The organism is Tsuneonella sp. HG094, from assembly GCF_053819285.1.
In genome coordinates this window covers 449,745-505,608 of the sequence record NZ_JBSORA010000001.1, presented here as the reverse complement: position 1 = coordinate 505,608, position 55,864 = coordinate 449,745, and the positions used below count along the sequence as shown (strand labels likewise).

Sequence of the window (55,864 nt, the reverse complement as noted above, 5' to 3'; positions counted from 1 at the left end):
CATTGCGAACGACGCGCTCTCCCAGCTGAGCTACGGCCCCGTTCCAGTTCCTTCGACACCGGTCTACCCCGGCGAAGAGCGGGCCGCTTAGCGAACCCGCCCGCCGAAGAAAAGCGATTTGTTCGCCCGTCGCCTACTGCTTCGGGGCATCCTTCGCGACCGGCTGGACGACCGGCACCGACTGTTCGGTCTGCGGCACGGGGATCACCGGAATCGTCGCCCCGGTGTCGCTGTCGGTCACCGCGCCGGCCTGGATCACCGGCTGCGTCGTCGTCGCCGCAGGATTGCTTATGCCGGCCTGCGGAAAGCTTGTGACACCCGAGCCATGGACCGCGACATAGCCCGGCTGCGACGCGCCGTAGCGGGCACCGTACTGCGCATCCCACGCCGCGGAATCGCGCTGGTACTGCTCGTACGCGGTGAAGAAGTTCTCGAACGGCATCTCGAACTGCACGAAGTTCGCCGCGGCCAATGCGGCGGGATCGGCCTTCGGCATCGCGGCTTGCGCCGCAGCGACCTGCAGCGCCGCGTTGCAGAACTCGGTGCGCGCGGGCGGCATGGCGAAGTAGTTGTAGACGATCGTCATCTGCCGCTCACGGTCCGCGATCGCGGCATTCTTGCTGGAATGCTGCTTGGCGTAGTACGCGTCGAGCCGCTGGTTGACCGCGCGCAGCGTCTTGGTGTTGGCGGTCAGGAACGTGCGGTATCCGTCGAGGATCGGCTGGTCGTTCGGACCGACGCAGTTGAGCGCCGCGACGTTCCATGCCGAGCGGAAGTACCACAGCCGCTGGTCGTCGGTCAGCCCCTTGAGCACTGTCACCCGCTGGCCGTCGAGCCCGCGGGCCGGAACGGTCATATTGTAGGCCGCGCTACCGGGCGGAAGCGGGCGATAGGGGATGACCTCGACCGGAGGGGGCGGCGGCGGCGGAGGGGGAGGAGGGGGCGGCGGCGTCTTGCACGCGCCGAGCGCGGCCACGCCGACGGCGAGCATTGCTATTTTGACGGGTGCATTCGAAAACTGGAACATGCGGCGCGGCCCTCCTCTGCCCGCATAAAATGCAGGGCCGCGCCTTTCGCGCGGCTGAAGCAAACGCTCCTATCTGCCCGCTCTGACAAAGAAAATGCCCGGGGGACGGTTAGTCCCCCGGGCACGACGAAGCGAATCGCCTGTGCGACGAAGCGTTATTCGCGGTTACCCATGAAGCTGAGCAGGAACTGGAACATGTTGATGAAGTCCAGGTACAGCGTCAGCGCGCCGAGGATGATCGCCTTTCCGGCGAAATCGGTGCCGCGAAGGTAGGCGTATTCTTCCTTGAGCCGCTGCGTATCGTAGGCGGTCAGGCCCGCGAAGATCAGCACGCCGATGAAGCTGATGGCATACATCAGCGCCGGGCTCTGGATGAACATGTTGGCGATCATCGCGACGACGAGGCCGACCACGCCCATGATCAGGAACGTGCCCATGCCGCTGAGGCTCTTCTGCGTGGTGTAGCCGAACAGGCTCAACCCCGCGAAGGCGGCGGCGGTGGCGAAGAACGTGACCGCGATGGATCCGCCGGTGAAGACGAGGAAGATGGTCGACAGCGACAGACCCATCAGGGCCGCGAAGCCCCAGAACATCATCTGCAGCGTGGTCTTCGAAAAGCGGTTCCGCCCGAAGCTCATCGCGAAAACGATCGCGAGGGGCGACAGCGCGACGATCCACATCAGCGGACCGCGAGCGAAGTTGATCGCCATACCCGAGTTGTAGGTCAGCAGGGCGACGATGCCGGTCAGCAGCACCCCGCTGGTCATGTAGTTATAGATCGACAGCATGTGCTTGCGCAGCCCTGCGTCGAACACGACCTGCCCGCCAGCGCGCGGAACCGACCCGAGGCCGGCCGTCGTCGTGCGGGGATCGTTGAAATCAGCCATCACAATCTCCATTCCGGCGCCGAGCGACGACAAGCCGGTAGCGGCAATATCGGGGTTTAGGTCCGAGGATTCAAGGAAAACCGGACCCCGCCCGGTTAACCCTCTTCGCGCGCCGCAGCGGCCATTTCGCGGCCCCGGTCGCGGGCGGCCCGCAGGGTTTCGGTGACGAGCCGGGTCAGCGCCTCACCCTCGTCCAGCACATCGAGGCCTTTCTGCGTCATCCCGCCGGGACTGGCGACCTTGCGCGCGAGGTCGCCGGGCGACAGCGGCGAGGCGGCGGCGAGCGCGCCGGCCCCCTCGACCATCTGCACCGCGAGACGCTCCGCCTGGTCAGCGTCGAGCCCCAGCCGGGTCGCACCGGCTGCCAGCGCATCGATAAACCGATAGACAAACCCCGGCCCCGACCCGGCGAGCGCGGTCACCAGTTCGAACTGGCTCTCGTCCGCCAGCCACTCGGCGCTGCCGAGCCGCGCGGCGAGGTCGGTCACCCGCGCCGTCGCTGCTTCGTCGAGGCCCTGCCCGACCAGTGCGTTGGGCGACTTGCCGAGCGCCGCGGCGAGGTTCGGCATAAGCCGAACGATCCCGCCCGCACGCGGGAACTGGCGCGCGAGGCTGGCGAGTTCAACCCCGGCGAGCGGCGAGACCACGACCGTGTCCGGCCCCGCGATCCGCTCCAGCGGCGGCGCGGCGCGCGCGATCATCTGCGGCTTGAAGCCGAGCACCAGAGCATCGAACGGACCGTCGGGGATCGTGGTGGTGAAGCACACGCCTTCGGGAACGACCTTCTCGCGCGGGCCGTAAGCCGTGATCGCGCGCGCGGGAAACCTCGAAGCAAGCCAACCTTCGACCATTGCACCGGTCATGGAGCCGTAGCCGGCGACGAGGATCGACTGGAAGCTGGTCATGCACGTGTCTCCCCCCTCCCGCTTGCGGGAGGGGCCGGGGGTGGGCCTGTCGGATGCGCTCTTGCCCACCCCTAACCCCTCCCGCAAGCGGGAGGGGAAAGCTCAGGCCTCGCCCGCGGCGTCGACCATCGCGCTCGCGAGGGCATCCTGCGGGGTCTTGTCGCCCCACAGCACGAACTGGAACGCGGGGTAGAAGCGGTCGCATTCGTCGATCGCGGTCTCGATCAGGCCTTGCGCCTGGCCGACGCTGAGCAGGCCTTCGTCGCCGAGCAGCAGCCCATGACGATAGACCAGCATCCCGCCCTGCGACCACACGTCGAAGTGGCCGAGCCAGAGCTGCTCGTTGACCAGCGCCAGCAATTCGTGCGCCGCGCGGCGCTTGGTGTCGGCCACGCGCACGTCGGGCAGGCACAGCAATTGCAGCACGTTATCGTCCGCGCGCCAGATCGCGCGCACCTGGTAGGTGGTCCAGCTGCCCTGGATCTCCGCCGAAATCTCGTCTGCCGAGACGATCTCGTGCGGCCAGCCGCGCGCTTCGAACAGCGCCGCGAGCATATCGACCGGGGCGGCATCGTCGGCCGCCGAGGCATAGTCGTCCTGCCCGGTTCTCATCATTCGCGATCCCATCCTCGTCGTTGTGAGGGCTGGATGCCGCCCGCGTCGCCAGCCTGCAAACGCCGCGTGGTTAACGGCTGGGGACAACGATATAACCCTGTTCACAGCCTGTGCAAAAGCGGTTCGAACGCCGTGGACTACTTCAACGGAGCGACTTCCTCGCCGACTTCGCTGGTGAAGGTGAAAGCGTCGATCCCGGCCGCCTTGAGGTCGGAGACGAGCTTGTTCGCCGTCTTCGCCGAATCGATCGGTCCTGTCAGCAGGCGCTGCGAAACGCCCCACTTGGCGGTAAACGCATCGCGTTTTCCGAGAAGAGCGGGCGCCTTCTTCTCGAATTTGCGCCAGTCGAAGGCGAGCGCTTTCAGGTCCTTGCCCGTCGCGACCTGCACCCACATCCGGCTCGGCGCCTTGGGCTTGGGCGGCGGAGGCGGAGGCGGCGGAGGCGCTGGGGGCTTGGCCACTTCGCGCTTGGGCTTGAGCGCGGTGATGTCGACTGCGCCTGCCGCAGGCACCTTGGCGGTCGGCGCGGCGGTGAATTCGGCGAACGCATCGGCGAGGCCCGCCGGGGTCGGCTCGACGACCGGCTGGCTGATCGCCTGACTCGGCGGCGAGGTCGCAACCGTCGCCGCAGCGGCAGCCGCCTCGCGCGCCCGCAGCTCCTCGGGCAACATCGTCTCGGCACCGGGCAACGCCAAGGCAGGTCGATTGCCGGGCACCGGAGTCGGCACGATCCTGACGGGCGCTACCGATTGCTGGCTGGCGAGGACGGTCGAGAGCGCGTTACCGGCCCCCGGACTCGACGCGCCGACGGTGGACGGCGGCAACTCGGCCACGAGGACGGGCCGCGCGACGGTCGCGGGCGGGAGCTCTGAAGGCGCACTCGGCGGAGGTGGTGGCGGCGGCGGAGGTGGTGGCGGCGGAGGCGGCGGTGGAGGAGGCGGTGGCGGTGGCGGCGGGGCCACGATGCGCGCGGGCGCCTGACGGATCGGATCGACGCGGGCGACCCGCACCGGAGCCGGAGTTGGTGTCGGAACGGGCTGGGCGCGGGTCTGTCGCTCGCTCGCCGACTGGCGCCGACCCACCCGGCTGCGCGGGCCGAGCGGTTCGCCGACAGGTGCGAGCCGCGCGTCGGAGGCACCGGCGGGAGCACCCGTCGCAGCGCTGGAGTAGGCGGCAAAGCGCGGATCGTCGCGGCCGATCTGCGCCGCGCGCGGAAAATTGCCGAGGTTGGCGGCACCCGCCTGCTGCGCCCGCGTCAGCTTGGGCATGTAGCGCAGGTACGGCGTCATCCGGCCCGCGAGGTCGCGCGGCATCACCGCTTCGACGATCGAGACCGCTTCATCTTCCTTGCCGAGGATCGCCAGGCCGAACGCGCGGGCGCGATAGGCGGCGAGGTCGCGGCGCTGGAGCAGCGGCAGCAGCGTCGCCTCGAAATCGCGGGTGTTGCCCGAAATCGCCTGGCTGATCGCGAGGCGGCGCAGCACCTCCTCGTCACGCGCCATCGCGAGCGCCAGCTTGTACTGCGCCTGCGCCGAGACGTTATCGCCGACGAGATCGTAGGCGAGGCCGCGATCGGCGCCGAGCGTGGCGGGCTGCGCGCCAGCGGCGGCGGCCTGCTGGAACATCTCGAGCGCCTCGATCGGGCGGCCGGAGCGCAAGTTGGCCGAAGCGAGGCCCGCCATGACCCGCGGATCGCCCGCGCGGATCGACTGCGCGCGGCTGTAGAAGCCGATCGCCGCATCGACATCGTCGAGCGCGAGCGACGCCTTGCCCGCCAGCACCAGCGCGTCGAAGTCCGTCGGGTTGCGCGCCAGCCGCTGCAATGCGGAGCTGAGATCGCCCGAAGCAGGTCCCGGCACCGCCTGGACGACGGCATAGTTCTGCGCCGCGACCGGAACCGATGCGAGCGCGAGCGGCAGGGTGGCGAGCAGGACCCGCGCGGCGCGGGTCCGCGCCGAACGGGTGCGCGAATTACCCCGCGCGCGGGTCAGAGACTGGGTCATGGCTCGCCCCTATGCCCGGCCGCGGCTGAACCCGCGCCAAACGAGCGCACAGCGCGGTTACTGGTTGTTCTGGCGCCCAAGGAACCGCGGGATGCTGAGCGAGGCGGAACCGCCGTCGTCGTCATCCTCGTCCTCGTCGTCGCTGGCCTTGCTGCCGCCGCGCGACAGGTTGGCCATGCGTTCGAACAGCGTGCTGCCGGCGCTCGGCGCGGGTGCGGCACCGCCCTCTTCGCCGCCAGTGACAAGACCGCGTCGGCGACCGCCGCCGAGCTGCGCGCGCACCGGCTCGTCCTGTTCGGCCAGTCGATCGGCATCGAGCAACAGTTCGTCCTGCTTTGCGGGCGCGGTCGGCGCCTCGGCCGTCAGGTCGAGCGGCGCGGCATCGTCCCAGCCATCCTCCTCACCCTCGTCGTCGCGGTCGTTGCGCAGGCCGGCAAGCGGATCGACGATCTCGTCGACGTCGTCGTCGTAATCGGCGGCGCCCTCGGGCTCTTCCTCGTCGGCGTCGCCGGCATAGCCGCCCGACGCCGCGCCAAGATCGAGCGGAGCGGCTTCGGCTTCGGGCTCGCTCCCGTAGCTGCCGTAGCTGTCGTCGGCGTCTTCGATCTCGGCCGCTTCGGCTTCGTACGACGGCGTGTATGCCGGTGTCGGCTCGACCTCGGCAGCGGTCGGCAGTTCGAGCACGGGCCGCTTGGGCGCGCGGCTGGCGCCGAGCGAGAACGAGCGCGGTTCGCTCGCCATTGCCTCGCCGGTCCCGTCGATGCCGGTCGCCACGACCGAGACGCGGATCTTGCCCTGGAGATCGGGATTGAACGCCGAACCCCAGATGATGTTCGCGTCTTCGTCGACCAGCTCGCGGATGTGGTTCGCGGCCTCGTCGACCTCAAGCAGCTTCATGTCCTCGCCGCCGATGATCGAGATGATCACGCCCTTGGCGCCGGCCATGCTGACGCCGTCGAGCAGCGGATTGGCGATCGCGCGTTCGGCGGCTTCGAGCGCGCGGTTCTCGCCCTCGCCCTCGCCGGTGCCCATCATCGCCTTGCCCATTTCCTGCATCACCGACCGCACGTCAGCGAAGTCGAGGTTGATGAGGCCCGGCATGACCATGAGGTCGGTGATCGAGCGGACGCCCTGCTGCAGGACCTCGTCCGCCAGCATGAAGGCCTCCTTGAAGGTCGTTTCCGCCTTGGCGACCAGGAACAGGTTCTGGTTGGGAATGACGATCAGCGTATCGACGTGCTTCTGCAGTTCCTCGATGCCCGCTTCGGCGGCGCGCATCCGGCGCGTGCCTTCGAACAGGAACGGCTTGGTGACGACACCCACGGTCAGCACGCCCTTGCGGCGCGCGGCCTCGGCTATGACCGGGGCCGCACCGGTGCCGGTGCCGCCGCCCATGCCGGCGGCGATGAAGCACATGTTCACGTTCTCGAGCGCGTCCTCGAGCTCGGCTACGGTTTCTTCGGCAGCGGCCTTGCCCACTTCGGGACGCGCGCCTGCGCCCAGGCCACCGGTGATGTCGGGGCCGAGCTGGATGCGCTTTTCGGCGGTCGCGTTCGACAGCGCCTGCGCATCGGTGTTGGCGACGATGAAATCGACACCCTCGATCTGCGCGTTGATCATGTTGGCGATCGCGTTGCCGCCCGCGCCGCCCACGCCGATCACCATGATCTTGGGACGCAGGTCGTCGGTGGCTGGCGGACCGATGTTGATGCTCATTGGGTGCCCTTCCGGGGTGAGAATTGTTCCAAGACAGTCTTACACGAAGCGATTCGTCTCGGGATAGGACGTTTTTCCTTATCCACAGCGAGAGTTAACACTCAGAAATACTCTTTCATCGCACGCACGACCCGGTTCACGATGCCGACGCCGCTGTAGCGGGTGGTCGGAGTATGTCGCGGGCCGACCGCGCGGATGTCGAGCGGGTCGTCCGCAGCGTAGAGGCACAGGCCCGCCAGCGTCACGAAACTGGGCGTCGCGTTCGCCTCGCCAAGGCCGCGCAACGCGGGCGGCTTGCCGACGCGTACCGGGCGGCCGAGCGCGCTCTGGAGAAACTCGGCGATGCCGGCGAGCTCCGACCCGCCACCGGTAACGACGACCTGCCCGCCCTTGGCCCCGGTAAAGCCCATGCCCTTGAGCGCACGGCCGATCTCGTCGGTGAGACGCGACAGCTGCTCGGTGATCACCGAGACGAGTTCGGCCCGCGGCACACGGTTCTGGTCGTCCGCCCCGCGCGCGGCCGCGCCGCTGCCCCCAATGGCATCGGCGTCGCCCGGGCCGTTGACCGGGACCATGTCCTTATAGTCGCTGGGCGAGGCGATGGCCGATCCGTAGCGGCTCTTGAGGCGCTGCGCCTGCAGGCGGCGAATGCCGAACGCCCCGGCGATGGCATCGGTGATGTCGGACGATCCGAACGGGATCGCGGTCAGGCCCAGCAGCATCCCGCTGGCGTAGAGCGAGACGTTGGTTACTTCGCCGCCGATCTCGACCAGCGCGGTGCCGAGTTCGCGCTCCTCGGGGGTGAGGCAGGCGTGGCCCGCGGCGATCGGCGCGGCGACCACGGCTTCCACGTCGAGGTGCGCGTTCTGCACCGCCTCGATCAGGTTCCTGACCGGCGCCCCGTCAGCCAGCATTACGTGGATGTCGACGCCCAGCCGTTCGGCATGGAGGCCGCGCGGGTTGGCGACGCCGTGCGCGCCGTCGAGCGTGTAGTGCGCCGGCTGCGCGTGGAGCACCATCCGCCCGTCGGGCTGGATGCTGTCGCGCGCGGCAACCAGCAGGTGTTCGATATCGTCGTCCTCGATCCGGCGGCCGCCGATGTCGATCTCGACCTTGGCGACCCGGCTCGCAAGGCCGGCGCCCGAGCAGCCGACCCAGACGCTCTGGATCGATGTGCCGGCGTTCTTCTCCGCCCGCTCGACCGCGTCGCGGATCGCGTGGGTCGCGGCCGCCATGTCGGTGACGTAGCCGCGCTTGATGCCCTGGCTCGCGCGATTGCCGCTGCCGAGCACGATCATCTCGCCCGTTTCGGACAGGCCCATGATCATGGCGGAAATGCGGAAGGAGCCGACGTTGACGGCGCCGAAGACCTTGGCGATGCGCGGCAGGGCCATCACTCGGCTCCCTTCGCGGTTTCGAGCGCCTGCTGCGCGCGGCCGGGAATACGCATGTAGATGCGATCGGGCGCGCGCATGTCGAACGCCGCGACCTTCCCGCCGAGCAGGCGGTTGACCCCGTCGAGCCGCGCGAACGAGACCAGCGCGCCTGCCGAAGCATCGTCGCCGTGCGGCAGCGCGAGAACCTGGCCGGTGTTGAATGTCAGGTTCCAGCGGCGGTTGCCGACCCATTCGGCCTCGGTCACGCGCGATTTCAGCGCGGGCGCGGCATCGAGCAGTTCGTCGAGCGCGGCGACCTGCTTCGACGCACCCGGCCCGGCGACCTTGAGCATCCCCTTGGCGTTGGCGGCGGTAATCGGTTCGAGCTCGTGTCCGGTTCCGTCGATCAGCACCAGCCGCCCCGGCTTCTTCAGCGCGGCGCGCGGGGTTCGCTCGACGACGTCGACCACCAGCGTTTCGGGAAGCTGGCGGCTCACCCGCGCGTCCTCCACCCAGGACAGCGCCATCAGGTCGGCGCGGATCGCATCGAGATCGACCAGCGGCATCGGCCGGTCGCGTTCGGCGAGGACGCGCTCGTAAACCTTGAGCTCGTTCATCCGCTCGACCCCGGTCACCTGCACGCGGCGCACCTCGAACCCGGCGTCGGACGCAAGCGCGGCGACCTGCGCCTGCGCCAGCGCGGGCACCCCGGCGAGACTGGCGACGAACCAGGCGAGCGAGACCGCGCCGCCGATGATCATGGCGAGGAAGACCTTGTGAAGCTGCTCCTCGGTGAACGGCAACAGCGCGAGCACCCCGCCCACGGCGCCGCTCGTCCGCGCCTTGGCCTTGCGCGCGGTCGCCGCGCGGCTCTGCGCGGCCGCCGCGCGGCGCACGCCCTTGCCCTTGCGATTGATCGTCTCAGCCATGCTTGCCCCCAAGCCGATGACGGCCCAGCGCTTCCTCGACCAGCGCCTCGACCAGATCCTCGTAGCTCATCCCGCAGTATTTCGCCTGTTCCGGGACCAGCGAAAGCGGAGTCATCCCCGGCTGGGTGTTCGTTTCGAGCACGAACAGCCCGTCCTCGCCCTGCTCGTCGTCCCAGCGGAAGTCGGTGCGGCTGCACCCCTTGCAGCCGAGCAGCTGGTGCGCCTGCACCGCGTATCCCTTGCACAGCTCGGCGATCCGCTCGGGGATGTCGGCCGGGCAGATGTGGTCGGTCATCCCGTCGGTGTACTTGGCATCGAAGTCGTAAAAGCCCGACTTGGGCACGAGTTCGGTCACCGTCAGCGCGCGCGGCCCTTCGGGTCCGTCGAGCACCGCGACGGTCATTTCGCGCCCGCGGATGTAGGGTTCGGCGAGCAGGCGGTCGAATTCCTGCCACGGTCCCTTCACGTCCCTGCGGATCGGGTTGCCGTAGTTGCTTGTCTCGGTGACGATCGCCACGCCGACCGAGCTGCCTTCGTTGACCGGCTTCAGCACATAGGGCCGAGCCAGCGGGTCCTTTTCGTAGAGCGTCTCGCACTCGACGATGCGGCCGCCGGGCATCGGCACGCCGTGCGGGACGAGCGCCTGCTTGGTCAGTTCCTTGTCGATCGCGATGACCGAGGTGGCTAGCCCTGAGTGCGTATAGGGCACGCCCATCAGGTCGAGCATCCCCTGCACCGTGCCGTCCTCGCCCGGAACGCCGTGGAGCGCGTTGAACACGACGTCGGGCGCGGCCTCGGCGATGCGGGCGGCGACCTGCCGGTCCATGTCGATCCGCGTCACTCGGTGCCCGCGCGCCTCGAGCGCCTTGGCGACGCCCTCGCCCGACATGAGGCTGACGGGCCGCTCGTTGGCCCAGCCGCCCATCAGGACGGCGACGTGGTGTTTGCCGCTCACGGCCGTCCCACCCGCTGGATTTCCCATTCGAGGCTGACGCCGCTGTTGCCGTAGACTTTCTCGCGCACGAGTTCTCCGAGGCCTTCGATGTCGGCGCTCGTCGCGTCGCCGGTGTTGATGAGGAAATTGGTATGCTTTTCGCTGACCTGCGCGCCGCCGAGCGTCAGGCCGCGGCAACCGGCGCGGTCGACCAGCTCCCATGCCTTTTCACCGGGAGGATTCTTGAAGGTCGAACCGCCGGTCTTGGTGCGCAGCGGCTGGCTGGCCTCGCGCTGGGCGGCGATCTTGTCCATAGCCTGGCCGATCTCTGCCGGGATGCCTTCGCGCCCCTGGAAGCGCGCGGCGACGACCACCGCACCCTCGGGCAAAGCCGAATGGCGGTACGAATATTCGAGGTCGCGCGCCGGCAACGTGACGAAGTCGCCGGTCGGCATGACCACATCGCAATCGATCAGCACGTCGGCCACTTCGCGGCCATACGCGCCGCCGTTCATCCGCACGAAGCCGCCGACGGTACCGGGGATGCCGCGCAGGAACTCGACCCCCGCGATGCCCGCGTCGCGCGCCTTCGACGAGACGAGGATGCCGCTCGCCCCTCCGCCGCATTCGAGCACCTTGTCGCGCCGCGCCTCAACCGTGGCGAAGGCCTTGCCGAGCCGGATCACGACGCCGGGCACCCCGCCATCGCGCACGATCATGTTGGAGCCGAGGCCGAGCGGCATGACCGGCATCCGCCCGCCGACCCGGTTGAGGAACTCCTTGAGATCCTCGAGATCCGCGGGCTCGAACAGCCAGTCGGCGTTGCCGCCCGCCTTGAACCACACGAGCGGCGCGAGCGGAGCATCCTTCGTCACCCGGCCGCGAATGTCGCGGGTGGAGAACGGGACGGTCGCCGGCTCCTCGATCGCCGAGGTGGGCGCCGAGCCGTGCCGCCAGCCGTGGCGGTCGCCGACCTGCGGGCTCATGCCGGCACCGCTTCGATCAGCCCGGGCAGTTCGGCCGCCCAGCGGGTGATGTCGCCCGCGCCAAGGCAGACGACGAAGTCGCCCGCGCCGATCTCGTCCGCCAGCACGGCGGCAAGCGCCTGACGGTCGGGCACGGTCGCGGCGGCGCGGTGGCCGCGCGACTTGAGCCCGGCGACGAGCGCGTCGGCGTCCACCCCCGGAATGGCCTCCTCGCCGGCGGTGTAGACCGGGGTCACATAGACCCGGTCGGCGTCGTTGAAGGCGTTCTGGAAGTCGTCCATCAGGTCGCGCAGGCGAGTGAAGCGGTGCGGCTGGACGACCGCGATCACGCGCCCGCCGGTTGCGCCCGCGCTCTCGCGCGCGGCGGCGAGCACGGCGCGGATTTCGACCGGGTGGTGCGCGTAGTCGTCGATGACGGTCGCCCCTCGCGCTTCGCCCACGCGGGTGAAGCGGCGGCGCACTCCGCCGAACTGGGCGAAGCCGGTGCGGATGGTATCGTCCGGGCACTCCATCTCGAGCGCGACCGCGATCGCGGCGAGCGCGTTCTGCACGTTGTGGCGGCCCGGCATCGGCAGGCGCACGTCGGCGATGCGGCGGTCCTCCTCGCCCAGGCGGCGGATGACGACATCGAACAGGTTGCCGCCGCCATCAGGCCGCACGTTCTCCGCGCCGACGTCGGCTTGCGGGTTGAAGCCGTAGGTCACGACCTTGCGGTCGCGCACCTTGGCCATCACCGCCTGCACCTCGGGATGATCGATGCACAGCACCGCCGCGCCGTAGAACGGCACGTTGTGGATGAATTCGACGAACGCGCGGCGCACCGCGTCGAAATCGCCGTAGTGATCGAGGTGCTCGGGATCGATGTTGGTGACGACCGCGATCGTCCCGTCGAGGCGCAGGAAGCTGCCGTCGCTCTCATCCGCCTCGACCACCATCCAGTCGCTGTCGCCCAGCCGCGCGTTCGAACCGTATTGCTCGATCACGCCGCCGTTGATGACCGTGGGATCGACTCCGCCCGCATCGAGCAGCGCGGCGATCATGCTGGTCGTGGTGGTCTTGCCGTGCGTGCCGGCCACCGCGACGGTGTTCTTGAGCCGCATCAGCTCGGCGAGCATCTCCGCGCGTCGGACCACGGGGATGCGATTCTCGAGCGCTGCGACGACTTCGGGATTGGTGCGCTTGACGGCAGTCGAGGTGACCACCACGCCCGCGCCCTCGACGTTCTCCGCCCGGTGGCCGACGTGGACCGTGATCCCGCGCCCCCGCAACCGCTCGACGCTGGCGCTTTCGCTGAGGTCGGAGCCCTGAACGCTGTAGCCGAGGTTCTTCATCACCTCGGCGATGCCGGACATGCCGATCCCGCCGATGCCGACGAAGTGGACGGTACCGATGTCAGTGGGCACGCCCTTCATTGCGCGGAATCCATCGCGGCACCTTGGCCCGCAACCGCGCCTTGGCTCGCCGCCCGGTCGTTCGCGCCGCCGACGCGGATCACGTCCATCAGTTCCTCGCCGCCGAAGCTCTCGACGAGATCGGCGAGGTCCTGCGCCGCCTTGGGCCGACCGCAGTTCCACGCCGCGTGCGCCGCGGTGGCGAGCGTTTCGGGCCGCTGGGCGAGCGCCTGAAGCTGTTTGGCGAGTTCCTTGGCGGTGAACTTCTCCTGCCGGATCATCCGCGCCCCACCCGCTTTCACGATCTCGCGCGTGTTGGCCGCTTGGTGATCGTCGGTCGCGATCGGCAGCGGGACGAGGATCGCGGGACGGCCCACCGCAGTCAGTTCGGCGATGGTCGATGCGCCCGCGCGGCCGATGAACAGGTGCGCGTCGGCCAGCCGCGCGGCCATGTCCTCGAAATAGGTGCCGAGTTCTGCCGGAATGTCGTGGCTGCGATAGCGCGCGCGCACTGCTTCCAGGTCCTCGGCACGGCACTGCTGGGTCACCTGCAACCGCTGGCGCAGCGCGGGCGGGAGCATCGCGAGTCCGTCGGGCACGACCTCGGACAGCACCCGCGCGCCCTGGCTGCCGCCGGTCACGAGCACGCGCAGCAGACCCTCTGCGGTGAACGCCGGGAAAGGTTCGTCGCGCAGGGACAGCACCTCGGCCCGCACGGGATTGCCGACGAGGTGGACCTTGCCCGCATACTTGTCGGCGAGCCGAGCGACTTCGGGATAGGCGGTGGCGATCGCGTCGACCCGGCTCGCGAGCATCCGATTGACCCGGCCGAGTACGGCGTTCTGTTCGTGGACGATGCTCGGCACCTTGGCCGCGACCGCCGCGAGCAGCGCGGGGAACACCGGATAGCCGCCGAAACCAATCACCGCGGAGGGCTGGAAGCTTTCGTAAAGCCGCAGCGCCATGCGCCGCCCTTCGAGGATCGCGGAGATTCCGCCCGGCCACTTGAGCGGATTCTTGCCCAGCTTCGATGCCGGGATCACATGCGCGGGCAGGAAGTCGGGCTTGCCCGGCAGCGCAGCGCCGCGGCTGTCGGTCACCAGCGCGACGTGGTGGCCGCGCCGTTCGAGTTCGGTGGCGAGCGCATAGGCGGGCAGCAGGTGCCCGCCGGTGCCGCCCGCGGCGAGGACATAGTGACGGCTTGCGCGCGTCATGCATTCAGCTCCTTGGCGATCAGCGCCTTCAGGCCCGGCGTCTCGCGGTAGAGGTAGGGATTGCGCCGCGTCAACGCGATCAGCAGCCCGACCGCCAGACAGACCGCGATCGTCGACGAACCGCCATAGCTGACCAGCGGCAGCGTCATCCCCTTCGACGGGAACAGCTGCAGGTTGACGAGGATGTTGATGAACGCCTGCCCGCCGATCTGCGTAATGAGGCCGGCCGAGGCGAGCAGGGTGAACAGGTCCTCCTCGTCCACCAGCCGCGTGAGAACGCGGACCACGATGGCGAGGAACAGGCAGACGATGATCGCGCAGGCGACGAGGCCGAATTCCTCGCCGATTACCGAGAAGATGTAGTCGGTGTGCGCTTCGGGCAGGTTCATCTTGCGCACGCCGAGCCACAACCCGCTGCCGGTCCATCCGCCTGCAAGCAGCGTGCGGCTGGCAAGATCGACCTGGTCGAACGCGGTGCCGCCGCCGAGGAACGCATCGATGCGGTGGCGCGCGTTGTCGTAGAGGAAATAGGTCGCCGTCAGCGCGACCGCGCCCGCGCCCGCCATGATGCCGACGCGCTTCAGCGGAATGCCCGCGAGCAGGACGATCACGAACCACACGCCCGCGAACAGGATCGTGCCGCCGAAATCGGGCTGCATCATCATCAGCGCGGCGACGAGGCCCATCACCCCGGTCACCGTGGCGACGACGGGAATGTTGGGATCGCGGGTGCGCCACGAGACGATCCACGCAAGCAGGATCGCAAAACCGGGCTTGAGGAACTCGGACGGCTGGAAACCCGCGATGCCGAGGCTGATCCAGCGCTTGGCGCCGTTGACCTCGCTGCCGACCAGCGGGACCAGCAGCAGGAACCCGATCATCACCGCGGCAAGCACGATGCCGGTGCGCCGCGCGTTCTCGCGGGACAGCGCCGAGGCGCCGAACAGGAACACGAGGCCGACGATCTGCCAGCGCAGGTGGGCCCAGTAGAAATAGAGCTCGGGCAGCTTGACGTTCGCGGTCGACAGCCGGTGCGCGCTGGCGGGCGAGGCGGAGAACACCGCCGCGGTGCCGACCGCCATCAGCAGCAGCACGAGGGCCACGAGCACGCGGTCGACTTCGCGCCACCAGATCTTGATCTGCGCGCCGGTCGACTTGGGATAGCGCGGCGCGGCGGTCGCGGCGCTCACGCGCGGGATGTAGGGGCGTTCGGTCATGCCGCCGGCTCCGTGCAGCAGGGGTCGACGTATTCGTCGGCGGTCAGCGCATCGACGAACTGGCGGAAGCGCTCGCCGCGCTGCTCGTAATCCTTGAACTGATCGAAGCTCGCGCAGGCGGGGCTCAGCATCACGACATCGCCCGGCACCGCCGCCGCGATGGCTGCGCGCAGGGCCGAACACATCATCTCCGCTCGGACCACGGGGACGCGGCCGGTCAGGAGTTCGGCAAAGCGCGGACCCGCCTCGCCGATGGTGTAGGCGGCCTTGACGTTGGCGAGGTGCTGTTCCGTCGCACCCAGCCCGTCTTCCTTGGGCAACCCGCCGACGATCCAGTGGATGCGCGGGCCATGACCCTCGGGCGGAAACGCCGCGAGCGCGGGGGCCGAACTGTCAGTGTTGGTCGCCTTGCTGTCGTTGACGAACAGCACGCCGTTGTGCGCGGCGACGCGCTCCATGCGGTGCGGGAGGCCGGTGAAGGTGCGGAGAGCTTGTTCGACTGACCCGTCGCTAATGCCCAATGCCCTCGCCGTGGCAATTGCGGCGGCTGCGTTCTGGGCGTTATGCGGCCCTTGTAGCGACGGCCATCGCGGTTGGTCGCCAACAACGGTCGCTGACGCTATCTCGCATATGTCCTCGTAGCGGTCTGCCTCGTGAAGCACATCGGTACCGATCCGGTCGGCGACGGCGTCGTCTGTAGCAAAGACAGCCAGATGACTTGCCGTTTGCATATCGAATAGCCGCGCCTTGCTCGCCGCGTAGGCCTCAAAGCTCTCGTACCTATCGAGATGATCGGGCGTCACATTCAGCAGCACCGCCACGTCGCAGTCGAGGCTCTGCGTCAGGTCGATCTGATAGCTCGACAGCTCGAGCACGTAGACCCCGCCTTCGGGCAAGGGGGCCTGCGCAAGGATTGGTAGGCCGATGTTGCCGCCCATGGTGGTCGGCACGCCCGCAGTCTTCAGGATGTGGTGGACCAGCGCGGTCGTCGTGCTCTTGCCGTTGGTGCCGGTGATGCCGACGACCTTGTGCGGCGGCAGGCTCGCGCGAGCCTGCGCGAACAGCTCGATGTCGCCGATCACCGGCACGCCGAACTGCGCGGCGCGCGCGGCGATGGGGTGGGTGTTGAGCGGCACGCCGGGGGAGACGACCACGCCGTCGAACCCGGTCAGGTCGATTTCCAGCGGATCGGCAAGGCGGACGTTGGCCGGATCGACCTTGGCCCGCGCGTTCTCCTGCCGGTCCCACGCGGTCACTTGCGCGCCCGCCGCCACCAGCGCATCGACCGTCGCCAGCCCGCTGCGCGCGAGGCCGAGGACGGCATACTTCTTTCCGGCGAAGGCGGGGCTCGTGATCACCGCAGCTTGAGCGTGCTGAGCCCGATCAGCGCGAGCACGATCGCCACGATCCAGAACCGGATCACGACCTTGCTCTCGGACCAGCCGAGCTGTTCGAAATGGTGGTGGATCGGGGCCATGCGGAATACCCGCTTGCCGGTGCGCTTGAACCAGAAGACCTGGATGATGACGCTCAATGCCTCGAACACGAAAAGCCCGCCGACCACCGCCAGCACGACCTCGTGATGCGTCGCCACCGCAATCGCGCCCAATGCTCCGCCGAGGGCAAGGCTGCCGGTGTCGCCCATGAACACCGCCGCCGGGGGCGCGTTGAACCACAGGAAGGCGAGGCCCGCCCCCATGATCCCCGCGCAGAAGATGGCGAGCTCACCCGCGCCCGGCACGTGCGGGATGCCGAGATACGCCGAATAGTCCGCGCGGCCTGCGAGGTAGGCGATGATCGCGAACGTGCCCGCCGCGATGATTACCGGCATCGTCGCGAGGCCGTCCAATCCGTCGGTCAGGTTCACCGCGTTGCCCGCGCCCACGATCACGATCGCCGCGAACACGTAGTACAGCGGCCCCAGCGGGATGCCCTTGCCGACGAGGAACGGCACATAGAGGAACGTGCTGACCTGGCTGACGATGATCCACGACGCGACGCCCGCGACGATGAATTCGAGCAGCAGCCGCACCTTGCCCGACACGCCCGCGTGGCTCGCCTTCCTGACCTTGTCGAGATCGTCGAGGAAACCGATGATCCCGAAGCCGGCGGTCACCGCGAGGCAGGCCCAGACGAACGGGTTGTTGAGGTCCATCCAGATCAGCATGGACAGTGTCAGGCTGGTGAGGATCATGAGGCCGCCCATCGTCGGCGTGCCGCGCTTGGCGAGGTGGGTCTGCGGACCGTCCTCGCGGATTGGCTGGCCCTTACCCTGGCGCACGCGCAGAAGGTCGATGAAGCGCGGGCCGATGATCAGGCCGATGACGAGCGCGGTCATCAGCGTCGCCCCGGCGCGGAAGGTCTGGTAGCGGATGAGGTTCAGGAGACCCTCGAACCCCATCCATTCGGCGAGCAAGTACAGCATCCGGCCTTCCGGCTCCTAACGCCCGCGGTCGACGAGGTGCGCCACCAGCCTCCCGAGACCGACCGAGTTCGATCCCTTGACCAACACCGCATCGCCGCCTGCGAGCCCGTATTCCTCCAGCGCCGCGATCGCTTCGCCGGGACTGCCGCAATGCGCGAAGGTCAGGGGTGCGGCAAGCGGACCGCCGCCGCCTTTCCCCAGTTCGCGCGCGAGGGCGAGCATCTCGTCGCCCACCAGCACCAGATGATCGACATGCGCTTCGCCGATGGGCTCCACCAGCCCGGCGTGCATGGCGGGGGCGAAGTCGCCCAGTTCCTTCATGCTGCCGAGCACCGCGATCCGCCGGGTGGCGGGTGTCTGGCCGAGCTGGCGCAGGGTCGCGCGCATGCTGGCGGGGTTGGCGTTGTAGCTTTCGTCGATCACCAGCGCGTGCCCGCCCGGCGCCGCGACCCGGTGCCGCGCCCCGCGGCCCTTCAGCCCGCCCATCTCGGCCAGCGCGAGACCGGCGGCGGCCAGATCGCCGCCCGCCACCTTCACCGCCGCCATCACGGCGAGCGAATTCATGATCCAGTGATCGCCCGGTTCGGCGACCGAATAGACCAGCCGCGTGCCGTCGATGTCGGCCGTCACCAGCGAACCGCCGTTGGCCGAGGGGATGGCATCGAGCAGCCGCGCGTCCGATCCCGCCGCGCGGCCGAAGGTCATGACCTCGACACCCGCCTGCCGGGCATGGACCAGCAGCCGGTCGTAGTGGACGCTGTCCGACGGGATCACCGCGGTGCCGCCCTTCACCAACCCGCTGAAGATCTCCGCCTTGGCATCGGCGATCGCTTCCTCTGAGCCGAGGTTCTCGATGTGCGCCGGCGCGATCGTGGTGATCACCGCGACGTGGGGCTGCACCTGCCGGGTCAGGCCGTCGATCTCGCCCGCGTGGTTCATGCCCATCTCGAATACGCCAAACTTCGCGCGCGAAGGCATCCGCGCGATGCTGAGCGGCACGCCGACGTGGTTGTTGTAACTGCGCACGCTGCGATGCGCCGCACCCCGGCTCGCGCGGTCGAGCGCGGCGAATATCGCTTCCTTGACCCCGGTCTTGCCGACCGAGCCGGTCACCCCGATGCGCACCGCGGCGGCGCGGGCGCGCGAGGCGGCGGCGAGCTGTTCCAGTGCAACGGTCGTGTCTGGAACGATTATATGGGGCCAATCAACCGCTTCATTGACGAGCGCGGCGGCGGCACCGTTGGCAAAAGCCTTGTCGATGAAGCGGTGGCCGTCGGTCGCATCGCCCTTCAGCGCGACGAACAGGTCGCCCGAGCGCACGTCGCGGCTGTCGATCTCGACCCCGGCACACTGGAACGCGCCGCTGGCAACTCCGCCGGTGGCAGCGGCGATTTCCTCCGAGGTCCACAGGGCAAGACGCAGGCCATCGCGCTTCTCTCGCGGCCATGCGCGCAGGGCGGAATGCATGGTCATGCCACTTCCCCCGCCCCGGCGGCTTCGCGCGCCACAGTCACATCATCGAACGGCAATACCCGCATGTCGTCTCCCGATCCGACGATCTGTCCCTGTTCGTGTCCCTTGCCGGCGACGAGGACGATGTCGCCCGCCTGCGCCAGCGCGACCGCGGCGGCAATCGCCGCGCGCCGATCACCGATTTCCCGCGCCCCGAGCGCGCCCGCGAGCACCTGCCGACGGATGTCTGCCGGGTCTTCGCCGCGCGGATTGTCGTCGGTCACGATCACGAAGTCTGCGCGCTCGGCCGCGACGCGGCCCATCTCGGCGCGCTTGCCGGTGTCGCGGTCGCCGCCCGCGCCGAACACCACGATCAGGCGGCCACGCGGGCTGTCGGCGACGTGCGGGCGCAGCGCCGCGATCGCCGCTTCGAGCGCGTCGGGCGTGTGCGCATAATCGACATAGACCGGAGCGCCGGAGCGGGTCAGCGCCGCACGCTCGAGCCGTCCGCGCACCGGCTGGAGCCGGGTAAGGCCGTCGAACGTCGTCACCGGATCGCCGCCCGTCGCGATGACGAGACCCGCCGCGACGAGCGCATTGGCCGCCTGGTACGCACCGATCAGCGGGAGGTTGATCGTCCGCGTCTGCCCGGCGTGCTCGATCTCAAGCACCTGGCCAAGCTGGCCGGGGGTGCGGGCGACGAGACGGATCCCCTTTTCGGAATCTCCCTCGCCGCCCACTGAGCATACGCGGAGACCCCTCTGCCGCGCATGCCCGATAGCCCGTTCGGCCCATCCATCGCCGTCGGAGCAGATCACTGCTGTGCCGTCATCCGCCACGACCTCGTCGAACAGCCGCATCTTGGCGGCGAAGTATTCGTCCATGTTCGCGTGGTAATCGAGGTGGTCGCGGCTGAGATTGGTGAAGGCCCCCGCGGCGACCCGCAGGCCCTCGTTGCGAAACTGGCTGAGGCCGTGGCTCGACGCTTCGTAGGCGACGTGGGTCACCCCTTCGCGCGCGAGTCCGGCCATGTTGCCTAGGAACGTGACGATGTCGGGCGTGGTCAGCCCGGTCGACACGCTTTCGTCAGGCGTGGTCACGCCGAGCGTGCCGATCGACGCGGCGCTCAGGCCCGCCATGCGCCACAGCTGGCGCGTCATTTCGACCGTGGAGGTCTTGCCGTTGGTCCCGGTTACCGCGACGATCGTTTCGGGCACCGGGGTGAAGAACGCCGAGGCCAGCCGGGCGAACGCTCGGCGCGGCTCTGCATCGGCGATATGGAGCGCGCCCTCGACCGTCACGCCAGGCTCGGCGACCACGGCGATCGCACCGGCGGCGATCGCGGCGGGGATGAAATCCTCGCCGTTGACCTTCGCACCCTTGAACGCGCCGAACACGGTACCCGGCGCGACCTTGCGATGGTCGATCGCGATCCCGGTGACGATCTCCTCGCCTGCGGCACCGGCATCGAAGTCGGCCGCACCAGCGATCTTGCCGAGTTTCATTCGCCCTTCCCCTTGGGAACGAGCGGGGCAAGATCGGTGAGGTCGACGTCGCGCGCGGAATCGGGCGCAACGCCCAGGATCGGCCCGATGCGCGGCACGAGGCGCGCGACGACGGGCGCGGCAGTGTAGGCGGCCGTGCGCTGGAAGCTGGAGGCGAGCGTGCCCTTGGGCTCGTCCATCATGATGATCACGACATAGCGCGGGCGATCCATCGGAAACGCGGCGGCGAAGGTCGAGACGAGCGAGGTCTTTTGATAGCCGCCGTTGCCCGGCTTTTCGGCCGACCCGGTCTTGCCGCCCACGCGGAAGCCCGGCGCGTCGGCCTTGCGACCGGTGCCGTAGACGGTGATCATCCGCAGCAGCTGGTTCATCCGCGCCGAAGTGCTTGCCTTGAACACGCGGTGTCCCTTGGCCGCCTGCCCCGGCGCAACCTTGTGCATGGTCGCGGGGCGCCAGATGCCGCCGTTGACCATGGCGGAATAGGCGCTGGCGAGGTGCAGCGGGGTGACGGCGATGCCGTGGCCATAGCCGACCGTCATCGCGCGCAGCATGGGCCAGTCGCCGCTCGCCCAGATCGGGAAGCCCTTGGCCGGAAGCTCGATCTGGGCGCGCTGGTTCATGCCGAGATCGGCCATCGTCTTCTTGAGCCGCGCCGGCCCCAAGTCCTGCACGATGTGCGCGGTCACCACGTTCGACGAATGGATAAGCATCTCGGGCGTATTGAGCGACGCACCGAGCGGGTGGCTGTCCTTGATCGTGAACCCGCCATACGGGAACGGGTTGGCGTTGTAGCGGCGCGACAGGTCGGTGATCGTGCCGGCGTCGATCGCGGCGGCCACCGCCAGCGGCTTGAAAGTGGAGCCCAGCTCGTAGACCTGGTTGGTCACGCGGTTGAACATGTTCGCCGCGCCCGCCGCATCGATGTGATTGGGATCGAATTCGGGCAGCGAGGCAAGCGCCATGACCTCGCCGGTATCGACGTCGAGCACGATGCCCGCCGAGCCGATCGAGTTGGTCGCGCGCATCTGGCGCGTCAGTTCGTCTTCCAGCGCGCCCTGCACGCGGACGTCGATCGACAGTGGAACGGAGGTGCCGCGCGTCGCGGGGTCGCTGAGCTTGTCGTTCAGCACCGCTTCCATGCCGACGCGGCCCTTGCCGTCGGCGCCGACGTAGCCGAGCACGTGCGCGCCCATCGACCCTTGCGGGTAGTGGCGGTCGGTTTCCTGCGGCAGTTCGAGCGCGAGTTCGCCGAGCGCGTTCACCTTGTTCGCTTCCTCGGGCAGCACGCGGCGACGCAGGTAGCCCGCCTTGCCCTTGGCAAGGCGGTCGGCAAGCTCGGTTTCGTCGATATCGGGGAAGATCGCCTTGAGCTGCTTCGCCACGCTGCGCGGCGACTGGACTAGCGCACCGCCGTCGCCGAGCGCCTCGGGATTGAACCACAACGCAAAGGCCGGGAATGCGCGCGCCAGCGGCTCGCCATTGCGGTCGGTGATCTCTCCGCGCGGGGGGAGCAGCGCCTCTTCGAACGAGGTTGCCTGACGGCCGCTGCCGGTAAGCCCCAGGAAGCCGATCCGCAGGATCGCTGCGAGCGCGAGCAGCGCGAACAGGCCCGCGACCAGCAGCACGCGGAGGCGGGCAACGGTCAGCGAACGCTGGCGGAGAGTGACGAGCTGGACACGGCCGGAATGGATCGCCGTGCTGTAAGTCAGCGCGTTCACTGGGCGGCCGCCTCGGCAAGGAAATCGCCACCGTTGCTGAGCTTGTCGGCAAGCGACTGCGCCTGCTCGACCGGGCGCACGGGGCGGCCGGTCAGCGGCGAGACCATCGCGGGGAACTTCGCTTCGCCGGCGTCGTCTTCGGCCCGCGCAACGCGGATCGGGCTCGGCGCGGCGGGGGCACGCGGCTCGCCGAGCGCGGCAAGCTGGCGTTCGCCTTCGAGATATTGGCCCGGCCCCGGCGCTTCGTAGCCGAAATCGACCGAGTTCCACTGCGACAGCTGCTGCTGGCTTGCACGGGTCTCGAATTCGGTTTCGAGCAGGATTTTCTCGCGCTGCAGGGCCAGGATCTGGCGTTCGGCAAGGCGCACCTCGCTGCGGACGGAATTGACCTTGAAGGTCAGTCCGACGAACAGCGCGAACACCATCGCGAGGGTGGCGAACCAGCCGAGCTGGCGGATGCGGCTGCCGGCGGCGATCATGCGGCCCTCCCCGCCTCTTGCCGCGCAGGGGCGGCGGTGCGAACCGCGTGGCGCAAGGTGGCCGAGCGGGCGCGCGGATTGCGGGCCACTTCGGCGTCGGTCGGACGAACGCCCTTCGAAACGCGGGTAAACACGGCGGGCTTGTCTTGCGCCTGCGGCATGTGGCGCGAACCGCCCTGCACCGCCGAGGCATCGCGCAGGAAGCGCTTCACGATGCGATCCTCAAGGCTGTGGAAGCTCACCACCGCCAACCGCCCGCCTTCGCCGAGCAGCGTCTCGGATGCCGCGAGCGCGGTTTCGAGCTCCTCGAGCTCGCCGTTCACATGGATGCGTACCGCTTGGAAGCTGCGGGTCGCCGGGTCCTTCGGCGCGCCGGGACGATAGCCGAGCGCTTTGCGGACCACGCGAGCAAGGTCGCCGGTGGTCGCGAGCGGGCGGGCAGCGACGATCGCGCGGGCGACGCGGCGGCTCTGGCGCTCCTCGCCGTAGGTATAGAGCACGTCGGCGATTTCGCCCTCGTCCGCCTCGTTCAGGAAGTCGGCCGCACTGGGGCCGTCCTGGCTCATGCGCATGTCGAGCGGACCCTCGGACGAAAACGCGAAACCGCGCTCGGCCTGATCGAGTTGCATCGATGAAACGCCAATATCCAACACAATCCCGTCGACGCGCGCCAATCCCGACTCGGCGAGCGCGTTAACCATTTCGGAGAAGCGGCGCGGATGGAGAACCAGCCGGGGCGGGTTTTCCGCAGTTTCGGGCCATTTTTCTCCCGCAGCGATCGCATCGGGGTCGCGGTCGAAGGCGTGGACGGTCGCGCCCGCCGCAAGCAGCGCACGGGTGTAGCCGCCTGCACCGAAGGTCGCATCGACGACCACGTCGCCCGGCTGCGGGGCGAGCGCCGCGACGACTTCCCCGAGCAGGACGGGCAAGTGCGGGGCGTTGGCGGGAACGGGGGCGGCGGGCGTCACTTGCCCTTCCCCTCGGCCTGGAACTGCGCGCAGGCGGCTTTCGCGGCGGCCCAGGCGTCGTCCATCTTCATCAGTTCGGCGGGATTCCAGATCGTGAAATTGCGGCCGCCGCCCTGGAAGAACAGCGCATTTTCGATACCGGCGAGCATCCGCAAGTGATCGGGCAGGACGAAGCGGCCCGAGTCGTCGAACGGCACACGGGCGAAACCGAACAGCTGCTGGGCGCGGGTGTCGCGGTCGAAATCGGGACCGGCGCGGTCTTCCTCTCGGTCGAGTTGGGCGTCGAGTTCGGGAAGGCGCGAAAGGCCGAAGCCGACCAGGCAGGTGAAGCGCGGGTGCTTGTCGAGGCAGAGGATGCGGCCGTCGCTCGATTCCTTGACCGCGCTGCGGAAGAGCGGAGGCAGCACGAACCGGCCCTTGTCGCCGAGCGGCGAGAAGGCCTGTCCACTGAACCCTCCGAACTGCAACGCCGTCGCCAATGCCCGTCCCCCGACCCGCAGGCCCACCCCGAGGACACGACTCTCCCGCCGCCACCCGCGCAGGCGCAGATGGATCGCACCGAGATGGAATCAGTGCGGCGTGGAACGCTGTGTCCGATGAGCCGGTGTCTTAACTTTCTTGACCCCGGGATGGAAGGGAAAAGTGCGGGAAATCACGGGATGAAGCGGTTAACAGTGTCGATACGTGTGGAAAACACGCCGGGCGTGCACCAGCACACCCGCGCAGCAGGCGACACTAACAACGCAATTCCGGGATTTTTGGGCGAATTCCGGGTCGTCCCGTGATTTCCCCGACTGGGACAGGAACTTAGCGGGCGAAGGCCGCCTTCGTCAGAGCCGAAAGCGCGGCTCGCGAATCGCTTTCGGGGTCGAGAACGGACGCATCGGCGACGATCACGGCGCTTCCTTTCCCGATCCGGCAGGTCGCGATGACGTCGACCGCCGACAGGTTGCACTCCGCCTGCGCGCCGGGCGCTACCCTGGCGAACGTTCCGGCGAGGTCGACCGGCAGCGCCGCGCCGCCAAACGTGATCTCGCGCACGCCCTGCGGCTGTTCGTCGTCGAAGCGGAGTTCGAGTCCCCAGCGGCGAAGGATCGGCGACAGCAAGACCATGTCCTGCGGGCGTCGTTTGTCGCCCAACTGGAACCGCGAGTGCTGGGTCAGGAACGGGTCGGCAAACAGGAGCAGCCGCCCGCCCGCGCGAACCCAGTCATCGAGCGCGACGTTCTCCGCCGGGGCGAGCGGGCGCGGCTGGGCCATGACGAGGCGTTCGAGCTTCGCAAGCTCACCCTCGTCGAGCGTATCGATCGGGACCAGATGGCTGTCCGTCTCGAGAGCCTCCTTCGCCCAGTGGCCGCTCCCGCCCCCGTCGAGCGCCTCGGCCATGCCATCGGTTTCGGCCCAAAAGATCGGCAGCGAGGTGAACAGACCCAGCGCGGGCCTGGCTGAGGCAGGAGGCGGAGGACCGGGGAAGACTTGCCCAGCCAGCGCGATTCCGGCGACGAGCAGCGCTGCGGCGCCCACCGCCGCGATCGCCTTGATTCTAGGTGCCATCGTCGGGCGCCGCCGCCGACGGCGTTTCGGCGCCCTCTGCGGGGAGGTCGGGCACGACCCCCGCATCGGCGAGCGGGTCGCTCACCGGCACGGCTGCCGCAGGAGCGACGGTCGATGCCGCCTGCGGTACCGCGGTCTGCTCGCTCTGCTTGGCGCGCTCCTCGATCACGTTGGCAAGGCCCACGATCAGCACGATGCCGAAGAGCAGCGAGATGCCGACCTGCAGGCGCTGCATGGCCTGCGCGCGCGTGCCGCCCAGCGGACCGAACGTTTCTTCGGCCTGCGGGTCGGAGTCCAGCTGAGGTACGGGCGGTCGACCAGCCATCGGCCGCCAAGCTAGCCGATGGGCGGCCCCAGTCAACTTGCGCACGTCAGTCGGCGCGCAGCCAATCGAACACGGGCAGCCCCTTCGCCGCCAGCCATTCGGCGGAATAGAGCGTCGAGAGATAGCGGAAGCCGGTGTCGCACAGGATCGTCGCGACCCGTGCTTCGGGTCCGAGTTGCTTGCCGAGCGCCACTGCGCCCGCAACGTTGATCCCGGAAGACAGGCCGAGGCACAGCCCTTCCTCGCGCAGCAGCCGGGCGACCCATTCGAGGCCTTCCTCGTCCGACACGCGGAACTGCGTGTCGATCGGTGCCTCCTCAAGGTTGCCGGTGATGCGGCCCTGCCCGATACCCTCGGCGACCGAACTGCCCTCGGAGGCCAGCTCACCGGTCGCATAGTAGCTATAAAGCGCGCCGCCGTGGGGATCGGTCAGCGCGATCGTCACGCCTTCGTCCCGCTCCTTGAGGCCCATCGCCACTCCTGCGAGCGTACCGCCGGTACCGACCGAGCAGGTGAACCCGCTGACCCGGCCTTCCATCTGGTCCCAGATTTCGGCAGCGGTGGTCTCGATGTGCGCCTTGCGGTTGGCGGTGTTGTCGAACTGGTTGGCCCAGATCGCACCAGGCGTTTCCTCGGCCAAGCGGCGGCTGGTGTGGATGAAGTGGTTCGGGTCCGAATATTTGGTCGGCGGCACCAGCACGAGCTCGGCGCCGAGCGCGCGGAGCGTGTCCATCTTCTCATGACTCTGGTTGTCCGGCATGACGATGATCGTGCGATAGCCGAACGCATTCGCGACCAGTGCGAGTCCGATGCCGGTGTTGCCCGCGGTCCCTTCGACGATCGTTCCGCCCGGCGAGAGCTCGCCCCGTTCCCGCGCATCGAGCACGATGCCGAGCGCCGCGCGATCCTTCACGCTGCCACCGGGATTGAGGAATTCGCACTTGCCGAAGATGTCGCAACCGGCTGCCTCGCTGGGCCCGGCGAGCCGGACGAGCGGGGTGTTGCCGATGAGGTCGAGTGCGCGCGCGCGGACTGCTGCGGTCATGGTGCTTGGGCTAGGGGCGCGTCCGCGGGGCGGCAACGCAGTTCCGGTTTGCGAACTGTTACCGAACCTTGCGGGAACGGAATCCGGCCGCTCAGTCTTCCTGCGCGATCGTGACGCGCAAGCCGTCGAGCGATTCGGTCAGCGGTACCTGGCAGCTGAGGCGCGAATTCTCGTCGCGGTGGTCGCTCGAATCGAGGAGGTCGTCCTCGTCCTCGCTCATCGCCGGAAGCAGGTCCTTGAACGCCGGGTCGACGTGAACGTGGCAGGTCGCGCACGAACAGCATCCGCCGCACAGCGCCAGCAGTTCGTCGAAGCCGTTGTCGCGGATCGCTTCCATCACCGTCAGTCCTTCGGCTGCGTCGACAGTCGATTCCTCACCGGCACGGTTGACGACGATCAGCTTGGGCATCGGTAGCGGTCCTCTCGTTCACGCCCCCTGTCGGGCGGTCGGCGCGGCTGCTAGGGGCTGGCGGCCGTTTTGGCAATATCGGGAGAGCCGGGTTGGGACTGACCGCCACGCAGATCAAGGACAGCCTCGACGCCGTCGCCGCGAAAGAGCCCGCGATCGCGCGCGCGCTCGCCGCCGCCGGCTATCCCGAACCGCGCATCCGCGACCGGGGGCACGTGACGCTGCTGCGCGCCATCGTCGGCCAGCAGGTCAGCGTCGCGGCGGCGGCGAGCATGTGGAACAAGCTGGCGGCCGAAGTGGGCGAGGACGTCGACCCGTCCGAGCTGCTCGCCCGCGATTTCGACACTCTGCGCGCCTGCGGGCTGTCGCGGCAGAAACAGGGCTATGCCCGCTCGCTATGCGAACTGGTCGCGGCGGGCGCGATCGACTTCACCGCCCTCCCCGCCGACGACGAGGAAGCGATTGCGCTCCTCACGCAGATCAAGGGCATCGGCCGCTGGACCGCCGAGATCTACCTCCTCTTCGCCGAAGGCCGCCCGGACATCTGGCCAGCCGGCGACCTCGCGGTGCAGGCAGGGCTAGGCAAGATCCTCGGGCTGGAGTCCCGGCCGACCGAAAAGGAAACCCGCGCGCTGGCGGAAGGCTGGCGACCGCATCGCGGTGCGACGGCTATCTTTACGTGGCACTGCTATAATAATCCGGCGCTTTAGGGGGCAGCTGTCGACATGAGGGTCTTCTCGCCAGGGGGTTAAAAGTCCCGCGCGGTCATTATGGGCATCTAGTCGTGGGGCACACCGTGATGGCCCATCTTGCCGAGCCAAACATCCTCGAGCCAAGCCAGATTGGGCCATTGAGCGATCTGATCGCCGATCATTACAGCTATCTGATCGGTGAGGTCGGGATGGTCTCTCCCCTGCCAATTCGCCCACGAGCGAACACCTTCCATCGCGCGCGCTTTGGCGAAATTGGAAAGATCGACCCTGAATATGAAGGGGATCGTCGCGGTGATCGGTCCTTCAAACTCCTCCCGAGCGCTCATCGGGCGCTGTTGAGCTAAATCGGCCCACGCATTGTTCAGGTCGTTCAAGTTGCCGAAGCTATTCCAATCGGGGTTCAAATAGCGCTCCTCACGTTATGAAGTCCAAGATAGTGCCGGGTCCCCTTGGTTCAAATCCGATGTTCAGCGTGCGCGCCGGCCACGGGGTTGATAACCGACATCGGAAGTAAAGTGGTCGTCTACACCCGTAGCAATCCGCCACCTTTCGCGCTAACCCGGGCCAAAGGGAGAGGCGCATGAGCCAGCGGAAGGCTATTTTCATCACCGGCGGGGGATCGGGCATCGGGCGCGCAATCGCGGAGTATTTCGCGCAGCGCGGATGGTTCGTCGGGGTCGGCGATATCGACGAGGCGGGGATGCGCCAGACGCTCGCCAACATCGGCAACGGGTTCACCTTCGCCCACAGGTTCGACGTGCGCGACCGCGCGGCGTGGGACACCGCGCTCGACGCATTCTCGACCGCCGCGGGCGGGCGGATCGACGTGGTCGCCAACAACGCCGGCATCCCGCTCGGCGGGACGATCGACAGCAACACGACCGAAGAGATCGAGCGCTGCCTCGACATCAACCTCAAGGGCGTGCTGTTCGGCGCGCAGGCCGCCTTGCCGCACCTCATGAAGACCGCGCCGGGATCGTGCCTGCTCAACACCGCGAGCGCGGCGGGCATCTACGGCACCAGCGGCGCGAGCGTCTATTCGGCGACCAAGTTCGGCGTGCGCGCGATCACCGAGGCGCTCGACGGTGAATGGGCCGAGCACGGCATCGCGGTGCGAGACCTGATGCCGAGCTTCATCGACACCCCGCTGCTCGACCACAGCCCCAACCAAGGCTCGAACGAGGCGATCCGCAACCGCGTGCTCGGCGCGGGGCTGGAGATCACCCCGGTGGTCGAGGTCGCGCAGGGCGCGTGGGACGCGGTGCACGGGCAGAAGCTGCACACGCTCGTCGGCAAGACCGCGCGGCGGCTCGCGTTCGGTGCGCGCTGGATGCCGGGCAAGCTGCGCGACCAGGCGCGGCGCCTCGCCCGCCCGCTCGGCAGCTGATCAGAGCGCGTCGATCGCCTTCGCCATCGCGACGTCGCGGGTACTGAGGCCGCCCGCGTCGTGCGTGGTCAGCGTGATCTCGACCCGGTTGTAGACGTTGAACCATTCGGGATGGTGATCGGCCTTTTCGGCCAGGATGGCGACCCGCGTCATGAAGCCGAACGCCTCGACGAAGTCGGCGAAGGTGAACGTCCGCTCGATCGCCTTGCCCTCGCGTGAGAGCGCCCAACCCGAAAGCTCGGCAAGCGCGGCGGTCCGCTCGGCGTCGGTCAGTTCGGCGATGGGCACTGCACTCTCCTCGGCTTGTCGCGATGCGGGCCATGGCCTAACGCATCCGCCGATGGAAGGGGTCCGTCTCACTGCAACCGATCTTGCCTGCCGCCGGGGCGACCGGGTGCTGTTCGCGGGCCTCACGTTCGCGCTCGGCCCGGGCGAGGCGCTGCAAGTCGTCGGCGCGAACGGGACCGGCAAGTCGAGCCTGCTGCGCATCCTCGGCGGATTGCTGCGGCCGTTCGCCGGCTCGGTCCAGCGCGAGGGGCCGCTGGCGCTACTCGACGGCAACCTGCCGCTCGACGAACACCTACCGCTGGGACAGGCGCTGGCGTTCTGGGAGCGGATCGACGGTGCCGATCAAGCGCTCGATCAGGGACTGTCGACATTGTTCGATGTTCCAGTGCGCTTCCTCTCCACCGGACAGCGCAAGCGCTCGGCGCTGGCCCAGAGCCACCCCCGATCGGGCGGCATCTGGCTGCTCGACGAACCATTGAACGGCCTCGACGCCGCGGCCGCCGAAATGCTGCAGGCGCACGTCTCGGCACACTGCGCGGGCGGCGGCATCGCGGTGATCGCCTCGCACCAGACGCTCGGCATCGAGAGGCTCAGGCGGATCGACCTCGCGGAATTCGCCGCGTGAAACTGTTCGCCGCACTGCTGCGCCGCGACCTCGGGCTGCTGTTCGGTGGCGGCCGGGGCGGCCCGTGGCTGCCGGTGCTGTTCTTCGTCGCGGTGGCGGTGCTGTTTCCCTTCGCGGTCGGGCCCGACGCGCCGCTGCTCGCGCGGACCGGCGGAGGAGTGCTGTGGGTCGCCGCGCTGCTCGCCGCGATCCTGCCGATCGACCGCCTGGTCGCGCCGGACCTCGAGGCGGGCTTCTTCGACCAGTTCGCGCTGCGCGGAATATCGGAGGAGCTGGTGCTGGCCGCGCGCCTGCTCGCCCACTGGCTCAGCTTTGGCCCGCTGCTCCTCGTCGCCGCCCTCCCCGCGAGCGCGCTGCTCGGCCTGTCCGGTGAGACAACCCGCACGCTGCTCCTCGGCCTGCTGGCTGGCACTCCCGGCCTCGCCGCGATCGGCCTCACCATCTCCGCCCTTACAGCCACCCTGCGCGGCGGCGCGGCACTCGGCGGCCTGCTGCTGATCCCGCTCGCGGTGCCGGTGCTGATTTTCGGCGCGGGCGCGCTCGCCAACCCCGATGGCGCGGGACTGGCGCTGTGTGCGGCGATCAGCCTGGCGCTGTGTGCCGTGTCGCCGTTTGCCGGGGCGGCGGCGGTGCGGGCGGCGCGGGAGAGTTGAGCGTGGGAAGGCGTGCGCGATACCTCATTTCTCGAGATCGCCAGTCGTCTCAATTGACCGAAATCGACCCAGGATCTGAACAGAGGTTTCGGTCAGACAATGGTCGCCGGCAGTTCTTGATGGAATCGGCTTGGGTGGTAACGCTGACCGCCCCCTCTTACGCTCTTGTCAACGAGATGGGCGTGCAGACCGAATACTCTGCTGTCGCGATAATTCCCGGAATGGCGTTCTTCATGTTCAGCCGGGCGCTCACTTGGTGGAATCGCAAGCGAGGCAAGCGCTTCAGCGCCTACGATTACAACGACTTCAATGGCGACTGACGCTCAGCCGTAAGGCGGCCTGTCCCGCCCCGTCGGGCTCAGCGTGAAGATCTCGTTCCCGGTCTCGGTGATCCCGATCGAGTGCTCGAACTGCGCGCTGAGTGACTTGTCGCGAGTCACCGCGGTCCAGCCGTCCGAGAGCAGTTTCACCCACGGGCGGCCGAGGTTGATCATCGGCTCGATGGTCATGAACATGCCGGGGCGCAGCTCCGGGCCCGTGCCTGCCTTGGCGGCGTGGACCACTTCGGGCGCATCGTGGAACAGGCGGCCGAGGCCGTGGCCGCAGAATTCGCGCACCACGCCGTAGCGGTGCTTTTCCGCGTGCGCCTGGATCGCCGCGCCGATGTCGCCCAGACAGTTGCCGGGCTTGGCCTGCTCGATGCCGATCATCAGGCATTCGTGCGTTACGTCGACCAGCTTCTTCGCCTTCAGCGGCACGTCGCCGACGAGGTACATGCGGCTGGTGTCGCCGTGCCAGCCGTCGAGCAGCGGGGTCACGTCGATATTGACGATGTCGCCGTCCTTCAGCGCCTTGTCCGACGGGATGCCGTGGCACACGACATGGTTGATCGAGATGCAGCACGAATGCGCATAGCCGCGATAGCCCAGGGTCGCCGGAACGGCGCCGCCGTCGAGCGTCATCTGCCGCACCACATCGTCGAGCTCGCCGGTGGTCACCCCCGGCTGCACCATCGGCGCGAGGGCATCGAGGATTTCGGCGGCAAGGCGGCCGGCTTTGCGCATACCTTCGAACCCGGCGGGTCCATGCAGCTTGATGGTGCCGTCGCGGATGACGGTTTCGGTACCTGTGACGGTCTGGTATTCGGTCATGCCAAGCATATAGGCCTAAACCTCACTTTCGTCATCCCCGCGCAGGCGCAGATCCAGGTCCAGCGTTCGCATCTGGATTCCCGCCTGCGCGGGAATGACGAAGTAGGGCGTCAGAGCTTGGCCGAAAACGCCGCGCGGTAGGCGGGCTTCACCGCCTCCAGCATCGCGGCGGACATCGGGAAATCGAGCTCGTAGGCCCCTTCCGCATAGGAGCCGGCCACGTAAGGCCCGTACCACACGGTGATCCGGTCGAAGGTCTTGCCGTTCGACGACCCCACGAGCACCGTCGACTGGTCGAGCGACGGACAGGCATCGAACACGCCGCCCGTTCCTTCGGCCGGCTCCATGCCCTTCTTTACCCGCGCCGCGTCGAGCGACTTGCAGAGCGGGGGCCCGATAGCCGTTCCAAGAGCGGCGGGCGAACGGAACAGGTCGATGCCATCGAGCGCCGCCTGCGCCTTCCGGTCCCACACGAGCGATTCCATCCCGTACATCCCGTGCGCGCCGCCGGTGTAGGTCGAGAACAGGTTCGACAGGCTGAGATAGCCCGGCAGGGCGGCGACCACCTCGTACTTCGCCTCGAGCGAGTAGTTGCGGCACGAGACTGCATCTTCGGGGCACTCGGCGTATGAGCCTTCCCATTCGCGCCTGGTTTCCGACAGGTCTTTGTCGAGCTTCGCGCGCAGCAGCGCCGCCAGTTTCGGTTCTGCCGCCGCCTGCCTCGGCCATCTGTAGGCGAACTCCAGCTCGCCGCCGCCGGGTTCGCGCTCCGTCTTGGCAAAGGCGAAATCCTTGCCGCTCGCGGTCGCCTCGTAATCGCCCCCGGCCTTGGCCGACGCCATGGCCCGGGCGTCGACGCCGGTCCGCTCGGCCACCTCCTCGGGCGAGGAGCACGCAGCGAGCATCGAAGCGGCGAGAAGGGCGGCAAGGCGGGCGGGCATTGGAATTCTCCGATGAAGCGCTAGGTGACAGCGATATGAGCAAAGAGCCCGAGCTTATCCAGCCCGATCGCGGCCAAGCGGCCATCGCCATCCACCTCGTCAGCAAGGACTCGTTTGCCGCGTGGGCCAAGCCGCTCGCCAAGGGTCAGCGCGCCGCGCTCGAGGCGCAGAAGTTCGACGGCGGCGGCTATCAGATCGGTATCGTTCCCGATGGCGACTCCTGGTTCGCGGTCGGCGGAGTGGCCGATCCCGCCAGCCTGTCGAGCTGGTGCATGGCCAAGCTTGCCGAAGCATTGCCCGCAGGGACCTATCGCCTCGCGCAAGGCGAGCCCGGTTCTGCGCTGTTCGGGTGGCAGACCGCGCAGTACCGCTTCGCCCGCTACATGGGCGACAAGGACGCGCCCGGCCCACGCGTGCTGCTCACCAAGGATGCCAGGGCGATCGAGCCGGCCGTTGCCGAAGCCCGCGCGTCCATGCTCGTCGCCGACATGGTCAACACGCCGGCCGAAGACATGGGCCCCGCCGCGATCGAAGCCGCGGTCGATGCCTTGGCGAAGAAGCACAAGGCCCACGTCAGCGTGACCAAGGGCGAGGCGCTGGAACGCGAGTACCCGATGGTCCACGCCGTCGGCCGCGCCGCCGCGCGCGAACACGCGCCGCGCCTGATGCACCTTATGTGGGGCTCGGAGAAAGACCCGGTCCTCGCGATCGTCGGCAAGGGCGTGTGCTTCGATTCGGGCGGGCTCGACGTAAAGCCCGCCTCGGGCATGCTCCTGATGAAGAAGGACATGGGCGGCGCGGCGCATGCGCTGGCGCTCGCCGGGCTGGTGATGGGCGCGGGGCTGAAGGTGCGGCTCCACCTGCTGATCCCGGCGGTCGAGAATGCCATCGCGGGCAATGCTTTCCGTCCCGGCGACGTGCTGAAATCGCGCAAGGGCCTCAGCGTCGAGATCGGCAACACCGACGCGGAGGGGCGACTGATCCTCGGCGACGCGCTGACCCGAGCGAGCGAGGAGAAGCCCGACCTGATCCTCGATTTCGCAACCCTCACCGGTGCGGCGCGCGTGGCGCTGGGGCCTGATCTCCCCGCGCTGATGGCTCGCACCGACGGCACCGCAGATGCCCTGCTGGCCGCTGGCAAGGCGAACGACGACGAAGTGTGGCGGCTGCCCTTGCCCGAAAGCTACCGCGAATACCTCAAGTCAGACATCGCCGACATCAACAACAACAGCGCCAACGGCTATGCCGGGGCGAGCGTCGCGGGCCTGTTCCTTGACCGCTTCGTGGCAGACGGGATCGACTGGGCGCACTTCGACACCTTCGCCTGGCGACCCGCGGCGAAACCGGGCCGGCCCAAGGGCGGCGCGGCGCTGGGCCTGCGCGCGGCGTGGCACATGTTGCAGTCCCGCTACGCCTGAAACTTGCCGTTAGCGGCTTCGCGCTATAAGCGCCCGCCACGATGCCGAAGGCGACCCGTTCGAAGTGACCGAATCCGCGACCTATCCGATTCCGCAAGGCCAGCTGTCGCTGAGCGGCCCGGTCGCACGTCCGGCGGTCGGAACGCTGCCGATCCGCGGCGACCTTGCGCACATCGCGCTCGCGAGCCGGTACCTCTGCGCCCACTACGTCGTTCCGCACCTGCGGGTCGTCGGTCCGGCGGGAGCCGACCTGCTGTGCCAGCAGCGCGACCGGACGGCGGTTGTGACGCACCTCGATGCGGGCACGACGGTCGAAGCGCTCGATTACGCGGGCAACTGGTGCTGGTGTGCGCTCGGGCCGGAAGGTCCTTCGGGTTACCTTCATCTCACCGAACTCGAACCCGCCGACTGACGTCGTGACGGCGCCCGGTTCAGTGCGGACGGTTTTTATCGATGGCGCGGTAGGGACGACCGGGCTGGAGATCGCCGACCGGCTCGCCGGACGCAGCGAATTCGCGCTGGTCACGCTCGGCGAAGCGCGGCGCAAGGATGCCTCCGCCCGAGCCGAAGCGCTCAACGAGGCAGATTTCGCGATCCTCTGCCTGCCCGACGACGCCGCACGCGAAGCGGTCGCGCTAATCGAGCCGGGCTCCGGCACGCGCGTGATCGACGCATCGACCGCGCACCGCGTCGCTGCGGGCTGGACCTACGGCTTCCCCGAGATCGTCGGACGCGACGCGGTCGCCGGGGCTGCGCGCGTGTCGAATCCCGGTTGCTATTCGACCGGCTTCATCGCGCTCCTCGCGCCGCTGGTCGCTGCCGGACTGCTACCCGCCGACTGGCCCTACACCTGCAACGCCGTTTCGGGTTATTCGGGCGGCGGCAAGAGTCTGATCGCGCGGTTCGAGGAAGATGGCGACATCGCCTGGCGCGGCTACGCTTTGTCGCTCGGCCACAAGCACGTGCCCGAGATGCAGGCCCTCGCCGGCCTGTCGCTCGCCCCGCTGTTCACCCCGGCCGTGGTTCCCGCGCACCGCGGCATGGTGGTCGAAATCCCGCTGCCCCTCGCGGCAATGCCCGGCGCCGCCGCGCCCGCTGCGCTTCGCGAATGCCTCGCCGCGCAATATGCCGGCAGCCGCATCGTCCGCATCGGCACCGCGCCCGAGGACGGCGAACTGCTCCTGCGCGCCTCGCGCCAGCCGTCCGACAGTGTGGACCTCCACGTGTTCGCTTCGCCTGACGGAGCGCAGGCCCGGCTCGTCGCGGTGCTCGACAACCTCGGCAAGGGTGCGAGCGGAGCGGCAGTGCAGAACCTCAACCTGATGGCGGGCCTCGACGAGACTGCGGGACTGCAACTGCCCTAAATTTGGGCATTGCCTGCCCGCGCCTCGGGCAATGCAGCTGGGCCGTTTTTCGAAAGTTGCCCGCGCCTGCCTCTGGCCGCGCGGAATCCACCAAAAAGCACCTTTTTTCCGTGTCGTCGTTGGCCTAGTCGGTAGGCATCGTCCTTGGCACGATTCTTGATAATCGATCGGCAGGGAATTTGTTCGGGCCGTCCGCCCTCGCGCTCGCGCGCGCAGCAGGATCGGCCAGGCGCTAGGCGCAGTTGGGGGTCACGTGAAGAAGATCGAAGCGATCATCAAGCCGTTCAAGCTCGACGAAGTGAAGGAGGCGCTGCACGAAGTCGGCGTGTCCGGCATCACCGTGACCGAGGCCAAGGGATTCGGTCGCCAGAAGGGCCATACCGAACTGTATCGCGGCGCCGAATACGTCGTCGACTTCCTGCCCAAGGTGAAGCTGGAGGTCGTCGTGTCGGACGACCAGGCCGAGCGCGTGGTCGAGGCGATCGCCGCCGCCGCGCAGACCGGCCGTATCGGCGACGGCAAGATCTTCGTCTCCACCATCGACACCGCGCTCCGCATCCGCACCGGCGAACGCGACGACGCGGCCATCTGATCCGCAGCAACTGCTGCATCCTTCCCCCGCCCGACTTGGACCGGGCAACCTACGAGGAAATGACATGTCGAACGCAAAGGACGTCCTCAAGCAGATCGAGGAAAACGAGGTCGAATGGGTCGACCTGCGGTTCACCGATCCGAAGGGCAAGTGGCAGCACCTGACGATGGTTTCGACCGTGCTGGGCGAGGACGAGCTCGAGGACGGCCTGATGTTCGACGGCTCGTCGATCGCCGGCTGGAAGGCGATCAACGAATCCGACATGATCCTGAAGCCCGACCTGACCTCGGTCTACATGGACCCGTTCAGCGCGACGCCGATGATGATCATCTTCTGCGACGTCGTCGAGCCTTCGACCGGCGAATGGTACTCGCGCGACCCGCGCTCGACCGCCAAGCGCGCGGAGAACTTCCTCAAGTCGACCGGCCTCGGCGACACCGTCTACGTCGGCCCGGAAGCCGAATTCTTCATGTTCGACGACGTGAAGTTCTACGACGGCTACAACGGCTCGGGCTACAAGATCGACGACATCGAGCTGCCGACCAACACCGGCCGCGACTATGAAGCCGGCAACCTCGGCCACCGTCCGCGCGCCAAGGGCGGCTACTTTCCGGTCGCCCCGGTCGACAGTGCGGTCGACATCCGCGCCGAGATGGTCACCACCATGCTCGAGATGGGCCTGCCGTGCGACAAGCACCACCACGAGGTGGCCGCCGCGCAGCACGAGCTCGGCCTCACCTTCGGCAAGCTGGTCGAGACCGCCGACCGCATGCAAATCTACAAGTACGTCGTGCATCAGGTCGCCCATGCCTATGGCAAGACCGCGACCTTCATGCCCAAGCCGATCAAGGAAGATAACGGCAGCGGCATGCACACTCACATGTCGATCTGGGATGGCGGCAAGCCGCTGTTCGCCGGCAACGGCTATGCCGGTCTGTCGGACATGTGCCTTTACTTCATCGGCGGCGTGATCAAGCACGCCAAGGCGCTCAACGCCTTCACCAACCCGACGACCAACAGCTACAAGCGGCTGGTCCCGGGCTTCGAGGCGCCGGTGCTGCTGGCCTATTCGGCGCGTAACCGCTCGGCCTCGTGCCGCATCCCCTACGGTGCGGGCGAAAAGGCCAAGCGCGTGGAGTTCCGTTTCCCCGACGCGATGGCCAACCCCTACCTCGCCTATGCGGCGATGCTGATGGCCGGCATCGACGGGATCCAGAACAAGATTCACCCGGGCGAAGCGATGGACAAGAACCTCTACGACCTGCCCCCGGCCGAACTGGCCGAAGTGCCGACCGTCTGCGGCTCGCTCCGCGAGGCGCTCGAGAGCCTGAACGCTGACCACGACTTCCTGCTGAAGGGCGACGTGTTCACCAAGGACCAGATCGAGGCGTACACCGAGCTGCTGTGGGACGACGTGAGCCGCTGGGAAACCACCCCCAGCGCGGTCGAATACGACATGTACTACAGCTCCTGATCTCGCTGCTCCGCTGCCCCGGGGCGCGAATAGCGCCTCCAAGCGGCGAGGCGGTAGGGCAAAGAAAACGGGCGTCCGGCAAACCGGGCGCCCTTTTCGTTTGTCCGCGGCTCGAACGGGAGAGGCCCGCGCTTCCGCCTTGCAACCCTGTGTTAAGCCAGTCAGAATTAGAAAAGCAGGGGATGCATGGCGGGGTGGGCAATCGATGATCAGACGCTCGTTCGTTGCGGGAATTTGCGCCGGGGCGTTGCTCCCGGTCGCGACTTCGGCCGCCGACAAGCGCGCAATCCAGGCCCGCGCCCTCATCATCGCGAACAGCTACCGCGTTGCCCGTCCGGAACTCGCGCTGGGCAACACCATTGCCGACGGGCAACTCATCGAAGACCGGTTGCGCGCGCTCCGCTTTACGAGTGTCGACCGCGTAGAGGAAGCGTCCGAACCTGCGCTCCGCGAGCGCCTCGCCGCGTTCCGCGCTTCGCTGAGGAAAGACGATGTCGCGCTCGTCTATATCGCCGGCCACGGCGTTCAGATCAACGGCGAGAACTTCCTGCTGCTGGGCGACGGCACCACGTTCATGAGCCTCATCTCGATCGTGAAGGCCCTCCGCAACGCGACCGAGAACCTGGTCGTGATGCTCGATGCCTGTCGCAACCGTCCCTTCGCCAGGCTGCCCGAAGGAATGCGCCTCGCGCGCGCTGTCGCGGCGACCCGGTCGGCCGCCATCGCGACCGAGTTCACGACCTTGTCGGACGGGTCCAATCTTGGCGGCGTGAAGGCGTTCCAGTTGCAGGGGACGGGGGTCAAGATCGTCTTCGCGACGGATCCCGAGAACGTCGCCTACGATGCGATCGACAAGACCCAGAAGAACAGCCCGTTCGCGCAGGCGATGGCTGCCCGGCTGGCCGAGAGGCGCAGCCTCGACGATGTCATATCGATGGTGACGGGCGATGTGGTCGCGGTCACGCAAGGAGACCAGTCACCGTGGAGCCAGGGGTCGATCGGCAAGCCGATTTTCCTCGCTGGCCCCCCGTTGCAGAAAAACCCGGCAAAGCCCCCGTTCCAGGTGCCGGGCTGATCCGTCAGAAACGGACCGACATGTTCACTTCCGGCGCGACGGCGAAAATCGTGTCGCCCCCCGAAACGCCGAACACATAACCGCGCCCGCGCGCGCCGATCGAGATATTGTCGGTCACGAACAGGTTGTATCCCAGCGCGATATCGCCGAGATATCCCGTGCCCTTGTCGCTGACGACGGTCGTGGTGGGAACTCCGCCGAACGTCTCGACCACGTTCGAGCTGTAGCGTCCGGAACCGACCCCGCCCATGAACTGCGCCGACACGCTGTGGCGGCTGTTGGCACCCAGTCGGCTCGCGATACGGATTCCGATCTCGGCGGCGCTGATCGACTGGCGATAGGTGCCGACCTCGCCCCGGCCGACACCCGGATTGCGCAGCACTTCGCTATTGCTCGAAGTGAACCGATGATACCCGCCGATCAGCGTGACGCCGGTTTCGGATGGCGTGAATTCGAGCTGCAGGGCCATTTCCTTGCGCTTGGCCGCATAGTCGTAGTCACCCGTGAACGCGCCGTCATCGTAGGTGTAGACGCCCTTGGCCTTGCCCTGCATGTAGGTGCCGGTTAGCCCGAAGCGCGCACTCGGATCGCGAACGGTGACGGTGCCGCCGTAAGATGGCATCGATTCAAGCCCATCGGCCTCGGTGCTCGGCAGGAACAACAGATGCTGGTAGCGCGGCGTGACCGTGACCGACCAGTTCGCGGCATCATCCTGCGCCATCGCGGGCGCAGCAAAACAGGCCGCGATCGCGGCCAAACCCAGTGTCCTCATCATTGAAATTGCCCCCTGTTTGTCGATCAACCCTGTGAAATCGAACGAGAGTTGAATGCATGACGAAGCAGGGGGCAGATTGGCAAAATGCGACAATACGGCATTTTTTCACCCGCTTGCCCAGGACTACTCGCAGAGCCCCGCTGCGCGCTGGGCAAGGCCGCCGAGGCCCTTCTTGCATTTGGGCTTGCCAGACGGCGGTGCTTCGGTCGACTCGCCCTGCTGCGCGCCCATGCCGCCCATTGCGCCCATGTCCATGCCGAGCATCGCCATCGTCATCGAGCGGAAGCGCGCGCGGGCGATCCATTCCGGGTTCCACGCCGCTTTCGCGTTGGCGGGGCGCGGCGGATAGGCGAAGTTGCGCTCCGGGCCGTAGGCATAAAGGCTCGCCATCGTGACCTCACCGCCCGACTGCTTGATCTCGGCCGGCACGGTGCACTGAGTCTGCGACGGCGGCATCACTGTCCTGGCGGTGATCAACCGGGCCACGGCTGCGGGCGAGAGCCAGTCCCACATCGGTCCGCCAAAAGCCTGCGTCGCCGAAGAGGTCCACCAGACCATCTCGGTCGCTTCGCCGGTGCGGTTGGTGCCCTTGGCCGAGAACGCCCAGGCATAATACCCGGTCGCGCCGGGCACGGCGCTCCAGTTGAGGCCGTAGGCACCGCTCGGCAGCGCGCTGCTCCGCATCGAGATCGGCGCCATGAAATCGGTATCGAGCGTGAAGTTTATGTCGGGCGAATAGTTGCCCGCCACCTTGTGTGCGCCGAGCAGCGAGGCATTTGCGGGGACCGGCTTGGTATCGGTCCCGTTCGGCCAGTCGCCATACGTCCTGCTGTTCGCCTGCGTCACCCGCCATTCTTCGGCGATGGCGAGCGGCTGGGCATAGAGACCCGGCGGGATCTGGCCCTTGGCGATCTTGGCGAAGTCGATCACCACCGGCTGCCCCGGACCCGCGCGTTCGCCGCAGCCCCAGTAAAGCAGCAGGCGACCTTTGGGGGTCTGCGGGGTGTATTCGGCGGTTCCGGACGTCCGCTGCGGCGTGGCCAGCGGCAGCACCGGCCCGAACCGGGCGGTCGAGGGCAGCGTGTGGGTCGCCGCGGGCGCTCCGGTCGGCGTGCGGGTCGCGCCGAGTTTGAGCGAGAGCTCGTGCGCGGTCGCCCCGCCCTGCCCGCGCATCATCGCCATCGCCGCGCCGATTCCGCCGCCCCGGCCCATCGCGCCCATGCCGGAGATCGTCCCGGCATCGAGAGTGTAGCGGGCCACGGTCGAGCCGGTCCCTTGCGTGAACGCAGGAACCGCTGCGACAGCGGCAACGGCCACGATCGCCCCTCCGGCGATCAGGCGAGCTTTGGTATTCCGATCCATTTTCGTCTCCGTCCCGAGGGAGCGGCCCGAATCTTGTCATTATCGGCTGGAGGATACTGCGCGCGTGCGCGGCGGCATAGCAGGATTTCGACAGCCGTTTTCCTACACGGCGCGAATGTGCAACATGCTTGCGCCTCGCCCTATGCCCTGATCCGCAACGAGGTATCCATGCAGCGCAAACCGATCTTCGACACCGTCCGCAAGCTGCTCGGCCGCGGCTTCCGCAACCACGAGGTGCGCGCGATCGACACCGCGATCGATGCCGCCCTCGGGGCGCCGGGAGTTTCGGCTCAGGAGAGTGTGACAGGTGTGACATGCCCTCGGCACCCGCGTGCGATTTCGCCGCGCGGTATTGCGCTGATCCAGCAATTCGAAGGGCTGGCGAAACTGCGCCGCGACGGGCTGGTCGAGGCCTATCCCGATCCCGGCTCGAGCCTGTCCCGGACTGGTTCCGGGAGCGGTGCGCCGTGGACGATCGGCTGGGGCGCGACCGGTCACGGGATTGGCCCCGACACGGTCTGGACCCGCGCCGAATGCGACGCGCGGCTCGCCGCCGACCTGCTCCGCTACACCGCCGACGTCGATCACGCGCTCGGGGAAGCACCGACGACGCAGGCGCAGTTCGATGCGCTCGTCAGCTTCCATTACAACACTGGAGCGATCGCGCGGGCGACGCTGACGAAAAAGCATCTGGCGGGCGATTTCGCCGGTGCGGCGAGCGAATTCGGTCGCTGGAACAGGGCGGGCGGACGCGTGCTTTCGGGCCTGTCGCGACGCCGTGCAGCAGAGGCTGCGTTCTACTCCGCGTAGATTCTTTTGCGCTTTTCATGCGAAAAATCAGAAATTTGCGTCCGTTGTAGCGCGTTCATGGAACATTCGCCCGCCGACTCCCGTTCCTCGGTTCGCAAAGGAGATACACAATGCGCAAGTTTCTGATTGGCGCGGCCGCCATCGCAATGGCCGCGAGCGGAGCTTACGCCGAACCGGGCAAGGGCAACGGCGGCGGCGGCAACGGCAAGGGCGGCGGGCAGGACCACGCCGCGATGAACCACGGCGGTGGCGGCGGCGGTGGCGGCAAGGCCGACAAGGGTCCGTCGATGCGCGAGGCCAAGGCCGACCGTGGACCGTCGATTAAGTCCGGCAATGGCAACGGCAATGCGAACCGCGCGGCGAAGGCTGATCGCGGCCCCTCGATGAAGGCAGAGCGCGGCAAGGCCGAACGCAGCGTCGAACGCCGTGTTGAACGCGAAGTGCGCGGCAACTCGGGGCGCGATGTCCGCGATGTCAATGTGCGCTATGATCGCAACGTTAACGTCCGGTACGACCGCGACAACGTCCGCACGGTCGTGTTCGATCGCCGCGGCGACTACGATTACGGTTATGTCGACGGGTGCCCCCCGGGCCTCGCCAAGAAGAACAATGGGTGCATGCCCCCGGGCCTCGCCAAGCAGCGCGATATCGACTGGCAGAGTGCATACTACCAGCCGTCGTGGTGGGGCTATGATCGCGTGGGCGACGGGCGTTACTACTACGACGACGGCTACCTCTATCGGGTGAACAATTCGAACTCGATTCTCGGCTACATTCCGCTTCTCGGCGGTGCGCTTTCGGTCGGCAATCCGTGGCCCGACTATTATGCCCCCGTGTCGGTGCCCGACTACTATGTCGATTACTACAACCTGGGCCCGAGCGGCGGCTATCGCTACGCCGACGATGTTCTCTATCGCGTCGACCCGAACACGTCGTCGATCACCTCGATCGCGGCACTGCTCACGGGCGACACGTTCGGTATCGGACAACCGATGCCCTCGGGGTACGACGTCTATAATGTCCCCTACGGTTACCAGGACCGGTATTACGACACCGACGATGCGTACTATCGATACGCCGACGGCTACGTCTACGAGGTCGACCCGACAACGCAGCTGATCCAGGCTGCCATCGAACTGCTGGTTTGAGGGGGGTAGCATGGGTGGATTCAAACCAATCGCCGCTGCTGCGGCCCTGGCCCTGATCGCGCCGCTCGGCGCCTGCTCCGGCGGTGACACCGCCGCCGAGCAGGCTGGCGGAGAGGACGCGGCCAACCGCACCCTCGCCGCCGCGATCTCGGGCGAGTCGGATCTCTCCACGGTCTCCGGTGCCCTGTCGGAAGCGGGCCTTGCCGATGTGTTCGATGGGCCGGGGAGTTATACGATCCTCGCTCCCGACGACGACGCGTTCGATGCACTCGGCGAAGGCGCAAAGACGCTGACCGCCGAGGATCACAAGGCCGAACTGGTGGCCGTGCTGCGCGGGCATATCCTGCCCGGGCACCTGACTCCCGACGCGATCCTCAAGGCGATTGCTGCGAAGAAGGGCCCGGTCACCATGCGCACGCTCGACGACGAGCAGGTTACCTTCTCGGCCGAGGGGAAGACGATCACGGTCACGGGTGCCAACGATGCCAAGGCGACCATCGACGGCGATGCCCTCGTTGCCAGCAACGGCGTCGTCCTCCCGATCAACGGGTTCGTGAAGCGCGCTCCCGCGTCGGCTGCGACCCCCGCCGCCTGACCAGCAGACCCGAAACGAAGCGCCCGGACCGGTCATCGCCGGCCCGGGCGTTTTCGTGTCGTCAGTAGTCCTTGCTCGCCCTGGCCTCGATCGATTCGCGGCCGATGGTGGAGATGCTGCCGAGGATCGACAGCCACGACGTGATGCGGAATTCCGCCTGCGTCGCGCTGTACCCCCGGCCATCGGTGATGATCTCGACGTAGAACCTGCGCCCGATATTCTTGCCCACCGCGATCGATGTCGCGCGGCCGAGTGCAGGGTCAGCGCTGACGATGCGGAGGCGGTCGAGCCCGATGGCGGTGCGCAGGCGATTGATCGGGTCCATCCCCCCGCCCCCGCGCAGCGACGCAAGCGCCGAGCCCAGCTGCAGCACGTCGGTTGCCGACAGCTCGGTGATCGAGCCGCCGAACAGCAGGCGGGCGAGGATCTCCTCCTCCGGATAGCTCGGGTTGGAGGTGAAGCTGATTTCGGGTTCCAGCGCGCTGCCCTGGACCTTCACCTCCACATCGAGCCCTTCGCTCTCAGTCTCGGCGACGATGTCGAGCCGCGGATCGATCGGAACGCCTTCGTCGAAGCGGATGATACCGCGGGTCAGTTCGAACCGGGTGCCGGCAAACGAGTAGGCACCGCGAATCACCCGCGCCTCGCCGCCGAGCCGCGGATTGTCGGTCGTCCCGCGAACGAGCACGTTGGCCGACCATTCGCTGTCGAGGCCCATGCCGTCGACGTCGACGCGGCTCGGCGCGCGGGCATCGATCAGGTAGCGCCATGGCTGCGCCGCCAGTGCGCGCGGCCGGACATCGTAGGGCAGGTTGATCTCGCGGGTCTTGATCTGCGGCAGCCGCACGTCCGCCGCCGCGGTGCCAAGACGCCAGCTCGCCCGGTTGACCAGCACGCGCCCGGCGATCGTGCCGCCGATCCCGTCGGACACGATCCGCAAGGGCCCCGTCACCGTCGCAGCAAGACCGTTCGCGTTGAGCAGCGCGGCATTCTGCGCTGCGATACGTATGTCGAGCTGAGGTCCCTTGATGCCCAGATCCTCGAGCACGACCGATCCGCTGCCTACCACCGTGCCGCCGTTTGGCGTGGTGCCGCGGAAGCTCGTCAGCCGCAGGCGCGAGCCGGAGAACGTACCGCGCGCCTGCACGTTGCGCAGGTCGGTGCCCGACAGGCTCGATTGCAGGCGCAGGTTGTTGCTGGCGAGCGTGCCGCGCACCTGCGGCTGGGAGAGCGTCCCGCTCACGTCCGCTGCCACCGAAAGCGGTCCGGTGAGGTCGAACGCGTCGACCGCTGCGAGCCGCCACAGCGCATCGGCCGGGCCATTGTAGCGGAGCTGTGCGAACAGGCTGCCGGCTCGCAGTCGATCGTAGAGCGCGCCCGACGACGGCAGCCCGGAAATCCGGCCCTGCAACCGCCCGCGGCGCTGGCCGCCCTCGTCGATCACCGCGCGTGTCTCGAGCCGGTCCGGCGTGAGGCGCAGGACCATCGCGACGTCGACCGGGCTCGAGGTGAGAACGAGGCCCGAGCGGGTCAGGTCGTCGACCTTGATCCGCGCCTCGCCGGTCAGCGGCGCGTTACCTCCGCTCGCGAAATCGACGACGCCGGAAATCTTGCCGCCCAAGCCAAGGTCGGTGACGATGTCGGCGACCGACAGCGGCATGTCGGCCATCTGCACCCGCATCGCGGTGCGACCGCCGCCGAATTCGCCCGAGCCGATCAGCGCGCCACCCGCAAAGTTGACCTGAGTGGGCTCAAGTCGCCACCCACCGTCCGTTTGCTTCAGCAGGACTGCCCGACGCGGCATGGTAATCGCTCGTCCGGCAAATTCGCCGCGTGCCGCCACTGCAATGCGCCGGGGGGCGACGTTGCCGTTGAGCTGCAGCGAGAAGCGGCTGCCCCGACGCCCGGCAACCGAAGCGGTGAAAGTGCCCGCACCGTTCTGGAGGTCGGCACGAGCGGCAAGGCGGCCGATGAAGAGCGTGCCGTAGTTGATCCCTTGCGCGAAGACGCTGCCGCCGATCGTCGTGCGCCCCTCTGCCAGCAGCCCCGACACCTCGATGTCGGCGGTGCCGATCGATAAAGGGGTCGCGCCGCCGAAGGTGGCCTCGCGCGCGGCGAGCTTGACGTCGAAGCCCTGCCCGCCGCCGCGCGGCGCGAGCGCGATGGTGCCGTCGAGGCCGCCACCAGCCAGTGCCAGCGTTCCCGCCGCACCGCCATTGCCCAGCGTGAGCTCGCCGGTGACCGAGGTCCTCCATACGTCGAGTTTGCGGATCGCCAGCCGCGTGGGCCCGCGGGCGGGAGCGTAGAGATCGATGGTGCCGTCGAACGGACCGAGCAGCGATTGGCCGCGCGTCTCGATGCCGAAGCCGTCCTTGATCGGCGCGATTGCCACGCGCACGTCCTTCAGGCCCGCCGCCGGGAACGGACTCGCGAACACGAGCACCGCTTCGGGTCCGCGCGCGGTATACGCGCCTTCGACCGTGAACGCGCCGTAATCGGCGTGCCGTCCGCGCCCCGCCACCGTGGTCCGACCCGGTCGAATCATTCCGTCGAGCGTCAGGTTGAGCTTGGCCGCATCGACCCGCACGCCGCGGAAATCGAGCGGCCGCGCGCCGCCCGTGCTGATCCCGCCCGAAAAGGCGATCGACGGGCCGGCGAGGTTCGCGAGCGTGGCGTTAGTCACGCGCGGAATGCGCCCGCGGAAATCGGCCGAAAGCGTCCACGGCGCATTGCCGAACGTGGCCACGATGCTCGCCCCGCCGTTGACCGTGCCAATGTTCTCGAGAGCAAGCCCGTTGGCGGTAACCGGGCCGCTCACGCGGTAGCTGTTCGTCGCGGTGTCGCCGCTGAGCGCGAGCTGGGCGTTCGCTGCCGGGAACGCAATCGCCAGCCGGTCCGAGGTCAGGCGGGTGCCCTGCCACACGACCGTGCCGCGCGCGGTGCCATTGACGAGCCGGGGATCGACTTGCTCCGTCCCCGTGACCAGGCGGGCGATCTTCGCATCGACCGGCAGGGTCCATCGAGTCCCATCATAAGTGGCGGTTCCCTGCTGGGTTACGCCCGAAAGTTGCGTCGTGCCGCTGACCAAACGGGTCAGCGAGAGCTGATGCTCCATCGCAAGGTCGCGGAATGCACCGTCGACGGTTGCGGAGAGGCGCGCGCCCTCGATCCGGGTGCCCGGCCCCAGCAGCGCGGGATCCTTGACGCGAGCATTGATGGCAAGGCGATCGGCGGCGTTCTCGCCGAGGTTCAGCGCGCCCTCTGCGCGTCCCGCGATGCGCGGCGTAACGAGCTGCACCGACCCGTCGAGCACGCTGTCCTTGAAGGTACCGACCGCCTTGTACGACACGGTTTCGCCCAGTGCGTCGCGCAGCAGGCCCGCGGCCAATGCGGCCTGCGGCTTCGCCTGCCCGACGATGGTGTACCGCCCGGCCGCGTTGGTCATGCGGAACGCGGCGAAGGTGGCTGCATCGCGCAGGACGTAGCCGTAGCCGTCCCACTTTTGCCACGTGCCTGCGCCCTTCAGCAGTCCGCGGTAACCTGCCTTGGCACCGATCAGGCCGGCGAGCACGCCCTCCTTGGGCGCGAGGTAATCGACGTCGACATCGAACCTGTTGCCGTCGGGCTCGGCATCGACGAGCGCGTGAATGCGGTCATATCGGCCCAGCCGCCCGTCGGCTTTCACCATCACCCGCCCGTCGCGGATATCGGCACGCGCGAGCAGGTTCACCTTCTGCGCCTGCTCGCCCGCGAGGCCCGGCGCTAGGGTCAGGTCCTGGATCGCGAGTTTGTCCACCCGGATGTCGAAGGTCGGCAGGATCGGCGCGTCGGGATCGCCGGGATTGAGTTCGGGAATGCGCGACAGCGTGCCACGATGCGTCGTCAGTTCGCGTACGTCGAGGCCGCGCGCGAACCAGCTCATCGGACGCCAGTCGAGATCGACCAACGGCACGGTAAGGAATGGACCCTTCGGATCCGACAATATTACGTCATGGAGCCTCGCCTTGCCGTAGAGGTCGCCGTCGATCCGGCCGATGCTGACCTTGAGGCCGGAGGCTGGCGCGACCTGCGCGATCCGATCGACGACCCAGCGTTGCCCGATCGGGCTGTTGAGCACCGCCAGCGCGGCGACCAGCAGCAGCACGAGCGCGACAATCCCGCCGACCAGCCACTTGCTAACCTGCCGCGTGCGGTGAAAGCGCCGGCGAGGAGCGGCTGCCACCGGTTCGGGCAGAGGCTCTGGAGCCGGATCCGTGACCGGTTCGTCAGCCATCAGAACGCTTGGCCCAGAGAAACGTAAACCGCGATCCGGCTATCGGTCGGCGAGGGATTGATCGGCGTCGCCACATCCAGCCGCAGCGGGCCGAAGCCGGTGTTGTATCGCACACCGACGCCGGCACCGAACCGCACCGTTTCGAAGTCGGGTGTAACCGACTGGCTGACCGACCCCGCATCGAGGAACGGCACGACCGACAGCGCGCCGTCGAAGAACTTCGTACCGATCCGCGCCTCGACCGAGCCTTCGACAAGGCTTCGTCCGCCGGTCGGCAGCCCGAGCGCGTCGCGCGGGCCGATCGCCTGATAGCCGTATCCGCGGACCGACCCGCCTCCGCCCGAATAGAGCCTGCGCGACGGGGCGATGTTGGCAAGGTCAGTTCCCGGGATGGCGCCGAACCGCACACGCCCGGCCACCACGATCTTTTCGGTGACGCTTTGATAGTACGACGCATCGACCTGGCTGCGCAGGTAGAAGCTCTCCATCCGGTTGTTGCGCGACGCTTCGGGCGAAAGACGGGCACCGAAACGGAATCCCTTCTTCGGATCGAGCAGGTCGTCAGTCGTGTCGAGCAGACCATAGACCGGCATCGCTGCCACGAAATACGTGTTGCGCGGCTGCGCCACCCCGCCGACCGGCTGGGGTCGCTCGCTCGTCGCCACGGCTTCCAGGCCCACACTCCAACCGAACGGCTTCTGGAACAGCAGCGTGGACAACCGCTCGAACGTGCCGATGACCGACACCGTCCGCGCGTCGTAGGCGTCGCTGTCGATCGTCGAGGCAAAGGCATCGAGGGTGAGCACCTTGTCGCGCCCGCCGAAGTTGTTCTTGCGGAACGTGACCCCGGCGAGCTGTTCGCGCGTGCCCGCAATGCCGCGGACGCGCAGCATCCCTTCGGGCGGGAACAGGTTGCGATGTTCCCAGCTTCCTTCGAGGCGAATTCCCTCGCCCGTGCCGTAACCGATCGCGCCCGCCCAGGTCCTGAGTTTGGCCTTGGTCATCTCGACGTCTAGCGCAACCGTGCCCGGCGCATCGCCGACCGGATCGCTGACCTTGCGCGGAGTGATCGTCACCGACGAGACGAGCCCGGTCGACACGATCGCGCGGCGCAGGTCGAATTCCAGGCTGCGCTGGTAGATGTCGCCCGGATCGAACCGCGCGATCGTGGCGAGGTGCCTGCCGGACAGGAAATCGGGCAGGTTGGAATTCACCTCGCCGAACGCAAACTTGCCGCCCGGCGCCACCTTCATCGTCAGGTCGCCTTCGCTGCGCGCATGATCGACAAGCAATTCGGGTTCGTCGATGGCGGCGAAGGGATAGCCCATTTCGCCGAGCGCGCGGTCGAGATCGAACTGTTCGGCGACGATCGTGTCGCTCGACAGCGGATCGCCGCTGTCGATCTCGAACGCCCGGCGCAGCGCCGGTCCGTCGACGGCCGATGCCAGGGTTCCGAGGTCGATCGCGCCGAAGCGATATCGCGCACCCGGAATGATGTCGAAGCGCACTGCGGGCTGGGGATTGGCGTTGCCCTCGCCCGGCTGGATCGCGCCGATCGAGCGGATCACCTGGCCGTCGTAATAGCCATAGACCCGGAGCATCGTCGCGAGCAGTTCCTCGTCCGCCTTCGCGCGGGCGGCAAGCTGGGCGATGTTGTCGTCGTCGCTGTCGAGCTCGGCGATCGTCGAAAGCTGGCTGAAGCGGTCGGCGAATGCGTCGCGCTCGGGAAACAGCGTGTCGTCGGTCGGGAAAGCAAGCGCGAGTTCGGCGGTAATCTGCACGACATCGGCATCGGCCAAACCCGGGCGGGCCGAGTCGCTCGCCTCGTCTTCGGCGAACTGTATGCTATCGTCGGGCTCAAGCGGGGCAAGCTGCGGCAGCTCGAGATCGTCGGGCCACGGCACGTCGATTGCCGGCACTTCGGCAAGGGGCGACTGGGGATCGACTTCGGTCACCGGTTCGGCGACATCGTCACCGGCCTCTGCCGGGGCACCCTGCAGCGCCCACGCTTCGCGATCGGAGACGGCCGAATCGGGAATCAGGTCTTCGAGCGAAGCGGGGGCCTGGCTGTCCTGCGCTTGGGCCGCGATCGGGCAGAGCGCCAGCGCCGCGCCCGCAACCGCGAGGAGCGCCCGATTACTCGGCGAGACCGAACTGCGGAAGCGAAGCGTCCTTGGCCGGGCTGGCGGCATCACGGGCGCGATTGCGCGGCGCGGTGGCGGTGGCGATGAGGGCGTCGTGCCGTTCGGCATCGAGGCGCTGCCAACCGTCGCGGCCAAGCTGTTCGATCGGGCGATAGCGGATTTTGTACTGCATTCGGTCCGACCCTTCGACCCAGTAGCCGAGGTAGACGTAGCCGAGTCCATCGGCGGCAGCGCGCCGGATGTGGTCGAGGATGATGTAATTGCCAAGACCCGTGCGAACCTCATGTTCCGGGTCGTAGAACGAATAGATCATCGACAACCCGTCACCCTGCCGATCGGTGAGGCACGCACCGACAAGCCGGCCCGGCGTCAGCCCATCGGAGGGCTCCCTGTATTCAACGACATAGCTGGATACGGGCGTGTGTTCCACCATATCCGCGTAGTCGATCTCGTCCATAGCGGCCATGCCGCCACCGGGATGGCGCGTGCCGAGGTATTTGCGCAGCAAATCAAACTGCTCGCCGGTCGCCCACGGGCGGCATTCGCTGACGACGAGATCGGAATTGCGCTTGAGATTTCGCTTCTGCGTGGTCGACGAGGCGAACTCGCCGACCGGGACGCGCACCGAAATGCAAGCCTGGCAATCGAGACAGCTCGGCCGGTAGGCGACCGTCTGGCTGCGTCGGAAGCCGATGCGGCCCAGCGCTTCGTTGAGCTGGTCGGCGTGCGGTCCCTTGAGCTCGGTGAAGACCTTCCGCTCGCTGCGCCCGGGCAGGTACGGGCACGGCGCGGGGCTCGTCACGAAAAACCGGGGGAAGCGGACTGGTGCCGTCACGGTTGCCGTACGATCCTCTTGCACGCGCGTTCAGCGCTGTTGTGGCGTGACCCCCGTATGCCCTTTCAGGGCCTTCGGTAAAACACCTTTAACCATCTATCTCGGTTAACGGAAACTTAGTTTGCACAGTTGCGAAGAAGTTTCCGAAGGCGCGCAAGCGGTCAGTTGAGCTCCACCTGGCTCACCGAATAGCCCTTTGCCCGCAATGCCGCGACCAGCGCGTCGATCTGCTCGCGGTCGCGGGCTTCGCATTCGATGTCGGTGATGAGGCCCTTGGCCGGCAGCGTGGTGAAGATTCGCTGGTGATAGATCTCGATGATGTTCACCGAGTGCGCGTCGAATTCGCTCATCACCTTGTAGAGCGCGCCGGGGCGATCCTGCAGCGTGATCCGCAGCCGCGCGAGGCGGCCCGACCGGGCAAGATCGCGCAGGAGCACGTTCGCGAGCAGGCGCGTGTCGATGTTGCCGCCGCACAGCACCAGGCCGAGCGTGCGACCACGGAATCGCTCGGGATGCGCCAGCACTGCGGCAAGCCCGGCGGCGCCCGCCCCCTCGACCACGGTCTTTTCGATCTGCAGCAGCAGGCTGACCGCGCGCTCGAGCGCGTCTTCGCCCACCAGCAGGATGTCGTCCACGCGCTCGGCGATCACGCGCGAGGTGAATTCGCCCGGCTCCTTGACCGCGATGCCCTCGGCCAGCGTGTCGCCGCCGCATTTGACCGGCGTTCCCTTCATGCGTCCGTACATCGAAGGATAAAGCGCCGCCTCGACCCCCACGACTTCGATCTGCGGGTCGCGCGCCTTGGCGACGGTCGACATGCCCGAAATGAGCCCGCCCCCACCGATCGGCACCACCATGCAGTCGATCTGCGGCGCATCGGCCAGCATCTCGAGGGCGGTCGTCCCGGCGCCTGCCGCAACGTGCGGATCGTCGAACGGATGCACAAACGTGAGGCCCAGCTCGGTTTCGAGCTTGCGGGCGTGGCCGTAGGCGTCGTCGAAGGTCTCGCCCTCGAGCACGACGCGGCCGCCGACGCTTTCGGTCTGCATGATCTTCACGCTCGGCGTGGTGCGCGGCATGACGATCGTGACCGGCACGCCGAGCCGCGTACCGTGGTAGCTCAGCCCTTGCGAGTGATTGCCCGCAGATGCCGCGATCACGCCGCGGGCGCGCTGCTCGTCGGTGAGTTGCAGCAACGCATTGAGCGCACCGCGCTCCTTGTAGGCGGCGGTGAACTGCAGGTTCTCGAACTTGAGCCAGATATCCGCGCCGGTGATCTGCGACAGCGTGATCGAATGCATCGTGGGGGTGTGCACGACAGCGCCCGCAATGCGCGCGGCGGCGGCGTGGACATCGTCGATCGTCAGCGGCAGCGCTTGGCCCACCGGGGCACTAAGGGGTTCGGTCGCGTTCATGGCCGCCGCCCTAGGGGAAATGGCGCGGCGGGGAAACACGTCGCTTGTTCATTTGCTTCACAGCGAAACTTGCCTAGTCGATAGAGCCATGAAAATCGCAAAGCTCCTGCCGCTTCTCGCCCTGGCTCTCGCCTCGCCTGCCCTCGCCGACACGTTGGTCGACAATGTCCAGGGCATCTCGGTCGATCGACAGGGCAAGGTCACCCGCTTCACCGGCATCTGGATCGACGACGAGGGGCGCGTGAAGCAGCTTCTCGAGCGCAAGGACAAGAAGCCGCGCACCCAGTTCGCAGTGGACGGCAAGGGTGCCGTGGTGATCCCCGGCTTCGTCGATTCGCACCTACACGTGATGGGCATCGGGTTCGGCGCGCTCACGCTCGACCTGTCGGGCACGAAGTCGCTCGCCGAGGCGCAGGCCGCGATCCGCGCCTATGCTGCGGCCAATCCCGATCGCAAGTGGATCGTCGGTCGCGGCTGGAATCAGGAGATGTGGGGCCTCGGTCGCTTTCCGACCGCAGCCGAGCTGGATGCGGCAGTATCGGACCGCCCGGTTCTGATGGAACGCGTCGATGGCCACGCCCAGTGGGCCAACACGCGCGCCATCCAGACTGCCGGAATCACCGCCGCGACTGCCGATCCGTCGGGCGGGCGGATCGAGCGAGTGGCCGGGTCGCGGGCGCCGGCGGGCGTTTTCGTCGATAACGCCGCGACCCTCGTCCAGAAGGCGGTCCCCGCCCCACGCGCGGACGACTGGGACCTGGCGCTCGGCAAGGCGCAGGAGCTCCTGATTCGCAATGGCGTCACTTCGGTCGCCGACATGGGCACCTCGATCGAGGCGTGGCAGGCCTATCGCCGGGCGGGCGATGCCGGGTGGCTCCGCGTGCGAATCATGGCCTATGCCGCCGGGATCGAGGCAATGGAACTGATCGGCGGTCCGGGGCCGACCCCGTGGCTCTATGACGACAAGCTGCGGCTCAACGGGGTGAAGGTCTACCTCGATGGCGCGCTGGGCTCACGCGGTGCGTGGCTCAAGGCGCCTTATGCCGACAGTCCGCGCGATACAGGACTGCCGCTGATGACCGGCACCCAACTCCGCAACGTCATGAGCCGCGCGGCGCTCGACAAGTTCCAGTTGGCGATCCACGCCATCGGGGACCGCGCCAATTCCGAGGCACTGGATGCTATCGAGGAACTCTCGGCAACCTACACGGGCGATCGGCGCTGGCGGATCGAGCACGCGCAGATCGTCGACCCGGCAGACCTGACGCGCTTCGGCGCGCATGGCACGATCGCCTCGATGCAGCCCGTGCATCAGACCTCCGACCGCCTGATGGCCGAAGCGCGGTTGGGACCGGCGCGGCTATCGGGCGCCTACGCCTGGCGCAGCATCGCCGCAGGCGGCGGGTCGCTCGCGTTCGGCACCGACGCGCCGGTCGAATCGGTCGATCCGTTCGCCGGGCTGGCAGCGGCGATCAGCCGTACCGGCCCTGACGGGCAGCCGTTCGGCGGCTGGCAACCCGGCCAGACCGTAGGACGCGAAGCCGCAGTCGCCGCCTACACCGCATCCGGCGCCTACGCCGGCTTCGGCGAATCGCGCTTCGGCGAACTGAAGCCTGGACTGCGCGCGGACTTCATCGTGATCGATCGCGATCCGATGCTGGCCACGCCCGAGAGTATTCGCGCGACTCGCGTCTTGCAGACATGGGTCGGCGGCGAGCGTGTCTATACCGCCGACGAGCGCGCGATTCCGACCGCCCGATCGCGTTAACCGGAAATCAACTCTCGCCGTGTGAAAGACCTTGATCGCTCCGGTTCGCATGCTGTTTTCACAAAGATAAATTTGTCGGGAACCGTTCGTGATGAGGAGCGTTGCAGCAAAGTTCGGGGGTAAAACAGGGTTCGAACAGGCGCCGTTGCCAAAAGGCAGCAGTGTCCGGAAAATCCCCCAAACGTTTGAATTTTTCGCACAATCCCGGTAAAAATCCGGGTTGTCAGTTTTGCAAGGTTCGCTTAGTGCGACCGGGCTGAGAATGAAGAGATAAGCGCTTCGAGGAGATTTGAGTATGACTTTCCGTAACCTCGCCGCTGCCGCGGCCGCACTTTCGCTGACCGCGGCCCCGGTGGTCGCACAGGCCGCTCCGCAGCGCGCCGCCGCTCCCGCCGAAGAAGGCAGCGAAATGGGCGGTTCGTGGGTCCTCGCGATCCTCGCCCTCGCGGCGGTCATTGCGGCGATCATCATCGCCACCAATGGCGAGGACGATCCCGTCAGCCCGTAATGGCTGGGACATTCTTGTTCTTACGAAACGGGGCCTCACGGCCCCGTTTTTTTTGGCGTGATCGTCGCTGACTCCTCAGATAGGCGCGCCGATCTCACTAGGAGCGATTGTCAGGCCGTCCACGCATTGTCAGGGCAGCGCGATGGATTTCCCGAGTGGCCAGTTCGATGCCGAAACGCTGTCGCGATTCGTGCTCGCGCGCGCGCATCCCGGTTGGCTGGGGCTGCGGTACAGCACGCACGGCGAAAACTGGTGCGAGCTCGAACTTCCCTGGCGCGAAGACCTCGTCGGCGATTCGCAGTCGCTGGTGATGGCGAGCGGCCCGATCATCAGCCTGCTCGACATGGCCGCCGGCATGGCGATCTGGGTGACCAATGGGGAATTCAAGCCGGTCGCGACGCTCGACCTGAGGGTCGATTACCTCCGCCCTTCCCGCGACACGTTCTCGATCTTCGGGCGGGTCGAATGCTATCGCCGGACGCGATCGGCGGCTTTCGTCCGCGGGCGTGCACACGACGGAGATGCGGACGATCCGGTAGCTGATATGACCGCAGTCTTCGTTGCGCTGGATCCTTCGCGGATGATCGCCCGGTGACCGATCACCTTACCGCTTACGCGCGCGCATTGGGTATCGTGGCAGCGGATGCGCAGGTCGGCGACGCCCCGATACTGTCGCTGCCGTTCGATCATGCGCTCGAGGGCCGGCCGGGCGCCTGGCATGGCGGCGCGATAGCCGGACTGCTCGAGACGGCCGGCTACGCTGCGCTTCGCTCCGCCCTCGACGCCAAAGGCCGCCACCCACAGTTGAAGCCGATCAACGTCACCGTGCAGTATCTCTCGACCGGCCGAACCCGCGAGAGCCAAGCACGGGGACGGGTCGTCCGCCTCGGCCGAAGGGTCGCCAACCTGTCGATCGAGGCCTGGCAAGACGATCCGCAACGCCCGATCGCGACTGCGGTGATGAACGTGCTGCTGGTCGAACCGGACCTCGCCTACTGACTACTACTGCGTTGGTCGCGGTCTCGGCGGTGGCGGCGGCGGAGGGGTAGTTCTTGGTTCGACCCGCAACCCCTCCCTGCCAACGCTCACATCAACCGGTACCCCCTCGACATCGGTCGATACCGTAAGGCCGTCGTTGCCGATGCGAACGCGCGAGCCGTTCTGATCGAACGGAAACTCGGCTTCGGGCAGGTCTTCCATACCGGGAATGTCCATGGGCTCGATCGGAGTGCCGGGATCCTCGCTCTCGTCGGGTGCGGGAGCGGGCCGGGCAGCACCGCGACCGAGCGCCTGGCTCATGAAATCGCGCCATATGCGCGCCGGTACGCTGCCCCCGGTCACTCCGGCGAGCGGGGTATTGTCGTCGTTGCCGACCCACACTCCGACCACGAGGTCGCCCGCGTACCCCACGAACAGGGCATCGCGATAATCCTGACTGGTGCCGGTCTTGCCGAAGTTGGCGACCGACAG

54 protein-coding genes and 1 tRNA gene (2 of these 55 only partly in view) are annotated in these 55,864 nt (G+C 67.7%); 18 read left to right on the top strand and 37 right to left on the bottom strand.

All coding sequences use genetic code 11. The features are described 5' to 3' along the window. From ACWPMX_RS02505 to ACWPMX_RS02380, 26 genes are all read right to left on the bottom strand, one after another. Positions 1–40 (bottom strand) — tRNA-Ala (locus ACWPMX_RS02505); it reaches 36 nt to the left of the window's first position. Positions 41–133: 93 nt separating this feature from the next. Further along, a complete protein-coding gene (locus tag ACWPMX_RS02500) occupies positions 134–991 on the bottom strand; it encodes a hypothetical protein (protein WP_455698476.1) in 858 nt (285 codons plus the stop codon). Positions 992–1,182: 191 nt separating this feature from the next. Then, a complete protein-coding gene (locus ACWPMX_RS02495) occupies positions 1,183–1,914 on the bottom strand; it encodes a Bax inhibitor-1/YccA family protein (RefSeq protein ID WP_455698475.1) in 732 nt (243 codons plus the stop codon). A gap of 95 nt (positions 1,915–2,009) precedes the next feature. Next, complete coding sequence (locus ACWPMX_RS02490) at positions 2,010–2,819, bottom strand: pyrroline-5-carboxylate reductase family protein (RefSeq protein WP_455698474.1); 810 nt, start codon at positions 2,817–2,819, stop codon at positions 2,010–2,012. A 102-nt stretch (positions 2,820–2,921) separates the two neighbouring features. Further along, positions 2,922–3,431: a YbjN domain-containing protein gene (locus tag ACWPMX_RS02485; protein WP_455700711.1), complete on the bottom strand. Its 510-nt coding sequence runs from the start codon at positions 3,429–3,431 to the stop codon at positions 2,922–2,924. 140 nt (positions 3,432–3,571) lie between these two features. Beyond that, positions 3,572–5,437 (bottom strand): SPOR domain-containing protein, encoded by a 1,866-nt coding sequence (locus ACWPMX_RS02480; RefSeq protein WP_455698473.1) that lies wholly within the window; start codon positions 5,435–5,437, stop codon positions 3,572–3,574. A gap of 57 nt (positions 5,438–5,494) precedes the next feature. Then, positions 5,495–7,153 (bottom strand): cell division protein FtsZ, encoded by a 1,659-nt coding sequence (gene ftsZ, locus ACWPMX_RS02475; RefSeq protein WP_455698472.1) that lies wholly within the window; start codon positions 7,151–7,153, stop codon positions 5,495–5,497. 101 nt (positions 7,154–7,254) lie between these two features. After that, positions 7,255–8,547, bottom strand: coding sequence for a cell division protein FtsA (ftsA, locus tag ACWPMX_RS02470; protein ID WP_455698471.1), 1,293 nt, complete (start codon positions 8,545–8,547; stop codon positions 7,255–7,257). Further along, a complete protein-coding gene (locus ACWPMX_RS02465) occupies positions 8,547–9,458 on the bottom strand; it encodes a cell division protein FtsQ/DivIB (protein ID WP_455698470.1) in 912 nt (303 codons plus the stop codon). Before ACWPMX_RS02465 ends, ftsA begins: the two co-directional genes overlap by 1 nt. Then, positions 9,451–10,440, bottom strand: coding sequence for a D-alanine--D-alanine ligase (locus ACWPMX_RS02460; protein WP_455698469.1), 990 nt, complete (start codon positions 10,438–10,440; stop codon positions 9,451–9,453). Before ACWPMX_RS02460 ends, ACWPMX_RS02465 begins: the two co-directional genes overlap by 8 nt. Further along, positions 10,410–11,378: a UDP-N-acetylmuramate dehydrogenase gene (murB, locus tag ACWPMX_RS02455; protein ID WP_455698468.1), complete on the bottom strand. Its 969-nt coding sequence runs from the start codon at positions 11,376–11,378 to the stop codon at positions 10,410–10,412. Before murB ends, ACWPMX_RS02460 begins: the two co-directional genes overlap by 31 nt. Continuing rightward, on the bottom strand, positions 11,375–12,790 hold the full coding sequence (murC, locus tag ACWPMX_RS02450; RefSeq protein ID WP_455698467.1) for a UDP-N-acetylmuramate--L-alanine ligase: 1,416 nt from the start codon (positions 12,788–12,790) through the stop codon (positions 11,375–11,377). Before murC ends, murB begins: the two co-directional genes overlap by 4 nt. Continuing rightward, positions 12,787–13,983 carry an undecaprenyldiphospho-muramoylpentapeptide beta-N-acetylglucosaminyltransferase gene (gene murG / locus ACWPMX_RS02445; RefSeq protein WP_455698466.1) on the bottom strand — a complete coding sequence of 399 codons (1,197 nt, stop codon included), beginning with the start codon at positions 13,981–13,983 and terminating at the stop codon, positions 12,787–12,789. The genes murC and murG overlap by 4 nt, the downstream gene beginning before the upstream one ends. Beyond that, a complete protein-coding gene (locus ACWPMX_RS02440) occupies positions 13,980–15,200 on the bottom strand; it encodes an FtsW/RodA/SpoVE family cell cycle protein (RefSeq protein ID WP_455698465.1) in 1,221 nt (406 codons plus the stop codon). The genes murG and ACWPMX_RS02440 overlap by 4 nt, the downstream gene beginning before the upstream one ends. Beyond that, positions 15,197–16,558 carry a UDP-N-acetylmuramoyl-L-alanine--D-glutamate ligase gene (murD, locus tag ACWPMX_RS02435; RefSeq protein ID WP_455698464.1) on the bottom strand — a complete coding sequence of 454 codons (1,362 nt, stop codon included), beginning with the start codon at positions 16,556–16,558 and terminating at the stop codon, positions 15,197–15,199. Before murD ends, ACWPMX_RS02440 begins: the two co-directional genes overlap by 4 nt. After that, a complete protein-coding gene (gene mraY, locus ACWPMX_RS02430; protein WP_455698463.1) occupies positions 16,555–17,625 on the bottom strand; it encodes a phospho-N-acetylmuramoyl-pentapeptide-transferase in 1,071 nt (356 codons plus the stop codon). Before mraY ends, murD begins: the two co-directional genes overlap by 4 nt. Positions 17,626–17,640: 15 nt before the next feature. After that, a complete protein-coding gene (locus tag ACWPMX_RS02425) occupies positions 17,641–19,098 on the bottom strand; it encodes a UDP-N-acetylmuramoyl-tripeptide--D-alanyl-D-alanine ligase (RefSeq protein ID WP_455698462.1) in 1,458 nt (485 codons plus the stop codon). Next, positions 19,095–20,582 carry a UDP-N-acetylmuramoyl-L-alanyl-D-glutamate--2,6-diaminopimelate ligase gene (locus ACWPMX_RS02420; protein ID WP_455698461.1) on the bottom strand — a complete coding sequence of 496 codons (1,488 nt, stop codon included), beginning with the start codon at positions 20,580–20,582 and terminating at the stop codon, positions 19,095–19,097. Before ACWPMX_RS02420 ends, ACWPMX_RS02425 begins: the two co-directional genes overlap by 4 nt. After that, positions 20,579–22,300, bottom strand: a complete 1,722-nt coding sequence (locus tag ACWPMX_RS02415) for a peptidoglycan D,D-transpeptidase FtsI family protein (RefSeq protein ID WP_455698460.1) — start codon at positions 22,298–22,300, stop codon at positions 20,579–20,581. Before ACWPMX_RS02415 ends, ACWPMX_RS02420 begins: the two co-directional genes overlap by 4 nt. Beyond that, entirely contained in the window at positions 22,297–22,779 is a 483-nt protein-coding gene (locus ACWPMX_RS02410; protein ID WP_455698459.1) for a hypothetical protein, read from the bottom strand. Before ACWPMX_RS02410 ends, ACWPMX_RS02415 begins: the two co-directional genes overlap by 4 nt. Next, positions 22,776–23,747: a 16S rRNA (cytosine(1402)-N(4))-methyltransferase RsmH gene (gene rsmH / locus ACWPMX_RS02405; protein WP_455698458.1), complete on the bottom strand. Its 972-nt coding sequence runs from the start codon at positions 23,745–23,747 to the stop codon at positions 22,776–22,778. The genes ACWPMX_RS02410 and rsmH overlap by 4 nt, the downstream gene beginning before the upstream one ends. Next, on the bottom strand, positions 23,744–24,226 hold the full coding sequence (locus tag ACWPMX_RS02400; RefSeq protein ID WP_455698457.1) for a division/cell wall cluster transcriptional repressor MraZ: 483 nt from the start codon (positions 24,224–24,226) through the stop codon (positions 23,744–23,746). Before ACWPMX_RS02400 ends, rsmH begins: the two co-directional genes overlap by 4 nt. A 328-nt stretch (positions 24,227–24,554) precedes the next feature. After that, positions 24,555–25,301 carry a DUF4350 domain-containing protein gene (locus ACWPMX_RS02395; protein ID WP_455698456.1) on the bottom strand — a complete coding sequence of 249 codons (747 nt, stop codon included), beginning with the start codon at positions 25,299–25,301 and terminating at the stop codon, positions 24,555–24,557. Then, positions 25,291–25,626 carry a hypothetical protein gene (locus ACWPMX_RS02390; RefSeq protein WP_455698455.1) on the bottom strand — a complete coding sequence of 112 codons (336 nt, stop codon included), beginning with the start codon at positions 25,624–25,626 and terminating at the stop codon, positions 25,291–25,293. Before ACWPMX_RS02390 ends, ACWPMX_RS02395 begins: the two co-directional genes overlap by 11 nt. Before the next feature lie 46 nt (positions 25,627–25,672). Further along, positions 25,673–26,671 (bottom strand): cysteine synthase A, encoded by a 999-nt coding sequence (locus ACWPMX_RS02385; protein ID WP_455698454.1) that lies wholly within the window; start codon positions 26,669–26,671, stop codon positions 25,673–25,675. 91 nt (positions 26,672–26,762) lie between these two features. Then, complete coding sequence (locus ACWPMX_RS02380) at positions 26,763–27,080, bottom strand: 2Fe-2S iron-sulfur cluster-binding protein (RefSeq protein WP_455698453.1); 318 nt, start codon at positions 27,078–27,080, stop codon at positions 26,763–26,765. 92 nt (positions 27,081–27,172) lie between these two features. Here ACWPMX_RS02380 and ACWPMX_RS02375 point away from each other — a divergent pair, with 92 nt between their 5' ends. Then, the gene (locus ACWPMX_RS02375) at positions 27,173–27,790 is read left to right on the top strand and encodes a DNA-3-methyladenine glycosylase family protein (RefSeq protein WP_455698452.1); all 618 of its coding nucleotides are present in this window, start codon (positions 27,173–27,175) and stop codon (positions 27,788–27,790) included. A 68-nt stretch (positions 27,791–27,858) separates the two neighbouring features. Here the strand turns inward: ACWPMX_RS02375 and ACWPMX_RS02370 are convergent, their stop codons facing one another. Next, positions 27,859–28,197 carry a hypothetical protein gene (locus ACWPMX_RS02370; protein ID WP_455698451.1) on the bottom strand — a complete coding sequence of 113 codons (339 nt, stop codon included), beginning with the start codon at positions 28,195–28,197 and terminating at the stop codon, positions 27,859–27,861. A gap of 176 nt (positions 28,198–28,373) precedes the next feature. On the opposite strand from ACWPMX_RS02370, the gene ACWPMX_RS02365 reads away from it, so the two are divergent. After that, positions 28,374–29,180, top strand: coding sequence for an SDR family oxidoreductase (locus tag ACWPMX_RS02365; protein ID WP_455698450.1), 807 nt, complete (start codon positions 28,374–28,376; stop codon positions 29,178–29,180). Here the strand turns inward: ACWPMX_RS02365 and ACWPMX_RS02360 are convergent, their stop codons facing one another. Further along, positions 29,181–29,468 carry a 4a-hydroxytetrahydrobiopterin dehydratase gene (locus ACWPMX_RS02360; protein ID WP_455698449.1) on the bottom strand — a complete coding sequence of 96 codons (288 nt, stop codon included), beginning with the start codon at positions 29,466–29,468 and terminating at the stop codon, positions 29,181–29,183. A gap of 52 nt (positions 29,469–29,520) precedes the next feature. Here ACWPMX_RS02360 and ccmA point away from each other — a divergent pair, with 52 nt between their 5' ends. From ccmA to ACWPMX_RS02345, 3 genes are all read left to right on the top strand, one after another. Then, a complete protein-coding gene (gene ccmA / locus ACWPMX_RS02355) occupies positions 29,521–30,093 on the top strand; it encodes a heme ABC exporter ATP-binding protein CcmA (protein WP_455698448.1) in 573 nt (190 codons plus the stop codon). Beyond that, a complete protein-coding gene (locus ACWPMX_RS02350) occupies positions 30,090–30,746 on the top strand; it encodes a heme exporter protein CcmB (RefSeq protein WP_455698447.1) in 657 nt (218 codons plus the stop codon). The genes ccmA and ACWPMX_RS02350 overlap by 4 nt, the downstream gene beginning before the upstream one ends. Before the next feature lie 134 nt (positions 30,747–30,880). After that, complete coding sequence (locus tag ACWPMX_RS02345) at positions 30,881–31,066, top strand: hypothetical protein (protein WP_455698446.1); 186 nt, start codon at positions 30,881–30,883, stop codon at positions 31,064–31,066. 3 nt (positions 31,067–31,069) lie between these two features. On the opposite strand, the gene map is transcribed toward ACWPMX_RS02345, so the two are convergent. Together map and ACWPMX_RS02335 are read right to left on the bottom strand one after the other, a co-directional pair. Continuing rightward, positions 31,070–31,897, bottom strand: coding sequence for a type I methionyl aminopeptidase (gene map / locus ACWPMX_RS02340; protein WP_455698445.1), 828 nt, complete (start codon positions 31,895–31,897; stop codon positions 31,070–31,072). Between the two features lie 110 nt (positions 31,898–32,007). Continuing rightward, complete coding sequence (locus ACWPMX_RS02335; RefSeq protein ID WP_455698444.1) at positions 32,008–32,838, bottom strand: DUF4163 domain-containing protein; 831 nt, start codon at positions 32,836–32,838, stop codon at positions 32,008–32,010. A gap of 35 nt (positions 32,839–32,873) precedes the next feature. On the opposite strand from ACWPMX_RS02335, the gene ACWPMX_RS02330 reads away from it, so the two are divergent. The 6 genes from ACWPMX_RS02330 (at position 32,874) to ACWPMX_RS02305 (ending at position 38,761) form a co-directional block, all read left to right on the top strand. Beyond that, positions 32,874–34,256, top strand: coding sequence for a leucyl aminopeptidase family protein (locus tag ACWPMX_RS02330; protein ID WP_455698443.1), 1,383 nt, complete (start codon positions 32,874–32,876; stop codon positions 34,254–34,256). A 64-nt stretch (positions 34,257–34,320) separates the two neighbouring features. Next, positions 34,321–34,668 (top strand): hypothetical protein, encoded by a 348-nt coding sequence (locus tag ACWPMX_RS02325; RefSeq protein ID WP_455698442.1) that lies wholly within the window; start codon positions 34,321–34,323, stop codon positions 34,666–34,668. 22 nt (positions 34,669–34,690) lie between these two features. Then, the gene (gene argC / locus ACWPMX_RS02320) at positions 34,691–35,620 is read left to right on the top strand and encodes an N-acetyl-gamma-glutamyl-phosphate reductase (RefSeq protein ID WP_455698441.1); all 930 of its coding nucleotides are present in this window, start codon (positions 34,691–34,693) and stop codon (positions 35,618–35,620) included. A 253-nt stretch (positions 35,621–35,873) separates the two neighbouring features. Beyond that, a complete protein-coding gene (locus tag ACWPMX_RS02315) occupies positions 35,874–36,212 on the top strand; it encodes a P-II family nitrogen regulator (RefSeq protein ID WP_455698440.1) in 339 nt (112 codons plus the stop codon). A 64-nt stretch (positions 36,213–36,276) separates the two neighbouring features. Next, on the top strand, positions 36,277–37,686 hold the full coding sequence (gene glnA / locus ACWPMX_RS02310; RefSeq protein WP_455698439.1) for a type I glutamate--ammonia ligase: 1,410 nt from the start codon (positions 36,277–36,279) through the stop codon (positions 37,684–37,686). A 205-nt stretch (positions 37,687–37,891) separates the two neighbouring features. Beyond that, on the top strand, positions 37,892–38,761 hold the full coding sequence (locus ACWPMX_RS02305; RefSeq protein WP_455698438.1) for a caspase family protein: 870 nt from the start codon (positions 37,892–37,894) through the stop codon (positions 38,759–38,761). Positions 38,762–38,765: 4 nt separating this feature from the next. On the opposite strand, the gene ACWPMX_RS02300 is transcribed toward ACWPMX_RS02305, so the two are convergent. Then, a complete protein-coding gene (locus ACWPMX_RS02300; protein ID WP_455698437.1) occupies positions 38,766–39,536 on the bottom strand; it encodes a hypothetical protein in 771 nt (256 codons plus the stop codon). A gap of 123 nt (positions 39,537–39,659) precedes the next feature. Beyond that, positions 39,660–40,898 (bottom strand): hypothetical protein, encoded by a 1,239-nt coding sequence (locus ACWPMX_RS02295; RefSeq protein WP_455698436.1) that lies wholly within the window; start codon positions 40,896–40,898, stop codon positions 39,660–39,662. 168 nt (positions 40,899–41,066) lie between these two features. Between ACWPMX_RS02295 and ACWPMX_RS02290 the strand changes: the two genes are divergently transcribed. From ACWPMX_RS02290 to ACWPMX_RS02280, 3 genes are all read left to right on the top strand, one after another. After that, the gene (locus ACWPMX_RS02290; RefSeq protein WP_455698435.1) at positions 41,067–41,708 is read left to right on the top strand and encodes a lysozyme; all 642 of its coding nucleotides are present in this window, start codon (positions 41,067–41,069) and stop codon (positions 41,706–41,708) included. Positions 41,709–41,818: 110 nt separating this feature from the next. Beyond that, the gene (locus ACWPMX_RS02285; protein WP_455698434.1) at positions 41,819–42,856 is read left to right on the top strand and encodes a hypothetical protein; all 1,038 of its coding nucleotides are present in this window, start codon (positions 41,819–41,821) and stop codon (positions 42,854–42,856) included. Between the two features lie 10 nt (positions 42,857–42,866). After that, positions 42,867–43,451, top strand: coding sequence for a fasciclin domain-containing protein (locus tag ACWPMX_RS02280; protein WP_455698433.1), 585 nt, complete (start codon positions 42,867–42,869; stop codon positions 43,449–43,451). 61 nt (positions 43,452–43,512) lie between these two features. On the opposite strand, the gene ACWPMX_RS02275 is transcribed toward ACWPMX_RS02280, so the two are convergent. The 4 genes from ACWPMX_RS02275 to ACWPMX_RS02260 form a co-directional block, all read right to left on the bottom strand. After that, complete coding sequence (locus ACWPMX_RS02275) at positions 43,513–47,724, bottom strand: translocation/assembly module TamB domain-containing protein (RefSeq protein WP_455698432.1); 4,212 nt, start codon at positions 47,722–47,724, stop codon at positions 43,513–43,515. Beyond that, positions 47,724–49,916: an autotransporter assembly complex protein TamA gene (locus tag ACWPMX_RS02270; protein ID WP_455698431.1), complete on the bottom strand. Its 2,193-nt coding sequence runs from the start codon at positions 49,914–49,916 to the stop codon at positions 47,724–47,726. Before ACWPMX_RS02270 ends, ACWPMX_RS02275 begins: the two co-directional genes overlap by 1 nt. Continuing rightward, a complete protein-coding gene (locus ACWPMX_RS02265; RefSeq protein WP_455698430.1) occupies positions 49,861–50,703 on the bottom strand; it encodes an arginyltransferase in 843 nt (280 codons plus the stop codon). Before ACWPMX_RS02265 ends, ACWPMX_RS02270 begins: the two co-directional genes overlap by 56 nt. 161 nt (positions 50,704–50,864) lie before the next feature. Beyond that, positions 50,865–52,118: a threonine ammonia-lyase gene (locus ACWPMX_RS02260; protein WP_455698429.1), complete on the bottom strand. Its 1,254-nt coding sequence runs from the start codon at positions 52,116–52,118 to the stop codon at positions 50,865–50,867. 88 nt (positions 52,119–52,206) lie between these two features. On the opposite strand from ACWPMX_RS02260, the gene ACWPMX_RS02255 reads away from it, so the two are divergent. The 4 genes from ACWPMX_RS02255 (at position 52,207) to ACWPMX_RS02240 (ending at position 55,393) form a co-directional block, all read left to right on the top strand. After that, a complete protein-coding gene (locus ACWPMX_RS02255; RefSeq protein WP_455698428.1) occupies positions 52,207–53,886 on the top strand; it encodes an amidohydrolase in 1,680 nt (559 codons plus the stop codon). A 295-nt stretch (positions 53,887–54,181) separates the two neighbouring features. Then, positions 54,182–54,394: a hypothetical protein gene (locus tag ACWPMX_RS02250; protein ID WP_455698427.1), complete on the top strand. Its 213-nt coding sequence runs from the start codon at positions 54,182–54,184 to the stop codon at positions 54,392–54,394. A gap of 142 nt (positions 54,395–54,536) precedes the next feature. Beyond that, on the top strand, positions 54,537–54,989 hold the full coding sequence (locus ACWPMX_RS02245; RefSeq protein WP_455698426.1) for a PaaI family thioesterase: 453 nt from the start codon (positions 54,537–54,539) through the stop codon (positions 54,987–54,989). After that, positions 54,986–55,393 carry a PaaI family thioesterase gene (locus ACWPMX_RS02240; RefSeq protein ID WP_455698425.1) on the top strand — a complete coding sequence of 136 codons (408 nt, stop codon included), beginning with the start codon at positions 54,986–54,988 and terminating at the stop codon, positions 55,391–55,393. The genes ACWPMX_RS02245 and ACWPMX_RS02240 overlap by 4 nt, the downstream gene beginning before the upstream one ends. A 3-nt stretch (positions 55,394–55,396) precedes the next feature. Here the strand turns inward: ACWPMX_RS02240 and ACWPMX_RS02235 are convergent, their stop codons facing one another. Beyond that, positions 55,397–55,864, bottom strand: the 3' portion of a protein-coding gene (locus ACWPMX_RS02235; RefSeq protein WP_455698424.1) for a transglycosylase domain-containing protein. 1,677 nt of this gene lie beyond the right edge of the window; the window shows 468 of its 2,145 coding nt (coding positions 1,678–2,145); the start codon falls outside the window, past its right edge; it ends in the stop codon at positions 55,397–55,399.

Excerpts from the sequence above, each read along its gene's own strand:
- ACWPMX_RS02380 (WP_455698453.1), bottom strand. The coding sequence starts at position 27,080 with ATGCCCAAGCTGATCGTCGTCAACCGTGCCGGTGAGGAATCGACTGTC.
- ACWPMX_RS02390 (WP_455698455.1), bottom strand. The coding sequence starts at position 25,626 with ATGGCTGGTCGACCGCCCGTACCTCAGCTGGACTCCGACCCGCAGGCC.
- ACWPMX_RS02480 (WP_455698473.1), bottom strand. The coding sequence starts at position 5,437 with ATGACCCAGTCTCTGACCCGCGCGCGGGGTAATTCGCGCACCCGTTCG.
- murG (WP_455698466.1), bottom strand. The coding sequence starts at position 13,983 with ATGACGCGCGCAAGCCGTCACTATGTCCTCGCCGCGGGCGGCACCGGC.
- ftsZ (WP_455698472.1), bottom strand. The coding sequence starts at position 7,153 with ATGAGCATCAACATCGGTCCGCCAGCCACCGACGACCTGCGTCCCAAG.
- ACWPMX_RS02245 (WP_455698426.1), top strand. The coding sequence starts at position 54,537 with ATGGATTTCCCGAGTGGCCAGTTCGATGCCGAAACGCTGTCGCGATTC.
- map (WP_455698445.1), bottom strand. The coding sequence starts at position 31,897 with ATGACCGAATACCAGACCGTCACAGGTACCGAAACCGTCATCCGCGAC.
- ACWPMX_RS02410 (WP_455698459.1), bottom strand. The coding sequence starts at position 22,779 with ATGATCGCCGCCGGCAGCCGCATCCGCCAGCTCGGCTGGTTCGCCACC.
- ACWPMX_RS02290 (WP_455698435.1), top strand. The coding sequence starts at position 41,067 with ATGCAGCGCAAACCGATCTTCGACACCGTCCGCAAGCTGCTCGGCCGC.
- ACWPMX_RS02495 (WP_455698475.1), bottom strand. The coding sequence starts at position 1,914 with ATGGCTGATTTCAACGATCCCCGCACGACGACGGCCGGCCTCGGGTCG.
- ACWPMX_RS02285 (WP_455698434.1), top strand. The coding sequence starts at position 41,819 with ATGCGCAAGTTTCTGATTGGCGCGGCCGCCATCGCAATGGCCGCGAGC.
- ACWPMX_RS02365 (WP_455698450.1), top strand. The coding sequence starts at position 28,374 with ATGAGCCAGCGGAAGGCTATTTTCATCACCGGCGGGGGATCGGGCATC.
- ACWPMX_RS02420 (WP_455698461.1), bottom strand. The coding sequence starts at position 20,582 with ATGAAACTCGGCAAGATCGCTGGTGCGGCCGACTTCGATGCCGGTGCC.
- ACWPMX_RS02335 (WP_455698444.1), bottom strand. The coding sequence starts at position 32,838 with ATGCCCGCCCGCCTTGCCGCCCTTCTCGCCGCTTCGATGCTCGCTGCG.
- ACWPMX_RS02460 (WP_455698469.1), bottom strand. The coding sequence starts at position 10,440 with ATGGGAAATCCAGCGGGTGGGACGGCCGTGAGCGGCAAACACCACGTC.
- ACWPMX_RS02305 (WP_455698438.1), top strand. The coding sequence starts at position 37,892 with ATGATCAGACGCTCGTTCGTTGCGGGAATTTGCGCCGGGGCGTTGCTC.
- ACWPMX_RS02300 (WP_455698437.1), bottom strand. The coding sequence starts at position 39,536 with ATGATGAGGACACTGGGTTTGGCCGCGATCGCGGCCTGTTTTGCTGCG.
- ACWPMX_RS02295 (WP_455698436.1), bottom strand. The coding sequence starts at position 40,898 with ATGGATCGGAATACCAAAGCTCGCCTGATCGCCGGAGGGGCGATCGTG.
- ACWPMX_RS02330 (WP_455698443.1), top strand. The coding sequence starts at position 32,874 with ATGAGCAAAGAGCCCGAGCTTATCCAGCCCGATCGCGGCCAAGCGGCC.
- ACWPMX_RS02485 (WP_455700711.1), bottom strand. The coding sequence starts at position 3,431 with ATGAGAACCGGGCAGGACGACTATGCCTCGGCGGCCGACGATGCCGCC.
- ACWPMX_RS02395 (WP_455698456.1), bottom strand. The coding sequence starts at position 25,301 with ATGGCACCTAGAATCAAGGCGATCGCGGCGGTGGGCGCCGCAGCGCTG.
- ACWPMX_RS02465 (WP_455698470.1), bottom strand. The coding sequence starts at position 9,458 with ATGGCTGAGACGATCAATCGCAAGGGCAAGGGCGTGCGCCGCGCGGCG.
- ccmA (WP_455698448.1), top strand. The coding sequence starts at position 29,521 with ATGGAAGGGGTCCGTCTCACTGCAACCGATCTTGCCTGCCGCCGGGGC.
- ACWPMX_RS02250 (WP_455698427.1), top strand. The coding sequence starts at position 54,182 with ATGACTTTCCGTAACCTCGCCGCTGCCGCGGCCGCACTTTCGCTGACC.
- ACWPMX_RS02490 (WP_455698474.1), bottom strand. The coding sequence starts at position 2,819 with ATGACCAGCTTCCAGTCGATCCTCGTCGCCGGCTACGGCTCCATGACC.
- murB (WP_455698468.1), bottom strand. The coding sequence starts at position 11,378 with ATGAGCCCGCAGGTCGGCGACCGCCACGGCTGGCGGCACGGCTCGGCG.
- ACWPMX_RS02275 (WP_455698432.1), bottom strand. The coding sequence starts at position 47,724 with ATGGCTGACGAACCGGTCACGGATCCGGCTCCAGAGCCTCTGCCCGAA.
- murC (WP_455698467.1), bottom strand. The coding sequence starts at position 12,790 with ATGAAGGGCGTGCCCACTGACATCGGTACCGTCCACTTCGTCGGCATC.
- glnA (WP_455698439.1), top strand. The coding sequence starts at position 36,277 with ATGTCGAACGCAAAGGACGTCCTCAAGCAGATCGAGGAAAACGAGGTC.
- ACWPMX_RS02440 (WP_455698465.1), bottom strand. The coding sequence starts at position 15,200 with ATGACCGAACGCCCCTACATCCCGCGCGTGAGCGCCGCGACCGCCGCG.
- ACWPMX_RS02270 (WP_455698431.1), bottom strand. The coding sequence starts at position 49,916 with ATGCCGCCAGCCCGGCCAAGGACGCTTCGCTTCCGCAGTTCGGTCTCG.
- mraY (WP_455698463.1), bottom strand. The coding sequence starts at position 17,625 with ATGCTGTACTTGCTCGCCGAATGGATGGGGTTCGAGGGTCTCCTGAAC.
- ACWPMX_RS02385 (WP_455698454.1), bottom strand. The coding sequence starts at position 26,671 with ATGACCGCAGCAGTCCGCGCGCGCGCACTCGACCTCATCGGCAACACC.
- ACWPMX_RS02500 (WP_455698476.1), bottom strand. The coding sequence starts at position 991 with ATGCTCGCCGTCGGCGTGGCCGCGCTCGGCGCGTGCAAGACGCCGCCG.
- ACWPMX_RS02280 (WP_455698433.1), top strand. The coding sequence starts at position 42,867 with ATGGGTGGATTCAAACCAATCGCCGCTGCTGCGGCCCTGGCCCTGATC.
- ACWPMX_RS02425 (WP_455698462.1), bottom strand. The coding sequence starts at position 19,098 with ATGACCATGCATTCCGCCCTGCGCGCATGGCCGCGAGAGAAGCGCGAT.
- ACWPMX_RS02260 (WP_455698429.1), bottom strand. The coding sequence starts at position 52,118 with ATGAACGCGACCGAACCCCTTAGTGCCCCGGTGGGCCAAGCGCTGCCG.
- ftsA (WP_455698471.1), bottom strand. The coding sequence starts at position 8,547 with ATGGCCCTGCCGCGCATCGCCAAGGTCTTCGGCGCCGTCAACGTCGGC.
- ACWPMX_RS02255 (WP_455698428.1), top strand. The coding sequence starts at position 52,207 with ATGAAAATCGCAAAGCTCCTGCCGCTTCTCGCCCTGGCTCTCGCCTCG.